Here is a 57671-nt window from a genome sequence, read left to right on the forward strand (position 1 = left end):
CACCTTGTCTAGATATTACATCAAAATCTCCAATAAAAGTTTCATAAACACCTCCGTTACTACTATCCCAACCACTTGAATTTATTAAAACTTCATTACTATCGGTATACGTTATGCCATCCGCATTATTTACAAACTGAACGATACTTAAAAAAATAAGATTCAATGATGACAAAGTACCAACCGATGCCGAATTTGCTATAACACAATCCCTTACAATAAGCGTTTCAGAAAAGCTTCCAGTTATATCAAATACTGCGCCACCGGTAACCGATATGGTTAGCCCTCTAATAGATCCTCCCGAAACACCTTGAAATAGTGTTCCTCCCGATTTTAACAAAATATCTTCATTAGTATCCTCACCTATTACATACGCCCCATTTAGGTTAATAGGAGCATTTAAGGCTATGGTTCCGTTTATTTCATAAAGAAAATTTTCATCCAATAAATATTCTAAGCCACCTCCAGCTGCAAGTTCATCAGCTAAGTCTGCCTCAGATTTTACTAATTTATAATTATCTCTAGTTACGGAGCCCTCTAGTTTTACCCATGCTGAATTATCATAATAATAAAAAGCATCTTCTTCAGTATCAAACACCAATAGTCCTTCAGCTGGATTGCTTATTGCAATTCGATCTGAAGTTATCATTCTTGGAGCTAGAAAACCTTGAGAATCTGAAGTTATATCTAATGCCGAAGATTCATGTGGGGCTGTGGTTCCAATACCAACTTGCGCAGAAGCTATGGTTTGGATCGTAATAAAAATAAAGATAAGGGGATAAAATCTCATAACGATTCATGTTGGTTAATGCGTGAGAGACTTTCAATGCAAAAATATATAAAAAGAACTACATAAAAAGCTTTTTATCCAATAAAATTGAATTTTAACATATTTTGTATGAAAAAATACACAGATATTATAGCGCAAACGTCTTTAAAACATCAACCACATAGTCCACTTCTTTTTTAGTATTAAAAATACTAAAAGAGAAGCGAATAGATGGCTTCTCTAAGTCTTCATCCGACAAAATTTCAGATAACACATGCGATTTTTGCGAGCTTCCGCTTTGGCAGGCACTTCCTTTAGAGCAAGCAATTCCTTTTAAATCTAACTGAAACAACAACATAGCTGCTTTTTTAGGATCAATAGGTAAGCATACATTTACTAAGGTGTAAGTACTTGTATCAAAATCATTAGAACTTCCATTAAAACTCACATTAGGAATGGCCGCTTTAATAGTATCTATAAAGTAGCCTTTTAGCTCCTTTATATGCTGTACCTCTTTTTCTAAATTAGCTTGGGCTAGTAATAATGCTTTTTCCATACCCACAATATTATGAACACTCTCGGTTCCAGCTCGAAGTCCGCGTTCTTGCTCTCCTCCAACTATTAAGGGCTTTAATAACCCGGAGTTTTTTCTAATAAAAACAAAACCAACACCTTTAGGTCCGTGAAATTTATGCGCTGCAGCTGCAACAAAATCTACCTGAATATCTTGTAAATCTAAGTTATAATGCCCAATAGATTGCACAGCATCCGAATGAAATAAGGCTTTATTTAATTTACATAAATTAGCCACCTTTTTAATATCTAAAACAGACCCTATCTCGTTATTAATGTGCATTAAACTCACTAAGGTTTTAGCATCAGTTTTAAGCAAATCTTCTAAATGATTATAATCTATATGTCCACTAGGTTTTACATCGACATAACTAATAGTAATGCCGCAATCTTTTTGTAATTTTTCAACGGTATGCAAAACAGCATGGTGCTCTATTTTAGTTGTAATAATATGTGTTATACCTAAATCTTTAACCGCACTATTTAAAACCAAATTATCGGCTTCGGTACCACCAGAGGTAAATATAATTTCGCCTGCCGAAACGTTTAAACTTTGTGCAATAGCTTTTCTTGATTTTTCAATTAATGCTTTTGAAGACCTACCAAAACTATGAGAAGAAGATGGGTTACCAAAATGAGTTGTCATAACTTCCGAAATAGCATGAATAACATCTTTGCGCAGAGGTGTAGTTGCTGCATTATCAAAATAAACTGAGTTCATAAGCCTGTTAATTAAAGTTCAAAAATACTTGAAATAAAACGATTTGCAATTAAAGCTTTTAAAGATTACTTTTTAGTATAACAAAAACAAAATATATTTTCTTTGTATACAAGCCAAAACACAAGTACAGTATTGTTTCTCGTGGTTTTGTTAAACAAAACATAAAAGTTAAAACAACAAAATTTATCGATTGCCTCGAACTTTATTTACGATTACTACGTTATGAATAACAATTCTATTATTTTTGCCTAAAACCTAGATACAATGCGTAAGTTATTTTTTGTTTTATTAGCTTCAATTTCATTAACCATTAATGGTTGTGACGACGGTGACATTATTACTGTTGAATTAGATTTTGACGACACTTTTCAAGTATGCGAAGGTGGGGACGATTTGGTTTTTTATAAAACTAAAAGTGATCCTGCCGAATCCCTGTCTTTGAAATTAAGCAATGTAAATATTGAAAGCATCTTAAATGTAGATGCAACTGGGGTTTATGAAATAACTTACAACATAAGCACTGCAAACCCATTTAATTATAGAACGTATAGCAATGCATCATTACCAACAAATTTATTTTGTGAAGTTATTCCTAGCGCTGAGGTAACCATTACTCAAGATATTGAAAGCACAAGTGGTACAGCTAATTTAAGAACCGTTTTAACAGAAGATGACAATGACGGCATTCCTGCCGAACTGGAAGACTTAAATGGTAACGGCAATTATGATGATGATGATACCGATGGTGACGGCATTCCTAACTATATTGATGCCGACGACGATGGCGACAATATCTTAACCAAAGATGAAAATCCTGATCCAAATGGAGATGGCGACTTAAGTGATGCTCAAGACACCGATGGAGATGGAATTCCGGACTATTTAGATCCTGATGATGACGGCGATGGTGTTGATACCAGAGATGAAGAAAATGATAGTCAAGACCAAAACCCTGCAAACGATTTTACAACAAATGAGGTCGCCGATTACCTAAACAAAGAGATTTCGACCTCTGTTCCTGCCACGGCTTATAGAGAGCATACTATTAGCCAAACCTACTTAATTACAGTACAAATATCTAATTTTGATCTAGAATTTATATCTTTAGACAATTTTGACTTTGGAGCTTTAGAGAATGGTGTTACAACTAACACAAGAACTGTAACTCCCGATTTTCCTTAATTAGTTAGCTGCATTTTGGTAAATATAAACCTCGGTTGCTCCTAGCCCATATTTTTGGTAGTTAGCATCGTAATATTTTACATTATTATATCTACCAAATAAATATTCGAGTTCCATTTTTAAAACACCTTCGCCTACACCATGTATAAAAACAATTTTTTGCATGCGGTTTTTAATAGCAAACTCTAGTTTATGTTTTGCTGTATCTAATTGAAGGGTTAGCATGTCATGATTAGTCATGCCACGATAAGATTTTACCAATTGATGGATATGTAAATCCACTTCCATTGTGGGCTGAAACCGTTCTTTTGCTTTAACTTTTGGTTGATTTTTTCGTTTAGGTACTTCTTTTTCTGAAACAACAGTTGCAATATTCGAATTTGAAAAAATCTGATTAGCAATAGTTTCTTTTTTATCCTTTATAACCAATTCATGGGTTTCAAAATCTAATAAAAAACCATCTTCAGTTTCAATAGCCACGGTATTTCCTTTTAAATGAGTTATAACTCCAGATAAATCTTCATCTAAAACCAGTACAAAATCACCTACTTTAAAATTCATTTCTATTCTTCTTCAGAATTATTAATATCATTATTATTTTTACTTGGTATTGTTTTTGACACTCTGTAAATGCCTATCATTAATAAAATAATACCACCAATTAATATATATTGATTTTGATTGGCATCAACTTTAGCATACATTGCTACAAAGGCACCAACTATAATTAAAACATAATTTAAATATTTCATTCAATAATAATTTAACAACGAAATTACATTAAAAATATCATTCCCTTTAAATAACAAAGCACTATTTTATCGACTAAAACCACACAACACCGTTAAAAAGAGCAACATAACTAAACATCCGTTAAAAAAATACTATCTTTACGTCCTAATTAACCCCATTTAATTATGACTTTTAAACTTACTTTACTACTACTGTTTGCTGCTAATTTAATATTTAGCCAAGATCCAGATTTATATGTCGATGATAATAGCTACTTATATGCTAAGGACATTGTGGTATTTGTAAATAACGATATTAGACTTGAAACACCTACATCAAATTTATTTTTTAGAGGTGATGCGCAACTTGTGCAAAATAATGACGTTAAGAACTCTGATGCTGGAGCATTATCGATTTTTCAGAACCAAACTGCTGGAGTTTATGAATACAATTATTTTTGTTCGCCAGTAGGAGCTCCTGTTGATGGTATAACTAAAACAAATGTTCCTTTTAACGGATCTACAATTTATGATCCTGCCGATGAAACCGATGTAGAAAATGTTACATCTACACCATATAATTTTATTCCAGCTTACGAAAGTACAGCAACGGCACTATCTAGCCACTGGATGTACACCATACGCGATGGTGAAGGCTACTGGAATTGGACTCAAATTTTAAACACAGGTGATGCTGAAACCGGTTATGGATTTAGTTTAAAAGGGAGTCCTAACACAAATAACATGTTAGATTTTAGAGGTAGGCCAAACAATGGTACAATTACAGTAAGTTGTTCTTTTGATGGCACTGACGACCAACCATCTGGAACACCAAACAAAGTTGTAACCTTAACAGGAAACCCCTATCCTTCCGCGCTAGATTTAAAATTATTTTTTGTAAACTCTGCTAGCAATCAAACCAATTTAGATGGAGAACTATTCTTTTGGGAACAGCTTGTTACAGGATCTCATTATTTGGCCGAATACGAAGGAGGATATGCAACTTATGCTCCTGGCAATTTATCAGACCCTACAGATAACGGTACTTATATAAGTGCAGCTTTTAAAACTTACAATGATAGTGATGGTAGCGACAATACAACCACTACCACTAGCACAGTCGATTACTCAGCAAATAATCAAAGGCGCTATGCTGCAGTAGGACAAGGATTTGTAATACAGAGCGATGTAAACGGAGGATTTGCTACTTTTGATAATTCTATGCGTGTTTATTATCCCGAAGATGCTACAGATGGATCCATATTTGCTAAAAGTTCAGTTAAGAAAAACAAAGATACAAGTATTGCTCAAGTGATTCCTATGTCCCATAATGGTGTAGATTATAAATCTATTTTTGAAAACCCGACCATAATTCCAGAAATAAAACTGCATTCGCATATTAACAAAACGTTTTATAAGGAAAATGTTATAGCTTTTAGAGAAGGCACACCAAATAACGAGGTTTTTAATAAGTTTTTTGATGCACAAAACATAAATGATTTTAGAGATGATGTTTATCTTTATTCTAGTGATAAAGAGTTAGTCCTTAAATCGATAAAATATAACGAAAACACAAGATTACCTCTAGGCATAAAAACCGCAAAGAGTAATACCGTTATAAACATTACCGTTCATGAGTTAAAAGATGTTCCAAAAGATGTAAACATCTATATTTATGATAATGAAACCGATACCTATACCGATATTGTAAATAACACGTTTAATATTATTTTAGACAAAGGTGTGTTTAACGATCGTTTTGAAGTAACTTTTACTAAAAATAACGCCAGTTTGAGTACTACTGAAAATAGTATTGACGATTTCATGGTATTCCAAAATAACACTATTTCTGAAATAAGTCTTGTTAACCCAAACAGTTTAGACATCAAGTCTTTCACGCTTTATGATGTTGCTGGAAAACAGGTTATGCAGCATGTTATTTCATCTAACTCTGCTAAACTTAGCTATTCTACCAAAGCACTAAGCGATGGTGTTTATGTTGCTAAAATTAATTTAAATGACCATCAGGTTTTTAGCAAAAAAATTATAGTGAGTAATAAAAATTAAAAATAGGCCACACGTTTTCTTAAATCACTTTTAGTATTTTAGCCATATTATATTTATAATTCTATGGAAGAATACATGCTACCCTGCTTAAATAAAACACTCTTTGGAGTAGATTGTATGGGTTGTGGTATGCAACGTGCCATAGCACTGTTATTTAAAGGTGAATTTGTTGCTGCCTTTAAAATGTACCCTGCCATTTACAGCTTAATTACTTTATTTTTATTCATTGGAATAAATATTTTCTTTAAATTTAAGCATTCGAATAAAATAATTGGAACTCTAGCTATTTTAACTGTAGTAACAATTATAATAAGTTACATTATTAAAATAACTAATTAAAATTTACACATGGAACAACAAAAACTCAATCCAACACTTGTTTACGTATTAGCAATTTTAGGACTTTTATGCTGCTGTATGGGCGGTTTAGGATTTATTTTAGCAGGTATCGCCTTCTTTATTGCAACCAGCAAACTAAAAACTGTAAAGCTTAACCCTGAAAATTTTGACATGGCAAGTGTAAAAGCTATGAATACCGCAAAAACAGTAGCTTTGGTTATATTAATAATAAATGTTTTATACTTTGTGTATTATGTATATTTAATATCTACGGTTGGATGGGATGAAATTATGAGACAATCTCAAGTCATGATGGAGCAATACCAAAACCAATAATTAAACATAAAATTACAAATTAAAAAAGCGACCAATTGGTCGCTTTTTTTATACCTTATTTCTAGCATTAATTAAAACATTGTTGCTCCGGTTGCTATTCCTATAATCACTAAAATATAAAGCGAAAAAATAACAATAGTAAAAATACCCATATACTTATAATGCGATTTTAAATTTAAAAATGCCATTTTAAAAGCTTCATTATTTTTCAACTTTAAAGCTTGCCTCATTTTGTTCGAAAATTTAAACAAATACAAAACCGGAAATAAATAAACGAGTGCAAAAATAATATAAACTATCCCTACACCAGCAGAGTACCCTAATCCATAAGCACCGGTACCTCCTAATTGATTCATACCCGTGTAAAGACTCACACCAATACCACCTAGAACCATAAATCCAATTCCAATAAAACCAAGAATTGACAAAAAATATGTCCATTTAGCGGTTTCGTTTAAATATCCTCTAATATCTTCATTTACTTCCAATTCAAAGCTTTCAAAAGCAGATTTTTGTTCCATGTATATTTAATTAATTTTCAAATTGTTTTAAGGTTTTCTTTATAATCCTAACGCAATCCAATAGTTGGGCTTCCGTCATCACTAAAGGTGGCGCAAAACGAATAATATTACCATGTGTTGGTTTTGCAAGTAATCCATTATCACGAAGCGCTAAACAAATATTCCAAGCGGTATCACTTTCCTCATCATCATTAATAAGAATAGCATTAAGCAATCCCTTACCACGAACTAAATTTACAATATTGCTAGTTTTAACATAATCATTTAATTCACTTCTAAACAGGTCTCCAAGTGTGTTTGCATTTTCGGCTAGATTCTCATCTTTAACCACATTTAATGCCGCCATAGCTACAGCAGCTGCTACCGGATTTCCACCAAAAGTACTTCCATGGTTTCCTGGTTTAATAACATCCATTACTTTATTATTAGCTAACACAGCCGATACAGGATACACGCCACCACTAATAGCTTTTCCTAAAATTAAAACATCGGGTTTAACCTCTGGTGTTTTATCACAATTTTTTGTTTCGCAACTACAATTACCACAGGTAGCTAATAAACGCCCTGTTCTAGCAATACCAGTTTGCACTTCATCGGCAATAAACAATACATTATATTGTTCGCAAAGTGCTTTTGCCTTAATTAAGTAGTCATCGCTTGGTACATATACGCCAGCTTCACCTTGTATAGGTTCCACTAAAAAGCCAGCTACATTACTATTGGCTTTTAAGGCCGCTTCCAAAGCCTCAATATTATTATATTCAATTTTAATAAAACCATTGGTGTAAGGGCCAAAATTTTTACGCGCCACTGGATCGTTAGAAAACGAAATTATAGTGGTTGTGCGCCCATGAAAATTATTTTCGCAAACAATAATTTCGGCTTTATTTTCGTCAATGCCTTTTACCTCGTACGCCCATTTTCTACAAAGCTTTAATGCTGTTTCAACAGCTTCGGCACCTGTATTCATGGGTAAAAGCTTGTCGAATCCAAAAAACTCGCAAGCAAATTTTTCATATTTACCAAGCATATCGTTATAAAATGCTCTAGATGTTAAAGCTAAGGTTTGCGCTTGCTTCACCATAGCATTTACTATTTTGGGGTGAGAATGTCCTTGGTTTACTGCAGAGTATGCCGATAAAAAATCGTAATACTTCTTGCCTTCAACATCCCAAACATACACACCTTCTCCCCTGCTTAAAACCACAGGTAACGGATGGTAATTGTGTGCACCATACTTGTTTTCTAAATCTATCGCTTGTTGCGAAGTTAATTGGTCTAAAATTGCCATTTTAAAAAAATTTAAATATTAAAAATATGCAATTCCTTCTGCACCTTTATCCTTTCGAAAAGTCTCGAAAATTCAGCGTGGGAGAGAAATCATCCCTAGGAATAGCGAAATTAATTAAAAAAAAACAAATTATGTGACGTTTCAAATCTTTATGTGTCTTATAAGTAACTAGGAGTAGTTAAAACAACAAAAAAGAAAACAATTTATTACGTTTAAAAATATATAAATACTTAACCTCTATTTAATGGCAAGCTGCTTAGTCCCCCAACTTTAGCAGCTTTTCTTTTTCCCTTATCTCGCCTTGGTTTGGGCGTTACCACAAGGGTCGGGCTTTCCACTATAAGTCCTCGCACTTCCTACGTCAGGCTGTGGGCTATCCGTTTCAATCTCTAACGCAAATACCTAATGTATAGTTACACCAATTTACAAATAACTAAGCTTTATAACCCGTACAGCAAAACATATAACGTTGTAGAAAAAAAATAAAATTATACAAAGCAATGCAACATTTAAAATACTCCAAAGCCATTACAAAACTAAAAAGGTTCATTTTTATTTAAAAAGAATTATTATTTCCCTTAAAGTTAATCTAAATAAATCCGTTTTTATTACTGGCTATTATTATTTTTGCAGCATGTCAAGAAGAAGTAAACAAAGAAAACAAGTTTTTGAAAGCGTAGAAGTTATTGATGCTGGCGCTAAAGGAAAAACAATAGCCAAGGCACCAGACGGAAAGGTGATTTTTCTACCTAATGCCGTACCTGGCGATGTGGTAGATGTGCAAACGTTTAAAAAACGTAAAGCCTATTACGAAGGTAAAGCCACGGTATTTCATAAACTTTCAGATAAAAGAACCGAACCAGCATGTTCGCATTTTGGAACTTGTGGAGGGTGTAAGTGGCAACATATGGCCTACGAACATCAACTATATTACAAACAAAAAGAAGTTACCAATAACTTAACACGTATTGGACATATTGAGTTACCAGAGATTACGCCTATTTTAGGTTCAGCAGAACAGTATTTTTACCGAAATAAAATGGAGTTTTCGTTTAGCGATAGCCGTTGGTTAACACTAGAGGAAATTCAGTCCGATAAAGATTTAGGCGATAAAAACGCCCTAGGGTTTCATATTCCGGGAATGTGGGATAAAATTTTGGATATCGATAAGTGCCATTTACAAGCCGATCCTTCAAACGCTATAAGAAACGCTGTTAAAACATTTGCTATTGAAAACGATTTGGAATTCTTTAACACGAGAAACCAAACCGGATTATTAAGAACCATGATGATTAGAACCTCTACTACAGGCGATATTATGGTTATGATTCAGTTTTTTAAAGAAGACAAAGCTAAACGCGAATTAATCTTGGATTTTTTAGCAGAAACCTTTCCGCAGATTACCTCTTTGCAATATGTAATTAACGGAAAAGCTAACGACACTATTTACGATCAAGACGTGATTTGCTACAAAGGTAACGATCATATTTTTGAAGAAATGGAGGGCTTAAAGTTTAAAATTAACGCCAAATCCTTTTACCAAACCAACTCTAACCAAGCTTTCGAACTTTATAAAATTACAAGAGATTTTGCTGGCCTAACAGGAAACGAATTGGTTTACGATTTATATACAGGTACCGGAACCATAGCACAATTTGTTGCTAAACAAGCTAGTAAGGTTATAGGTGTAGAGTCTGTACCCGATGCAATAACTGCTGCCAAAGAAAATGCACAATTAAATAACATAAATAACGTTCAATTCTTTGTTGGCGATATGAAACAGGTTTTTAATACCCAGTTTATTGAAACCCACGGCCAACCAGATGTTATAATTACAGATCCGCCAAGAGATGGTATGCATAAAGATGTTGTACAGCAAATATTAAACATTGCACCAAAACGGGTAGTTTATGTAAGTTGTAATAGCGCCACACAAGCTAGAGATTTAGCTTTAATGGATGCACAATATAAAGTGATTAAAACCCAAGCCGTAGATATGTTTCCGCAAACTTTTCATGTGGAAAATGTTGTACTTTTGGAAAGAAGATAAATTTTGATGAAAAAAATAAGCCTGCTTTTTATAATTCTAATTACTGTTGGAAATTACAGTTGTGAACGGGATGATATTTGCCCAGGAGCTACACCAACTACTCCACGATTAATTATTGATTTTTTAGACGCTGCCGATTCTGATATTCAAAAAAACGTTTTTAATTTAGTGGTTATTGGTATCGATAATGGTGAGATTTTATCCGAATATCAGTTTACAAATTCGAACAATGTTATATTGCCTTTAAAAACAACCGACAATACTACCGAATATATTCTAATAAAAAATGCTTCTGTAAATGACAATGGCACACCAAACGATGAGACTGATGATTTTATAGATGGTAATTACGACGCAATCACTATAAACTACAGCCGCGAAGAAGTTTACGTATCGCGTGCCTGTGGCTTCAAAACTATTTTTAAAAATGTTACCCTTACTATAGTTGAGGATGACGACAATTGGATGCTTTCTAGACAACCTTTAACCGATAATCAATCTGTAGAAGATGAAACAACAACACATTTTAATATTTCGCATTAGTACCCTAATATGCCTTTTGTTATTTTGTGTGTCTGGACATTCACAAAACGATAGCATAGTAAGTACGGCAAACGATTCCACTAAAATAAAGCTAAAATACGGATTGCGCTTAGGTGGCGATATTGGTAAATTAGCACGTTCTTTTTTTGATGACGATTATAGTGGCTTCGAAATCATGGCCGATTATCGTTTAAAAGAAAAAATGTATCTCGCTGCCGAGTTAGGTTTTGAAGAAAAAAACACTATAAACGACTATCTAGATATTACTACCACAGGAAGTTACATAAAAGGTGGTGTAGATTTTAATATGTACGATAATTGGTTGGACATGGACAATATGATTTATACTGGTTTTCGTGTAGGAGCAAGTACATTTAGTCATGATTTAAATAGTTTTACCGTTTACAGCATCGATCAATATTGGGCTCCACAATACAGCTCTGAGGTAAAGGAAGAATTTAAGGGTTTAACCGCTATTTGGGCCGAAATTATTTTAGGAATGAAAGCCGAATTGTTTAACAACTTTTACATTGGTTTAAATTTACAATTAAAAGCTTTAGTTACCGAAACGGTTCCCGTTAATTTTGAAAACGTGTACATCCCTGGATTTGGTAAGACCTATGATAGCGGTAGAATTGGCACGAGTTACAGTTACTTTTTAGCGTATAGAATTCCGCTATTTAAAAAAGTAAAACAATCGAAACCTACCGAATTTACAAAGCCATAAAAGGACTCTAGACCACTGCCGCCAAAAAGATAGAGCTAAAAAAATATATCTACTTAATTAGTATTTGGGTTTGGTGCGTTATTGGAAAATTACAAGAGTTAGCAATAAAGCACAAGCTATTAGCTTTGTTATGTAACGTTTTAGCAAGTTCCGCTTGCAAAGCATCCTTAATGGTTACCACGGGTTTTAAAGTTACTTTACTAAAATGCCCACTACCCGATGGCTCTACATTTAAAATAGCTTCGGCAGTATCGGTATAACTTAAAACCTCAATGTTGTTTTGCTCGCACACGTACAAATAAGACATCATGTGGCAAGACGCTAAGGCCGATAGCAATAAATCTTCAGAGCAATATATAAAACGTACTAAAAGTCTCATTTGATTTAATATTTAGTTTATGTTTACTTGTCAATGATTTACACATCGGTCTGTTAGACTCTTCGTACCGAGCTTAACAAGTCATTAATTTAAACCTAATACTCTGTAAGTAAGATCATTAGTTTTTATTCCTCAATATTTTATTAAACCCCTTGTTTTTTCTTACAATATTAAGTTACATTAGCGACTAAATTTACTATTAATTGTTTTTATTCCAGCTTAATATTAAACATCTAAAAGTAAATGTTTTAACAAATTATTTAATTTTAAAAATCAAACCAAAATGATTAAAAAAACAATGAGATTATTTACAATTGCGTTTACAGCATCAATTCTTTTAACTTCATGTTATTCGTATACTAGCGTTGTTGGCGCAGGAGCAAAAGGTAATACGGAAGTTACCAAATGGAACCATTACTTAATTGGTGGATTAGCTCCAGTTGGAGTTTCAGACACTAAAGAAATGGCAAATGGCTCTGAAGATTATACTATTTTCACAAGGCATTCATTTGTAAACGGTTTAGTAAATGCAATTACTTTTGGTCTTTATACACCAACAACTACAACGGTAAAATATTAATTAATATTTAAACGAAAATGAGCGGTATTAATACCGCTCATTTTTTATTTTTATGAAAAAAGTAATTCATTATATAGCCATTTTATTATCGATAATATTCTTGTATAATATTATTCAAATTTTATCTTTAGGTTTTTCCAAACTAAGTGAATTTGGTTATGGCGCTTTGGTCGGAAAAACAATTTTATTAATAATAACTCTGATAGTTGTATTTACTACTAGAACAAAAAAACAATAAAACATTTACACCAAATTACCTTAATGCCTGGTTACTAGAATCTCCGCGTAGTGTTCTACAGGAAAATTACAAGAGTTAGCAATAAAGCACAAGCTATTAGCTTTGTTATGTAACGTTTTAGCAAGTTCCGCTTGCAAAGCATCCTTTATGGTTACCACGGGTTTTAAAGTTACTTTACTAAAATGCCCCCTACCCGATGGCTCTACATTTAAAATAGCCTCGGCAGTATCGGTATAACTTAAAACCTCAATGTTGTTTTGAGCGCACACGTACAAATAAGACATCATGTGGCAAGACGCTAAGGCCGATAGCAATAAATCTTCGGGATTATACCGCGAATCGTCTCCACGAAAAGGTTTAGCAGCCGAAACTTCTAAAGGTGTGTTTTTATTAGCAATAGTTACCACATGGTTTTTGCTAAACCCTTTTGGGTTAGCCGTTGTTTCGTTATCGCCAATGTGCCAATTTACCGCGGCTTTAAATGTGTGCTTAAAAGACATAGTTACTTTTATACCAATTACAACTGTTTAATTAATGTTTACAATCTTCGAGTCCCCAAGCATCTAAACTACGTAAAATAGGCTCTAAAGATGCGCCTCTATATGTTAAACTATACTCCACTTTGGGCGGTACAACAGGAAACACTTTGCGGCTTATTAGACCATCATGTTCCAATTGCCTTATGGTTTGGGTAAACATTTTATTAGAAATACCTGGTATCTTTTTTTGTAATACGCCAGAACGTAAACCACCTTCTAAAAGATGAAATAAAACTAAGGGCTTCCATTTTGTACCTATTAAATTCATGGTGTAATTTAAGGGACAACTAATTTCTTTTTTCAAAATAAAAACTTTTAACTACCTATAAAAAAGCAATTAACTCTTATAGTAACCTATAGTACTTTATGGTAAGTTATTGCCTAATAAGCAAATATAGGGTATTTTTGTAATCTAAATTATGTATTATGACAACAAATAAAGATTATCCTAAGTCCTTTTCGCATATTGGACTTACTGTACCTAATATAAACGACGCTGTAAAATTCTATTCGGAAGTTATGGGTTGGTATGTTATTATGGCGCCTTCAAAAATTAAAAAAGAAAAAGAAACCGCCATTGGCCAAATGTGTATTGATGTTTTTGGTGACGATTGGAGCGAATTTGAAATTGCTCATTTAGCAACTTCCGATGGTATTGGTGTTGAGTTATTTTCGTTTCCGCATGGTGTAAAAGAGGCTCCGGAATTTAATCCATTTAACACCGGGCTTTTCCATTTTTGCATACAAGACCCAAATATTGAGGAGCTCATTGAAAAAATTAAAGCTTACGGCGGTAAACAACGTATGCCAATTAGGGAATACTACCCGGAAGACAAACCTTTTAAAATGTGCTATGTTGAAGATCCTTTTGGGATTGTTTTTGAAATCTATACGCACAGTTATGAGCTAACGTATTCGTCGGGTGCTTATGCTAAATAGGCGTTTCTATTTTTAGAAAATTAAATTTGTTATGAATAAAAAAATCCTGCTAATGCAGGATTTTTTTTAGCTCAAGTAGTTCGCTAAGCTATGTTTATTTTATGATAATAGTAAACTGTGTATAATAAAACATTAACCGATTCCTGCTTTTGCAGGAATTTAGTCTTTGTTCATGTATTTACCTTTTTTACTGCCCTCGTACATAACGTACTTTACTAAACGCGATTCTAGTTTGGCATTATAAAGCTGTATTTTTCTAGATGGACGCAAACCTACAAACTTTAAAGCATCGAGGTTCGAGGTTATAAACCAAGCATCGGTGCCTGGGTAGTTTTGTTTTAATGTATCGCCAATGTTAGCATAAAACGTTTCCATATCGATATTTAAACGCTCGCCGTACGGTGGGTTAAACACCATGTGTAGTTTGTTTTCGCCCGCTTTTTGCGTTTTAAAGAAATCTTCGTGGCGTACCTCTATAAAATCTTCTAACTGGGCATTTTTTACGTTATCCATAGCTTTTGATACGGCACTTGGCGCTTTATCATAACCTATTATTTTATGATGGAAATCGCGAGTTTTACCTAGTAATGATTCTTCAATTTTTTCGAAAAGCTCGACATCCCAATCTGGCCAACGCTCAAAAGCAAACTCTTTTCGCATAAGATTTGGTGGAATGTTACAGGCTATCATAGCGGCTTCAATAAGCATGGTTCCAGAACCACACATAGGGTCCATAAAATCGCATTGCCCATCCCAACCGGACAGCATTATTAGTCCTGCTGCTAAAACCTCGTTTATTGGTGCAATATTGGTTGCTGTTTTGTAACCACGTTTGTGCAGGGAATCGCCGGAAGAATCTAAGGAGATTGTACAACGACGCCTATCGATATGCACATTAATTTTTACATCTGGAAATTTTAGGTCTACGTTTGGGCGCTGGCCATCGGTTTCTCTAAATTTATCTACAATGGCATCTTTTGTTTTTTGAGCTATGTATAGCGAGTGGGTAAATAAATCGGAATGAATGGTAGCATCGATAGCCAAAGACCCTGTAGGTTTTAGATACTGGCTCCAATCCATGGCGTAAATTTTATTATATAAATCTTGCTCGTTATTTACATTAAAGGAATGGATGGGTTTTAATATTTTAACTGCGGTACGCAATGCTAAGTTACACTTGTACATAAAGCCTTTATCGCCAGAAAAAGATACGTTACGCACACCTTTTTTTACGTGTAATGCACCCAGTTGTGTTAGCTCGTTGGCTAACAAATCTTCAAAGCCAAATAAGGTTTTGGCAACCATGTTGAAATTTTCTCCCATTTTTTTCGTCTAATACCTTGCAAAAATAACGTAATTTTGCGGCAAACATAACGTTTATTGATAAATCCGGGTTAAGGATTGAAGTGGAAAGCCCACAGCTCCTTTTTTGGTGCGCGGACTTGTAACGAAAAGCCTGACCACGCTTTTGGGCGTGGTAACCCCCAAACAACACTATGACTAACAACACAACGACTTGGTTTTCTTCTTGGTTTGACACGCCATATTACCACATTTTATACAAAGACAGAGACGATACAGAAGCGCAAGCTTTTATGGAAACTTTAACGCATTACTTAAATATTCCGGAAGGAGGAACTATACTAGATTTGGCTTGTGGCAAGGGCAGGCATGCCTTATACCTTAATAAAATTGGCTACGATGTTACGGGTGTAGATTTAAGCGAAAACAGCATAAAGTTTGCTAAGCAATTTGAAAACCATCGTCTTAAATTTGATGTGCACAATATGTGTAAACCCTACCATAAACAGTTTGATGCGGTTTTTAATTTGTTTACTAGTTTTGGCTATTTTGAGGACGATGAAGATAATTTAAAAACCATTAAAGCCATTAAAGAAGATTTAAATGAATTTGGTTTTGGGGTTATAGATTTTATGAATAGTGAGTTTGTTATTGATAATTTAGTACCGGAGGAAATTAAAACGGTTGATGGCATTGATTTTTATTTAAAACGCTTTGTTGAAGATGAATATATTATAAAAGATATTACTTTTACGGCCGATGATAAATTATATAATTTCCAGGAGCGGGTTAGGGCATTTACTTTAGCCGATTTCGAACTGCTTTTTGAGCAGGCTGGTGTGCATTTATTAGATGTTTTTGGCGATTATAAATTAAGAAAGTTTAGCGCTAAAACATCGGAACGCTTGGTGATGATTTTTAAGTAAGTGGTTGGTAAATTAACGTTAAATCATTTTTAGCCTTAAAGATTATTATAGATTGAATTTTAAATTTGAATAGTATTTTTTTTAAATGAACATGTTTCTTTTACCCTTATTGGCGGTAGTATTAGGTTTTATATTAGCTTTTATAACTAAAACGCAAAAGTCGTGGAATACCAAATTATTACTTTCTTTTAGTGGGGCTTTTTTATTGGCGTTAACCCTTTTTGAACTGCTTCCTGAGGTTTACCACCACTTAGACACAAAAGTTACTGGCCTTTTTATAATGTGTGGTATTATGCTGCAAATTGTTTTGGAGTTATTCTCGAAAGGTGCCGAACATGGGCACGTGCACATCCATAAAAACGGAACTACTTTCCCTTGGTTATTGTTTATTAGTTTGTGTATACACAGTTTTTTAGAGGGGTTTTCTATACACGACCACAACGATATGGTGTATGGCGTTTTAGTGCATAAAATACCTATAGCAACTTTAATTACCACGTTTTTGTTACAGTCTGATTATACAAAACTAAAAATGGGAGCCTTTTTAGTAACTTTTGCTTTTATGACACCATTAGGTACTTGGATTTCCCTTAACTTAACATTTTTAGCCCATTATGTGCACATGATAAACGCCGTGGTTATTGGTATATTTTTCCATATTTCGACTACTATTTTGTTTGAAAGTGGCGACGGACATAAGTTTAATTTCTCTAAATTTATATCGATTATTGTAGGTGTTGCGGTGGCTTATATGATTTAAAGGCCTTTCCCTAGCCCTTTCCAAAGAAAAGGGAATTACAATGAATATATTGCGTGAAAATAATTTTATAATCAATTAACACAGGAGTGTTTCCTTCCTTATGGGAAGGATTAAGGATGGGCTTTTTATGTTTAGCAAAGAAGAATCAAGACGTTTAAGAGAAGAATTTTGGACCAGCTTTGGAAAATCCTTTCCAAGGAAATGGGTATTGTACGATACTAAATTAAAGGGCTTTAGTTTTAAATTTCATTTTGATAATAAAACGGCTTTAGTAGCGCTAGATCTTGAGGACGATTTGGAATACCGCATTAAATACTGGGAAAAACTAGTGGCTTTAAAATCGATTTTACTAGACGATTATCTTCCTGAAGCTATTTACGACGAAGAATATTTTTTAGAAAACAAAAAAGAGATTTCTAGAATTTACGTGCCTTTAGAGCAAAAAGTATCCATACACAACAAAAACTCCTGGCAAGATGTTATGGTGTTTTTTAATACACACATGAGCTTGTTTGAAGCTTTTTTCGAGGAATATAAAGAGGTTATTGAGGGATAATATTTCTGCCTACGCAAAAATCTGGTACATGGAAAACGCTTTTACAATACTTACTTAAAAACTTAATTTTAGGTGTATTGATGAGATTCCTGCCTAGGCAGGAATGTGTTTTACCATTTCATAATCGTCCATAATAAAGCCATTTCCAATATCTGCCACTATTGGCCCTATATTCTTAAAGCCTAACTTCTCGTAAGCCTTAATAGAATTTGTATTATGAATGTTTACGGTGAGTCTTATTTTATCTAGCTTATATTGTTTGACTTTATCCTCCACAAAAGCCATAGCAGTTTTCCCTATTTTTTTTCCTCTATAACTACTTAACACATAAATTTTACTTAAAAACAAAGCATCAATTTCCTTTTTTATAGAGATATAGCCAACGGAAACGCCTTCGAAATTTATAATATAATATGCACAACCATTTTTAACTTGCTCTGTAATAGGCTTTACCGATTGAAATTTTTCTAGCATGTAGTCTATTTGTGGCTTGCCCACAATTGGGATGTAATGCTCACGCCAAATAACATCGGCTAATTTTTCAATTTGAAGGTAATCTTTGGTGGTGTTAGCTATTTCAATTTTTATATTATCAAATAACATAATTAAAAATCATTAAAAAGTGAAAAACGGCTCCTGCCAAAACAAACAAGTGCCAAATAACATGATTGTAGGGTATTTTATCAATGGCATAAAACACAATACCAACGGTATAAGCCATACCTCCTGCAAATAGCCAAAAAATGCCTTGTTCGCCTATTTGGTTGGAGAGGTTTGAAAAATCGAAAACAATTAGCCAACCCATTACCAAATACAATAAGGTAGAAAAAAGCTCGAACCTTCCTGTAAAGAACAGTTTTAAAATAACGCCAAAAGCTGCTATACCCCAAACTATAAAAAAAAGAACCCAACCTAAGGACTCATCTAACGAAATTAAGCATACCGGTGTGTATGTTCCAGCTATTAAGAAGTAAATACTAATATGATCTGCAATCCTAAAATAATGCTTATACCGCTCTTGTTTTACAGCATGATACAATGTAGAGGCTAAAAACAAAATAACAATAGAAAGCCCATAAAGTATAACACTAAACAAACTCGAATCTGTTTTATTGGTATTGTGTGTTAAAAGTAATACCAAGGCAACAACACCAAATAAGGCACCCAAAGCATGGGTTATACTGTTTAGTTTCTCTTCGAATGGCGATTGAATACGCATTTATTCCGGAGTTTTTTGATGCACCCATTTATTGGTTAAATCGTAAAAATCAAATTCGATTGCCGATTTTTGTCGTTCTAAGCGTCCGCTTTGGAAATTTCGTTGTAAAATATCTTCAATTAAATAATCTTCTTTTTCGTTTTCGGGGTCGTACTCACGTTTTAAAGAAATATCGAACATACTGGCTGTTGTATTATACCAAAAGGCACGCCAACCGTTACGCAGTTCTTTAACAAGCTCGAAAGCCGTTACACCGGTTTGCCTGTGAATGAGCTTTACCAAAATCTGCCCCTCGGTTCGGGTCATTTTTTTTAATTCTTCAGAAAACTCACCTTCAATATACTTTTGCACACGCTTGGTGTAGCGTTTTTTATCTCGATTTTTAGTAAGTGTCATCATGCGGGCATTCATAGAATCTAATCGTTCGGCAGCCATTTTAGCATACGGATATACTTTAATGGTTTTACGGCGTAGTATTAAATATCTAATTCTGTCCTTTTTGCTATTAAACTTTAGTTTGTGTAACAGCATGACTTCATCTAAATCTATAGATGTTCTGGGTACAGAGTCGCCACTTATTATTAAATATTTTTCGGGTATAGAATCTTGCTTAATGTCTTCAATTTGGGCGAAGAGTAAGATAGGGAAAAATATAAGTATGTATTTTACGTATTTCATGTAATAAACAATGGGACATTTATTATGCCAAAAATACTGAATTTCTAAAAATTGCGCGTGTTTGTATTCCAATTATTATGATAGTAAGTTTTAAAGCTAAAATCTGGAAATTTTAATTCTGAATAATTTACTGAATTAATTGATATTTAGTTAGCCTTAAATGAACATGCTAAAAATAAAATAACTTTAAGTTTAAGTCCGGAAGCTAGCAGATACTTGTGTTAGGGATTGCAATGGAAAGCCCACAGCCTGACGAAGGAAGTGCGAGGACTTGTATTGGAAAGCCCGACCCTTTATGGGTAACGCCCAAAAACTTTAAATTAAGAAACAATTATAGATAATATATTATTATTTTAGTACAAAATTTATATAAATGGCAAAGAAGAGCATATTGAACAAAAAGTCTATGGACTTTTTAGAAAAATATTTAAATAACGCGGCACCAACAGGATATGAGTGGGACGGACAAAAGCTGTGGATGGATTATTTAAAACCTTATGTAGATGAATTTATTACAGATACTTATGGTACTGCAGTTGGGGTTATAAACCCTAAGGCAAAATATAAAGTGGTTATCGAGGGGCATGCCGATGAGATTTCGTGGTACGTTAATTATATATCGGATAACGGATTAATTTACGTGATTAGAAATGGTGGTAGCGACCACCAAATTGCGCCGAGTAAAGTGGTTAACATCCACACTAAAAATGGTATTGTAAAAGGGGTTTTTGGATGGCCTGCCATACATACTCGTAACAAGGCTAAAGAGGAACCACCAAAACTAGATAATATTTTTATTGACTGTGGTTGCGCTACTAAAGCTGATGTTGAAAAACTTGGTGTACACGTGGGATGCGTTATTACTTACCCAGATGAGTTTCATGTTTTAAATGAAGATAAGTTTGTTTGCAGAGCTATTGACAACCGTATGGGCGGTTTTATGATTGCCGAAGTAGCCAGATTATTAAAAGAAAATAAAAAGGAATTGCCTTTTGGATTGTACGTTACTAACGCCGTACAAGAAGAAATAGGTTTACGTGGTGCCGAAATGATTACGCAAACCATAAAGCCTAATGTAGCTATTGTAACCGATGTAACCCACGATACTACAACGCCAATGATTGAGCCTAAAACGGCTGGATTGTTAGAAATTGGTAAAGGCCCTGTGGTAGCTTATGCTCCTGCGGTACAACAAAAGTTAAGAGATTTAATTACAGATACGGCTGAGGCTAAAAAGATTCCGTTTCAGCGTTCGGCTTTATCGCGTGCTACAGGAACCGATACCGATGCTTTTGCTTATAGCAATGGTGGTGTTGCTTCGGCATTAATTTCGTTACCATTACGCTACATGCATACTACCGTAGAAATGGTACATAGAGATGATGTTGAAAACGTTATTAAATTAATTTATGAAACTTTACTTAAAATAGAAGACGGCGAAACGTTTAGCTATTTCAAATAACATTTAAGCCTCTTAACCGAGGCTTTTTTTAGGTTTTATGTTTATGGACGAATATATAGATATTGTTGATGCCCAAGGACACCCTACGGGTAAGGCAGAGTTAAAATCGGTGATACATACTAAAGGTTATTATCACCATACGGCACATATTTGGTTTTACACAAGCGATGGTTATATATTATTATCGCAACGGTCGGCAAAAAAAGCTATTTGCCCATTGCTATGGGATGTTTCTGTAGCTGGACATATTGATGCTGGCGAAACCATAGAATCTGGAGCCATTAGAGAGATTGAAGAAGAAATTGGACTACCCATTTCGGAAAAAGCGTTACACAAAATTGGTGTTTTTGAATGTTTACAGTCTTATGATAATGGTATTGTAGATAATGAATTTCATAATACGTTTATTACGGAATTACCTGTGCCGGTAGAAAAGCTAGTTAAGCAAGATGAAGAAGTTGAGGCTTTAAAACTAGTATCCTTTGAAGGGTTTAAAACACTTATTGCAACCATAGGACATAACAATAACCATTTTGTACCGTCCAATAAAGCGTATTACGAGTTTGTGTTACAAGCTATAATTAAACATACAAAATGAGTTTATTACTTGTAGCCATTGCTCCTGTTTTTATAATTATACTTTACATTTATTTAAAAGATAAGTACGAGAAAGAACCACGACAACTGCTTCTTTATAATTTCCTGCTTGGTGCTGTGGTTAGCATTATAATAACTTCGATTTTGTATTATGTTTTTGATATCGTTTTACCGCTAACCAACAAAACAAGTATATTGGAGCAATTTATAAAAGCCTTTTTTGTTGTTGGTTTAATTGAAGAGTTTAGCAAATACATTATTATTAGATATTTTGCACAACCAAATAAAGCATTTAACGAACCTTTTGATGGTATTGTTTATGCCGTAATGGTATCGATGGGTTTTGCAGCCACCGAAAACATTTTTTATGTTGCAAATGGAGGCTTCACTACTGCCCTAGCCCGAGCTTTTACTGCTGTTCCGGCTCATGCTACTTTTGGCATTATTATGGGGTATTTTATGGGTAAAGCTAAATTTTCGAACAACAAAGTAGCCTTAAACCTAATGGGGTTATATTCGGCCATACTATTTCATGGTGCTTACGATTTTTTCTTGTTTATAGACTTTGTTCCAGGTATTTGGGTTGGTGCTTTTTTATCTTTATTTATTGGTATAATATTATCTAGAAAAGCCATTAAAACGCATCAAAACCGATCGCAATTTAGAGTTTAAACCGTGTTATTTTTTAATAAACTTAATGGTTTTTATAGTATTTCCGGTAGTAAACGTGGCGAAATATAAGCCATCTGCTATAAAACTAATATCCACTTGCTTGTTGTTTAAAAAACGGTTTTTATAAATAACTTTACCAAAAACATCTTTAATACTAAAGTCTAATTCTTCATTTAAAGCTGATGCTAAATACAATGTATTACCGGCAGGATTTGGGTATAAAGTTATATTTTCATTTTTTGCAGAAATGCTTGTGTTAGATAAGGTATAACTTCCTAATTCTGCAACATAGGTATCTACCGAGTCACCATCAACAGCGCCACTCCAATCGCTTGCAAATAATAATCGTGTTCCTGTTGGGCTAATAGTTACATGAGGTTCTCCTGCATAACTAAAAGGAGACTCATCACTTCTATGATGGGCTACTCTGTAAACATCGGCATCCGTTTCGTTAACCTTAGCTACAAATAGTTCTTGATCTAAAAGTTTAACGCCATCACGCTCAAATCCTAAACAAGATACGGCAACCCAACCATCTTCTAAATTTTTATGTGCCAGTGCCGAAATGTGAGTTCCCGACTTAGGGTAATCATAATCGGTATAGCTAGTTACAGCAAAACAATTACCAGTTGTAGCATTGTGCGCCACTAAAGTACCTTGGCAACCACCATACCGTCCTTCTTCAAAATTAATATTGTAATAAGCATCGTCGCCATTTCCTAATTTACCTAAGCATGAATGCTGAATACCATTAACATTTAAATCTCTAACAAATTGGCCACTAGCGTCGTAAACCGCACCTCTATGAAAAAACATGTTGCCACTTGGAAATGGCATTGGCGCCGTATATTCAATATTTGCAATATTAAATTGCGTTAAACTTTGAGTCGAAATCCTATAATAATAAGCAGCATCATTGCCACATCTAAACGCAAAAACATCATTATCCCACGACATCATTTGTATATCGTTACCGCCTGTTACTCCATTTGCAGGCGGACACCCGCTTAAAGTTCTAATATTTACAAGTATTGTTTTTACTTGTGTTTGTACGTTATAGCTTATTAAATCGTCATTATTGCCATCCATATAAAAAAACACATTAGGATCTGTGAACGACCAGAAAATAGTTTCAATATCATCGGGAAACACATCGGATAAATTTCTAATAAATGTATAATCGGTACCGTTTAAAAGTTGGTGTACACCACCTCCGTAAACAATTAATAAACTCTCATCGGCATTCCAAGCTTGAATGGTGCTGTACATCGGTTTTACGTAATTGCCTGCAGTGGCTTGAGTAATGCGTCGTATTTGAGTACTGGTAAACGACGGATCTGTAACCGCTTCCAAATAGTTTGGTTTGTCCAAATCTTGCATAGGGTGTTGCGCCAAATCGTTGGCAATATACCCTTGCCCTAAATTTTGAGAAACACCTTGAAATACTGCAAAACAAATTAGCAAAAACGTAATTTTTTTCATGGATACATTTAGTTTGGTTATATAATAGTTACGGTTTAAGTTTTAATTTAGACTGTTTTACACATAAAGTAATTAAGAAAATTAAAACACAATTACTAAAATTAGAGCTTTTTCCTACTTAAATAATTTCTATTTTATACTTATATTTACTAGAATTAATATCAGTTCTTATTATAAAAACATGGATAAAAGTTTTAAAGTAAAAGTTAATAACACGTTCGATTTTGATATTTCTGAAGCTGAACTTTCTAACCTAGATACGCTTCAAACTTCAAAAAACGGCTATCATATCTTACAAAATAACAAATCCGTTAAGGCAGAAATAACAGAAGCCGATTTTAATAACAAAACTTACCAAATAAGCATAAGAAACCATATCTATAAGGTTAGCATTTCTAATAAATTAGATCTGTTAATAAAAGATATGGGACTTTCTGTTAAAACAGCCAAACAAATAGATTTTATTAAAGCGCCTATGCCCGGTTTAATATTAGAACTACATGTTAAGGTTGGACAAGAAGTTAAAGAAAACGAAAGTTTATTGATACTTGAGGCTATGAAAATGGAAAATAGTATTAGCGCTCCACGGTCCGGAACTATAAAATCTATTGCGGTTAAAAATGGCGATGCTGTTGAAAAAAACCAACTACTAATTGAGTTCGAAAACTAAAATAAGCTAGGATAAAAAAGGATTTTATAAATGCATCTATGACGTTCTTTTATTATTCGTAATAAAAAACAAGATTTCCTTCTTGGAGGACATGACAAAAACTAATTATTAATGAAAAAAATACTGGTTGCAAACCGTGGTGAAATAGCCATAAGAGTAATGAAAACGGCTCAGAAAATGGGTATAAAAACGGTTGCTGTATTTTCTACAGCCGACCGTAATGCGCCCCACGTAAAATTTGCCGATGAGGCTGTTTGTATTGGCCAACCGCCTTCTAATCAATCGTATTTAAAAGGGGACAAAATTATTGAAGTGGCCAAACAATTAGGTGTGGACGCTATACATCCTGGATATGGTTTTTTGAGTGAAAATGCCGCTTTCGCTGAATTATGCGAAACTAATAACATCATTTTTATTGGTCCGAAATCAAAAGCCATAAAAATAATGGGAAGTAAACTTGCTGCAAAAGATGCCGTAAAGGCATATAATATTCCTATGGTTCCGGGTATTGACAAAGCAATTACCGATGTAAATAAAGCCAAAGACATTGCAAAAACTATTGGCTTTCCTATTTTAATAAAAGCATCTGCTGGTGGTGGCGGAAAAGGTATGCGTGTCGTTGAAAAGGAAAGCGAATTAGAATCGCAAATGACACGTGCCATTAGTGAAGCCACTTCGGCATTTGGTGATGGCTCTGTATTTATTGAAAAATATGTGAGTTCGCCAAGGCATATCGAAATACAGGTTATGGCAGATAGTCACGGTAATGTGTTACATTTTTTTGAGCGTGAGTGCAGTATCCAGCGTCGCCATCAAAAAGTAGTAGAAGAAGCGCCTTCTTGTGTTTTAACGTCTCAATTAAGAGACAAAATGGGAGAAGCCGCCGTAAAAGTGGCTAAAGCTTGCGATTATTTAGGTGCAGGAACGGTAGAATTCTTATTAGACTCCCACCATAATTTCTACTTTTTAGAAATGAATACGCGCTTGCAAGTAGAACACCCTGTTACCGAGTTAATTACTGGTGTCGATTTAGTTGAACTACAAATTAAAGTAGCTCGTGGTGAAGCTTTACAACTTAAGCAAAAGGATTTAATAATTAATGGACATGCTTTAGAGTTACGTGTTTATGCCGAAGATCCTCTTAATGATTTTTTACCTAGCGTTGGGCATTTAGAGGTTTATAAATTACCTAAAGGCGAAGGTATTCGTGTGGATAATGGTTTTGAAGAAGGTATGGATATTCCTATTTACTACGATCCTATGCTTGCAAAATTAATCACCTTTGCTAAAACGCGGGAAGAGGCTATTCAGCTTATGATAAACGCCATTGAGAACTATCATATTAAAGGTATTGAAACTACCCTACCCTTTGGCAAATTTGTATGCGAACATGATGCTTTTAGGTCTGGTAATTTCGACACCCATTTTGTAAAAAAGTATTATTCACCTGAAGCCTTAAAAGCTGAAACAGAAAATGAAGCTAAAATTGCTGCATTAATAGCTGTTAAACAATATATTAAAGATCAAAAGGTATTACGATTACCTTTAAAGTAAACAGTTAGCAAAAATATAAACACCGTTAAACTTTGTGCCTTTGGGCCTTTGCAAAAAATAAGATGGAATCTAGACAAGACAAAATAGACAAGCTTAATAAACATAAAGCTCTTTCAGAATTAGGAGGAGGTCAAAAACGTATTGATAAACAACACGCCAATAAAAAACTTACGGCTAGAGAACGTATTAATTATTTATTAGACGAGGGGTCTTTTGAAGAAATTGGTGCTTTAGTAACACACAGAACCACCGATTTTGGCATGCAAGACCAAATTTATTATGGCGATGGTGTAATTACGGGATACGGCACTATAAATGGTAGATTGGTTTATACTTATGCTCAAGATTTTACGGTATTTGGCGGTTCACTTTCTGAAACTCATGCCGAAAAAATATGTAAAATCATGGATATGGCTGTAAAAGTAGGCGCTCCAATAATAGGGCTTAACGATTCTGGTGGCGCGCGTATTCAAGAAGGTGTGCGCTCTTTAGGTGGTTATGCCGATATATTTTATAGAAACGTGCAGGCTTCGGGTGTAATTCCACAAATATCGGCAGTTATGGGGCCTTGTGCAGGAGGTGCTGTTTACTCGCCTGCCATAACCGATTTTACCATTATGGTAGAAAATACAAGCTATATGTTTGTAACCGGACCTAATGTAGTTAAAACCGTTACAAATGAAGAAGTTAGCAGTGAAGAACTTGGTGGTGCCGAAACCCACGCTACAAAATCTGGAGTAGCGCATAAAACCTCAGAAAACGATATTGCTTGTCTTGAAGATGTAAAACAATTATTAAGCTATTTACCGCAAAACAACACAGAAACCACTAAAAAACTAGAGGTTACATTAAAGGATGAAATTCGAGATGTTTTATCGGACATCGTTCCAGAGAGCTCAACCAAGCCTTATGATATGAGAGCGGTAATTACAGGTATAATAGATGAAGATTCATTTTACGAAATTCATGAAAATTATGCCGAAAGTATCATTGTTGGATTTGCACGATTAGGTGGCAGAAGTATTGGAATTATCGCTAATCAACCTATGGCCTACGCAGGCGTTTTAGGCGTTAACAGCTCTAGAAAAGCAGCACGTTTTACACGTACATGCGATTGTTTTAATATACCGCTATTGGTTTTGGTTGATGTTCCAGGATTTTTACCAGGAACAGACCAAGAGTGGAATGGTATTATCATGCACGGTGCAAAGCTATTATATGCGCTTAGCGAAGCCACAGTGCCTAGAGTAACCGTTATTACAAGAAAAGCATACGGTGGTGCTTATGACGTTATGAACTCTAAACACATTGGAGCAGATTATAACTACGCATGGCCTGGAGCAGAAATTGCCGTAATGGGTGCTAAAGGCGCAAGTGAGATTATTTTTAGAAAAGAAATTGCAGCCGCAGATAATCCTGAAGATAAACTAGCCGAAAAAGAAGCCGAATATGCCAATACATTTGCAAATCCTTATAAAGCAGCCCAACGTGGTTTTATAGACGAAATAATTCTGCCCAAAAACACAAGACGTAAATTATTAAAAACTTTTGCTATGTTAGAAAATAAAATAGTTGAAAGACCTAAACGTAAGCACGGTAATATTCCGTTATAAAAAAAGAGCCTAACATAATCAGGCTCCTTAGTTTCACTTCAATATTAAGATCTTAAAAAGATAAGTCTTAATAATCCTCAATTTTAATTCCTGTTTGATAATTAAAACTATTTGAAACACAACCAACCCAGCATTTCAAACTAAATTTTAACTAACAATTAAAACAAGAAATTGAATAATTAATAGCGCATCAAATATCTTAATTTATTATAAAATTAAGCAATAAAACACTACTCAACTTATACTCACATTAAAAAAATTGCAATAAAACAACTTATTTTGTAGAAATTCCACTTAATGTACTAGCAAATGTATTTTCAAGAAACTCAAGCAAAGTTTCCTTGTCGTTATTGAATTCAATTTTTTTAGAAATTCTATATCGTCTACTTTCAACAGACCTAATGGTGGTGTTTAAAAAAACAGCAATTTCTTTGTTTGAAAACCCCATAAGTAAATAATAACAAATTACTGTTTCTGTTTTTTTAAGTTGCGGATAATTAGTTTTAATTTTATTAAAAAACTCAATATTAAACTCATTAACTAACTCCAAGTGGTTACTTGTTTTGTCAAGTAAAGTAGAAGTGTTAATGTGCAAATTTCTATAAAGTTCTTTAATTTTATCTTTTTGAAACTCTACACCTTCGGTTACAGAAATTTGTTTTATATCATTTTTTAAATTTTTAATGTAACTTTCTAAACCAAAAACTTTAGTGGCAAGCTGGTCGTTATTAGACTTTAAATAGGACAAATTATTACTATTTTCTAAATTACTAAGCAGTAGCTTCTTTTTTTGTTTTCTATATAACACGAAACAAAATACAATTAGAGTAAGTAAAACAACCACTGAAGCACCTCCTAATATAGTACTAAACTTATACTTTGAGTCTTGCTTACCCATTTCCTCCGAACCTTCTATTAAAAGAGCATTACTAATTTCTATACTATTTTCAATAGTTTTTTCATATAATTCATTTTGAAATAGAAATAAAGAATCGCTATATACTTTAGAAGCATCAAATACACCTATATCTTTATAATAGTCTGAATAAAGTTTATAATACTCTTTTACTACATCTATACTTAGAAATTTTTTTAACTTCGATGTTTCTTTTAAATAAAAAAGTGTTGAATCCATATCTTTTTTATTTAAATAAACATCTGCTAAACTACTATTTATAGCCCCTTCAAAAGCATAATAATTTACTTTAGCAATATTAGGATTTGCTTTAAGCTCCTTAAAATAATTAAAATATTTATGAGCTTCCTCTAAACTATCTAACCAAATATAATTTGAACAAACTATATACAAGCCAAACATATGGTAATATGGGTCTTCTCGTACCTCTTTATATTTATCTATTTTATTTAATAATAAACTATTACTTTCTTCATGTTTCCCATCTAGATATTTTGCATACGCCTCAACCTGCTCTACTTCAAATATACTATAATATTTCTCGCAATTATTATAATAACTTTTCGCTTTATCTAAGTATGTATAGGCTAGTTTTTGCTTATCCATGAAGTATAAGTTAGAAAACATACTAATACAAACCTCTCCTCCTATGCAGTACTCTTTCTCTATTTCTGCAAATTTAATAGCCAAATTAGCACTTTGGTAATGCTTAATAAACTCATTATAGTCGTCGTATATTATTGCTTTTAAAGAATAATATTCTGTAACCCTACCTGGAATATAATCCTCTATTGGTGAGGGGATGCTGTCTAGAAATCTTAAGGCTTTATCGCTACTATTATCTAGATAAACGTCGGCCGAATCTACAAAACGATAAAACCCTTGTTCTACTTGACCATAAACCAACAAATTACAAATAGTAACATATAAAATAATGCTTACAATAGAGGGAGAAAAATTACTTTTTAGCATGTATATTACTTAAAATATAAATAAAACAATGTGTAAAAATACACAAATAGCGATAAACATGTAAAATATTACAAGGATAACTTAAAAGTTATACAAAATTGACACTTCGGAATTGGTTGTATTATGCCCTCCATTTGGCTGTTTCATTTCTAGATTTGAAGTATGTCTTACCGAATATCTAAAATCAAACCTTAATCTGTTAATATCGTAAGACAATCCTAAACCAAAAATATCTGAAAACGCAAAACCTTTAGCTAGACGTTCGGTTTCTTTATCGGCTACCATTGGCCCTAAACTACCAATAGCATAAGTACTTACTCCACTATATATTTTATACCTAGCTATAATACCACAATTTAAAACATATTCATTTATAGTTCTTTTTTGGGTGTATAACTCCGTTAATTCTTCGTGGTTATCAAAATCCGAAGGTTTAATATAAAATCTATTTAAAAGTTGATGTTGTACTACATTAAAACTGGGTTCTAAATTAACTTCGAAGGCCCATTTTTTCTTGTCTTTAAATCTATAATTAATCTGAATTTTGTAAAAATCGACCTCATGAGTATAATCCTTGGCGTTAAAAGGATATTTGTTTTGAGATCCTGTGCCATATGTAAATCCTAACATTACTTGCTCTTTTTTAATTTGAGTAAATCCTAAAAAAGAACATAGCATAAACACAACCATAAGACCAAATATCTTATTTTTTTGCTTCATGGAAATTTTATTTACAAGTAATAATTTGTGCGTTATACATAAATGAATCTTGCCAACGCTCGAATCGGGTATCAAATTTAGTTGAAAACACTAAATATTGACATTTACCAATACTTTCTGGTGTTCGCGCTATTTCACCTAAATTGTTGTTTTGAAACAAAAATTCGGCATCTTCAACAATAAACATTTGTATTTTATTCAAGTTTATTCCATTTAAATAATACAGTTTATTTAAACGTTTTGGAGTTGCAATAACAATATCGACACCATCATAAATTTCGTTACGCTGGTCGTCAATATTTTTTTGATCGTAGGCACAATACACTCTTAAATCTGTTCCTTTTAAATAACTTTTAAATTCTAATTCTAAACTTAGGGCAGCTTGTTTATCTTTTGCAAAAATTAAAGCTCTTGGGGCATCTTCAAATGCTTCTCCTTTTAATTTCTGAATAACACTAAGCACAATACTTGTTGTTTTCCCTGAGCCCAATGGCGCAATACAAAACAAGCTTGCTCCTCCTTTAATTTTGGGTAAAATAGATTTCTGAAAAGATAAAGGGCTATTAAAACCTTTAGTTTGTAAGGCTTCTTTTAAAGGTTCAATAAGTTTTTTAAAGGACATATAAGGTATACATAAATAGAATTGCAAATATAGTGCTAAATAACTCCGCCCAAAACCCTTTAAAAAAATAACATCTTTCAAATTCTGTTAAAGTCAATTTAACATCTCTTTTTTTTTAACAATGTTAATATTGTATTAATAGACTCGTATAGGATAATTAAAGGTTAAAAATCTTCTATTTTTACGGCATGAATACACCCCAAAAATTTAAGTTTGAATTTGTTGCGTTAATGGCATCACTAATGTCTATAGTAGCACTAGCCATTGATGCTTTACTGCCCGCTATACCACAAATTGGAGCCGCGTTAGGTGTAACCAACCCCGAAAACAATCAACTATTAATTACCATGATATTTTTGGGCATAGGTTTTGGTCAATTAATTTTAGGCCCCTTATCAGATAGTTTTGGAAGAAAACCTCTAGTTTATGTTGGTTTCGTAATATTTTTCATTGCAAGTTTTATTTGCGTTTCCACTAAAGATTTTGAATGGATGATAATTGGGAGAACGCTTCAAGGCTTCGGACTTTCCACCGCGCGAACCATAAGTATTTCTATGGTTAGAGACGAATTTCAAGGCGATTACATGGCGAAAATAATCTCGATAATTGTTATGTTTTTCCTTTTAGTTCCTGTAATAGCACCAACTTTAGGTCAACTTTTAATACACTTTTTTAACTGGGAATCTATCTTTTATTTTAATTTAATTTTCGGCGTACTTATAGTACTTTGGTTTTGGATTAGACAGCCAGAAACACTGGCTAAAGAAAAACGTATAAAGTTTTCGGCCAACTTATATGTAAATGGTACCAAAGAGTTTTTTAAAAATAAAGAAGCCATTGCTTTTACATTAATTTCTGGGTTTATTACGGGGTCGTTTATGGTGTATTTAAGCACGTCTCAGCAAATATTTCAAGAGCAATACAACCTAGCTGAAATGTTTCCTTATATTTTTGCAAGTTTGGCCATTTCTATTGGTGTTTCTACCTTTTTAAATAGTCAACTAGTTGTAAAATATGGCATGACTAGACTTGCCTATTATGCGTGTATAGCGTACACTCTAATTTCGGTGTTGTACGTTATTTTATTTTGGTCTGGAATTAACCCTAGTATTTATATTTTATTAAGCTTTTTTGCTATGCAGTTTTTTGCTGTAGGTTTCCTTTTTGGAAATTTAAGAGCTTTAGCTATGCAACCTTTAGGACATATTGCTGGTATTGGAGCTGCTATTAATGGTTTTTTGTCTACCGTATTAGCGGTTCCAATAGCCAATTATATAGGGAGTTTTGTGCAAACCTCCGTACTTCCGTTATTTGTAGGGTTTTCGGTTTTTGGATTATTATCGCTAAGTGTTTTTCTGCTTATAAAAAGTAAATTAAACGTTATAAACGCCTAATCGCTTTTAAAGATAACGCTCTTTTATAATGTTAATGTGATGTATTTCATGACCTAGCGTTATGAAGGCCGCAGCTCTAGCAGACATGGTACTTCCACTCGCCGTACCTAGTACTTCTAAATCTTGTGAGCTTAAACTTTTAAGAAGTACTATAAAGTTTAGGCGCACCATTTGATATTCTTCAATTAAACTTGCCATCGATTTTTTATTGGCTCCAGATGGCAAAATGTAATCGTTTTGCTCGTAGCCTGCCAACGGAGTTTTATCATGTCTTGCTATTCTGAAACAACGATACATAAAAACACGTTCGTTATCTATTATATGCTGAAAAACCTCTTTAATACTCCATTTATCTTTGGCGTAACGATACTCTAATTTATCCTCAGGAATAGATTTGAAGAAATTTTCAACCTGTGTTTTTGCCTCAATAAAGCCTTCTAGTAAGTTGATATCGCGAGACACTTTGGCTATATAAGTTTCATAAAACGGATTATACTCGTTAGCTTTTAAATCTGTTACTTTCATTTGTTTTAAATTTTTGCTTGATAGGTATATAAATCGAAATATCTGCCATTAAGTTTTATCAATTCGTCATGCGTGCCTCTTTCAACAATACGACCGGCTTCGATAACTAAAATTTGGTCGGCTTTTCTAATAGTACTTAAGCGGTGTGCAATAACAATTGTAGTTCTATCTTTAACCAATTCATTTAAACTTTTCTGAATTAAAGCTTCACTTTCAGTATCTAAATTTGAAGTCGCTTCATCTAAAATAACAATCTTCGGGTTTGCTAAAATTGCTCTTGCAATAGCTAAACGTTGACGCTGTCCTCCAGAAAGCTTAACGCCTCGTTCTCCTATTAAGGTTTCTAAACCATCATCAAAACGATCTGTAAACTCATTTACATAGGCTGCTTTTACTGCATTTTGTAATTCTTCTTCGGTAGCATTAGGTCTTGGAAACATTATATTCTCTCTAATGGTTCCTTCAAATAAAAATTCATCCTGCAATACCACACCTAAATATTTTCGGTAGCTATTTAGTTTTACTTTCGATAAATCCTGATTATCAATAGTGACTTGCCCCGAATTAGGATTTAAAAATGTAGCCGATAATCCTGCTATAGTAGATTTCCCTGAACCAGAACTACCAACCAATGCCGTAACGGAACCTGCAGGTGCTTTAAAACTAATATTATGAAGCACTTCTTTATCTGCTTCATAAGCAAAAGACACATCGTTAAACTCAACATCGCCTTTTAAAGCTTCTAGCTGGATGGTTCTATTTACATTATCTTCTTCAGCAGTCATATTCATTAGCTCTTCAGTTCTATCTAAACCTGCTAAAGCCTCTGTTAACTGGCTTCCTATATTACTCATTTGAACAATAGGCGCTATCATAAAACCAAGTATTAATGTAAAGAATAAAAATTCACCTGTGGTCATTTCTCCTAAAATCATATAATAACCACCAATACCCATAATTCCTGTGGTAGCCACACCAATTAAAAAGGTTGAAGAACTCGTCATAAAAGCCGTAGCCGTTAAGCTCTTTTTTACATTTTGATATAGTTTATCTACACCTTTTTCAAACACAATATTTTCTTGCTCTTCGGCATTAAATGCTTTTATAACTCGCACTCCTGCCAAAGTTTCGGTAAGTCTACCTTTTACTTCGGCATTTATTTTACCACGTTTTCTAAAAATAGGACGAATATATTTAAACGCTTTTAGGGCAATAAAACCAAAAATAGATAGCGGAACAAACACAAAAAGTGTCATCCAAGGGTTTAATTTAATTAAAATAATTAATGAAACTACAGCCGTAAACGAACCACCAACTAATTGCACCAAACCAGTTCCTATTAAATTACGAACACCTTCAACATCGCTCATAATACGCGATACCAAAGCACCAGACTTTGTATTATCGAAAAAGCTTATGGGTAACGACAATACTTTTTTCTGTACTTGAGCACGAAGTTCGCTTATTAAATATTGGGCCTGTACACTTAAAATTCTAGTTAAAGCAAACGAGGTGGTTGCTTGAACCGTTATAGCTGCCAAAACAATAGCAATTAAAGTATATACCTGAGACACATCCTTACTTGGTACTACTTCATCTAATAACACCTTACTTTGCCAAGGTAAAATTAAACCTGCTAAACTTCGTATTACAATTAAAACTAAACCTATAAAAACTAACTTTCGCCTTGGCCAAATAATCGTTTTAAAGGCTTGCGCCATAGTTACTTTTGGTTTGGTTTTATCTTGGTTTTTTGAAGATTCTTTAAGGTGTTGCATAACTATTTTAAAATAATATAGATTACAAAATTACGCATTAAAGATTGATAATATTAGAGAACTTAAAATTAAAAAACACCCAAAACAAAGGGCTATTTTATACTTTATATAAATTATAATAGACTAATTATTACATTTACAATAAAATTATAAAACAACTAAACTATGAAAATAATTGGCATTGGTAAAAACTACGTAAACGACAAAAGTGAAATTGCTGCTGTAAAAACAGGCGATCAAGTTATTTTTTTAAAGGCTGAAAGCACTTTAGTTACGGATAATAAAAACATCGGTTTTCCTAAGATTACTAACCAACTAAATTATGAAGTCGAGTTAGTTGCTAAAATTGGTAAATCTGGTAAAGATATTGAAGAAAGTAATGCAGCATCTTACATAAGCGAAATAGGAATTGGCATTGATTATACGGCGAAAGATGTTTTAAATGCAACTCGAACTAATAAAGGCCCATGGGCATTGGCCAAAGGTTTTGATGGCGCATCGCCAGTAAATGGATTTAAACCGGTTTCCAACTTTTCTGATATTAATGACATTAACTTTAGCTTAATGATTAACGGAAAGGAAGTACAGGCAGGAAACACGAGTTATATGATTTATAATTTTGCTGAAATTATAGCGTTTGTTTCAAAATACATGACTTTAGAACCTGGCGATTTAATTTTTACAGGAACACCAGCAAGTGGTGCTGGTCAAAATTTTGTAGGCGACCATTTGCAAGCTTCTATAGAAGGTGACTTGCTCTTAGATTTTAAACTAATTTAAATTAGTTTTATGAAAAACTCAATTGCAGAACGGGTTGCTGAATTTTTAAAACGCTATCCACCATTTAATTTAATAAATGCAGCTAGCCTATTGCTAATAGCAGAGCAGGTTAGCATTATCTATTTGGAAAAAGGAGATACCATTTTTAAAAACGGAGATATTAACCACGATTGCTTTTATGTAGTTAGAGACGGGGCCATAAGTCTGTACTATAAAAACGGTGATGTAAATGAAATTACAAACATACATGATACAGGCGATTTATTTGGTTTACGTGCTTTAATTGCAAAAACGCCCTACCACCTTAACGCCACTGCAAATGAAGAGTCTATAATTTATGCCATTCCAATATCTATTTTTCAGTCGGTAACAGATAAAAGTGTTAACATTCAAAAGTACCTTATTACCGCTTTTGCCTCCAATGATTACACGCCATATACCTCTGAACAAGCAGGTAAAATTTTTGTAGATTATATTCCAAGCAACTCACAAGATGTTGTAAGTTTTCAAACCGCAAACTATACTAAAGCACCTATTACTTGTAGCACATCTTCCACCTTAAAAAGTGCTGCAAAAAAAATGTGCGCGCATAAAATTGGATGTATAATTGTAATTGATACTTATAAAAAACCTGTTGGTATTATTACTAATAGCGATATAAAAAACAAAATTGCTACAGGGCTTTTTCCTATTGAAACTAAAGTAACTCAAATAATGAGTTCTCCTGTTATTACCGCAAAAAAAGACTTAACAGTAGCCGATGGTCAATTACAAATGATAAAAAATAGCATAGGACATTTATGTATCACCAAAGATGGCACTGTAAATTCTAAATTAATTGGTGTATTAACACACCATGATGTTTTAACTAGCTTAGGAAACAACCCAACGGCCATTTTAAAAGATATTAAAAGAGCTAAACGAACAAAAAAACTTCGTGCAGCCAGACATAAAGCCAATGGTTTATTAAAAAGCTATTTAGAGCAAAACATTCCCCTATCGCATATTATAAAAATAATTTCTCAAATTAATGATGCGGTAACGGTTAGAGCCATAGACCTGGCTATTTTAAAAATGCCTACGCCACCGCCTGTTTCATTTACGTGGTTGGCATTAGGTAGCCAAGGCAGACGCGAACAATTACTATTTACCGACCAAGACAATGCTTTAATTTTCGAAAATGTATCTAAAAAAGACTATGCAGCAACTAAAGACTATTTTTTAGAACTTTCGAAACTCGTTAATAAAACACTTAATAAAGTTGGTTTTGAGTATTGCGAAGCCGATATGATGGCTAGTAACCCAGAGTGGTGCAAATCGCTTTTAGAATGGCAAGACCAATTTAAAACTTGGATTTTAAATCCGGATGAAAAAGCCATATTACTATCGTCTGTTTTTTTTGATTACAACGCTGTTTATGGTAATACCACCTTCACAGATAAAATAACAGACACTATTTTTAACACCTTAAATGAAGCCTATTTATTTTATAAATTTCTGGGTAGAGATGCGGTAAAAAGCCCATCGCCTCTTGGTTTTTTTAAACAATTTTTAATTGAACAGAATGGAGAGCAAAAAGAACTTTTTAATATAAAAAGCAGAGCCATAATGCCATTGGTAGATGCTGCTAGACTCCTTATTTTAAATAAGCAAATTAAAGGAGTTAATAATACTTACGAGCGCTTTGAAAAGTTAGCTGCATTAGAACCTGAAAACTCAGAGTTATACGAATCTTGCTCGTATGCTTTTAAAGCCCTTTCTAAATTTAAAACCAAGCAAGGATTGTTAAATAGTAATTCTGGAAAATTTATAAACCTTAAAACACTAACTAAAGAAGAGAAATTAAAACTAAGACGCTGCTTTAAGCCCATACATGAAATTCAAGACGTTTTAATAAATAGATTCGATTTAAAAAACTTTATATGATTAGTTGGTTTAAAAAGCGTAAAAAAGACTATCCAGAATTTTGGTTGGACTACCTTGAACATTTTAAGGACATAAAAAAAACACCCATTAACGAGACACGCTTTGTTGCCTTTGATACTGAAACTACTGGTTTTGACAGGAAAAAGGATAGAATATTATCCATTGGCGCTGTTGCCTTTGTAAATAAAAGAATACCTGTAAACCAAAGCCTTGAATTATACTTAGAACAAGATATTTTTAACCCAGAAACCGTTAAAATACATGAGATTATGAAGTCTAGTGATTTTGTGAAAATATCGGAACTAGAGGCCATAAAAGTGTTTTTAGATTATATAAAAAATGCCATTTTAGTAGCACACCATGCGAATTTTGATAAAACCATGATGAATGAAATGCTTTCTAGAAATGGCTTAGGAAAACTAAAAAATAAATTTATTGACACTGGGGTGTTATATAATAAATCCAAACACAAAATATATCAAGAAAACTTGAAGGAACACTATTATTTGGACGATTTGTGCGAAGAACTAAATGTACCAAAAGTAGATAGACACACCGCCAATGGTGATGCCCTAATTACGGCTATTGTGTTTTTAAAAATCTTAGCACGTTTAGATAAACGTAAAAATTTAAAATGGAGTTATTTATTGGGTAAATAGACCTGAATACAGGCAATTAATAAAACCTAAACTTGATTTTTAAATTAAAATAAAATCAAGTTTAGGTTTAGTTTTAATTATAATAATTAAAGCACATTATCCATAATTTCTTGCACCACTTCTGGGTTTAATAAAGTGCTAGTATCGCCTAGATTAGCAGTATCTTTTTGGGCTATTTTACGTAAAATACGCCTCATAATTTTGCCCGACCTGGTTTTTGGTAATCCGCTAGTAAATTGAATTTTGTCTAGTTTAGCTATTGGACCAATACTCTCTGTTATAATTTGATTTATTTCTTTTCTTAAATTATTTTGATCTCGACTTTCCCCTGTATCTTTTAGAGTAACATAACCGTATAATGCACTTCCTTTAACATCGTGTGGAAATCCTACAATGGCAGATTCTGCTACTGCTGGATGCTCGTTTACGGCGTCTTCAATTGGTGCAGTTCCTAAATTATGACCCGAAACGATAATAACATCGTCTACCCTACCTGTAATTCTGTAATAACCAACTTCATCGCGAAGGGCGCCATCGCCAGTAAAATACTTGTTTTCATAGGCTGAAAAATAAGTCTCTTTATAACGTTGGTGATTTCCCCAAATAGTTCGAGCTATGGATGGCCAAGGATACTTAATACACAATCTACCTTCTACTTGATTGTCTTTAAGTTCATCGCCATTTTCGTCCATTAAAGCAGGCTGAATACCAATAAAAGGTAAGGTAGCATAAGTTGGTTTGGTTGGTGTTGAATACGGAATTGGAGAAATCATAATACCTCCTGTTTCGGTTTGCCACCATGTATCTACAATTGGACTATTTCTTTTACCTACATTATCGTTATACCAATGCCACGCCTCTTCATTTATTGGTTCGCCTACCGAACCTAAAACTTTAAGAGAACTTAAATCGTATTTTTCTACTAACTCTGCGCCTTGTTTTGCTAAGGCACGAATAGCTGTTGGAGCGGTGTAAAACTGATTGACTTTATGCTTTTGAACGATATCCCAAAAACGTCCAAAATCTGGATAACTTGGCACGCCCTCGAACATTACTGATGTGGCGCCATTTACTAACGGGCCATATACAATATAACTGTGTCCGGTTATCCAACCAATATCGGCAGTACACCAATACACATCGTTTTCGCGATATTGAAATACGTTTTTAAAGGTATATGCGGTGTAAACCATATATCCGGCGGTGGTATGCACCATACCCTTTGGTTTTCCGGTTGAACCTGAGGTGTATAAAATAAACAACGGATCTTCGGCATTCATTAGTTCGGCATCGCAATGCTCGGACGCATTGTCTAAAAGGGGTTGCAACCACGCATCGCGACCAGAAACCATATTAATTTCTGTATTAATTCGTTTTGCTACTAAAACGCTTTTTACGCCAGGGCAGCTCTCTAAAGCTTCGTCTACTATACCTTTTAAATCGATTGTTTTTGCGCCACGGTAGGACCCATCGCTGGTTAATACCATTTTACAATCGCTATCGTTTATACGAGTGGATAATGCTGTAGAAGAAAATCCTGCAAAAACTACAGAGTGTATAGCACCAATTCTGGCACATGCTAAAACGGATACGGCTAGTTCGGGAATCATGGGTAAATAGATGCACACACGATCGCCTTTATTGATGCCTTGCACTTTTAAAACATTAGCAAATTTATTAACACGTTTATATAGTTCGTTATAGGTAATATGTTGTGCGGCTTCATCTGGATTGTTGGGCTCAAATAAAATGGCTGTTTTTTCGCCTCGTGTTGCTAAGTGCCTATCGATACAGTTTTCTGTTATGTTTAATTGTGCGCCTTCAAACCATTTTACTTCGGGTTTAGAAAAATCCCAACTTAAGACCTTATCCCATTTTTTTCGCCATAGAAAATGTTCTTCTGCTATTTCTTCCCAAAAACCTTCTGGGTTGCGTACAGATTTTCTATAAACTTGATAATACTCTTCTAAATGTTTTATATGGTAATTACTCATGGTTTAGTTCTGTTTGTATGTTATGATTATAACGTGGTGACACAATATTTTAAGCTTCTAATTTAATAAATTAATGTAGATTAGAACTGATTAATACCGGCAGATTGTTATAAAATACTGTTAATAAAATGGTTTTAGCAAACTTGCCCGCGTTAGGGATTGAACGGCGTGTTTGAGCTCCCGACAACGGAGGAGCGAGTAGTGAAAGCCCGCCCCTGCCCCAAGGCTGGGGAACGCCCAAATACTTTTAATGTGTGGCTTTGCCCGCGCCACTTGGTATTCTAATATGTTCTACAATGTCTTGAACGTTTTGTGGTGGTTCTGGTGTGAATTTCATGATAACTAAGGACACGATGAAATTGATAATCATAGCGACTGTACCGAAACCTTCGGGCGAGATGCCGAACCACCAATTGGCTTTTGTACCGCCGCCAAACCAGCCAAACTTAAATTTGGTCATGTAGAAAAGCATGGATAAAATACCGACTACCATACCGGCAATGGCGCCTTCTTTATTCATTTTTTTGTAAAATATACCCAAAATAATGGCTGGAAAAAAAGATGCTGCCGCCAACCCGAAGGCTAATGCTACGGTGGCTGCTACGAATCCTGGTGGATTAATTCCGAAATATCCGGCAACGCAAACCGCCACTACTGCTGCTAAACGTGCTGCAATTAACTCGCCTTTTTCTGAGATGTTTGGATTGATCATTTTCTTGATTAAATCGTGAGAAACTGATGCTGAAATGACTAATAATAATCCTGCGGCGGTTGATAATGCTGCTGCTAATGCTCCTGCTGCAACCAATGCGATAACCCAGTCTGGTAATTGTGCTATTTCTGGGTTGGCTAGTACCATAATATCTTTATCGACTACTAATTCGTTATTTGTTTCGTTGGCTACATAGTTAATTATACCATCGTTATTTTTATCGTTAAAGACTATTAAACCTGTTGTTTCCCATTTTTTAAACCATTCTGGCATATTAGCATAGGGTTGATTGGATACGGTTTCTATCATATTGGTTCTCGCAAATACGGCTACTGCTGGCGCAGCGGTGTATAAAATTACAATTAGCAATAAGGCTAAACCTGCCGATTTACGAGCATCTTTTACTTTTTTAACGGTAAAGAAACGCACTATAACGTGCGGTAAACCTGCTGTGCCAACCATTAATGCTAATGTTATTGCAAAAACATCTATGGTAGATTTTGAACCTTCGGTGTATTGGTTAAAGCCTAAATCTGTACTTAAACCATCTAATTTATCTAGTAAATAGGTACCGGAACCATCGGCTAATTGACTCCCAAAACCTAATTGTGGTATGGGGTTACCCGTCATTTGAATAGAAATAAAAATAGCGGGCACCATAAAGGCGAAAATAAGCACGCAATATTGTGCTACTTGTGTGTATGTGATGCCTTTCATACCACCTAAAACAGCATAAAATAAAACAATTACCATACCTATAACGACACCTGTATTAATATCGACCTCTAAAAAACGTGAGAATACAAGACCTACACCTCGCATTTGACCTGCAACGTAAGTAAACGATACGATTAGTGCACAAATAACGCCTACTAATCGCGCGGTGTTGGAATAATAGCGATCGCCAATAAAATCGGGCACTGTGAATTTGCCAAATTTCCTTAAATATGGTGCAAGTAATAGTGCAAGTAATACATAGCCACCGGTCCACCCCATAAGGTAAACAGCCCCATCGTACCCATCGAACGAAATAATTCCTGCCATGGAAATAAATGAGGCCGCACTCATCCAATCGGCTGCCGTTGCCATACCGTTTGCTAATGGGGAAACGCCGCCTCCAGCCACATAAAACTCGTTTGTTGAACCTGCCCTAGCCCAAATGGCTATGCCTATATATAATGTAAATGTTATGCCTACTAAAACATAGGTCCAGTTTTGTACCCCAAATCCTTCAACCAATAAACTATGCATCATAACCGTATTTTTTATCTAGTTTATTCATTAAACGAACGTATACAAATATTAAAACAACAAAAACGTACATAGAACCTTGCTGTGCAAACCAAAACCCTAGTTTAAAGCCTCCAATTTTAATTGAATTTAATTCTTCCTTAAATAGAATTCCTGCCGCGAAGGATACTAAAAACCATATGGCTAATAGTATTAAAACGTACCGGATGTTTTCTTTCCAATAGGCTTTTGCGTTGTCTTTTTCTGTCATTATTATCTTGGTTTAGTTAGTAATCAAATTTATAAATCGGTATAGAAAAGCTCTAGTAATTATTGGGCAAACCGTATAAACTATAACCCAAATAGGCTTATAATAATACTGTTTACAAAGTTTTAAAATATGTTTTAGCCTGAATAATAACCTTAGGAGCCAAAGCTATAGTTGCCAACATTGTAGGAATTGCCATTAGGGCAAAAACGCCATCAATTAAGTTTAGCATAGCACTAAAAGGGGTTGTTGCCGCAAGAACTATACTTAATATATATATGTAATTGTAGTAGTGCTTTTTGTCTGCTCCAATTAAAAACCCTAAACATTTACTACCGTAATAGGCATAAGAAAACAATGAGGATATGCTAAATATTAATACACAAACCATAAGCAAATACTTGCCATAAACAGGCATAACATGATTAAATGCCGACGCTGTTAAACTTACGCCATTATTGGACGTTGTTTCCCAAACACCAGTAACTAAAATAGCCAATGCCGTTAAGGTACATACTATTAGAGTATCTATTGCTGGTCCTAACATAGCCACTAAACCCTCGCGAATAGGCTCATCGGTTTTTGCTGCACCATGAGCCATGGGCGCTGTACCTATACCTGCTTCGTTTGAAAAGGCACCTCGACGAATGCCTAACAATATTAAAGCACCCAAAGCACCGCCCATAAAAGCATCGCCTTTATAAAAATTGGCAGAAAAAGCGTCTGTAAACATTAAAACAAAATATTTAGGAACAACGCTATAATTAGAAACTAATATATAAAGAACCAGAGCAAAATAAAGCAATACCATTGTGGGTACCATTTTAGAGGCTGCATTACTAATACGTTTTAAACCACCAAGTATAATTACAGAGGTTAAACCAACAAGTATAGCTGCTACAATAAGATTTGTTTTTAACCCTACTTCCACCCCATTAGGTATTAAAACAATATCGTTTATAGCTTGTGTTAATTGGTTTACGTTAACCACAGGTAAGGCACCAACCATACCAACAAGACTAAACATAACTGCTAAAGGTTTCCAAGATTTACCTAAACCTTCTTGAATAAAATACATAGGTCCGCCTTGTAAATTGCCCGCACTATCTTTACCGCGATACATAATGGCCAAAGAGGATGTAAAAAATTTAGTTGACATGCCTACAATTGCACTTATCCACATCCAAAACATAGCTCCCGGACCACCCATTGAAATAGCGACTGCAACTCCTGCTATATTTCCCATACCAATGGTAGAAGACAAGGCTGTTGTTAAGGCTTTAAAATGCGAAATTTGTCCCGGATCGTTAGGATCGTCGTACTTACCTCTTAGCACTTGTATAGCGTGCCCAATATACCTAAAAGGCAAAAATCGTGATAGTACCAAAAGATACAAACCACCGCCAATAAGCAAAATAACTAAAGGCAACCCCCAAGCGTAATCGGAAAATGTTTTAATGAGTTGTTCCATAATTATTTCTATGATTTTATAAATATATAACTTTACAAACTTTCATTTCAAATATTTAAAAGTATATTTATAACAGTAAATCCATTTATGGCGCAAACCAACCGCTTATATTTTATAGATGCCGTTAGAGCATTTGCTATTTTAATGATGCTTCAAGGTCATTTTATAGATACTTTATTGGCTCCTGCTTATAGGGACGAAAGCAATGCTATTTATAATATCTGGTCGTATTTTAGAGGCATAACAGCACCTACTTTTTTTACTATATCCGGCCTGGTATTCGCTTACTTATTACTGCGTGCTTATGCCAAAGGCAATGATAAACCTAGGATTAAAAAAGGATTGTTTAGAGGCTTACTGCTAGTTGCCTTAGGATATAGTTTAAGAATTAACATTTTTAACTGGTTTAATGGGTATTTTAGTTCCTACTTTCTTGTTATTGATGTACTTCAGTGTATTGGGTTGTCATTAATTCTATTGGTAGGACTTCATTGTCTTTTTAGGAAATATAGTTATCTATTTTCGGTAGTACTTTTTGCAATTGGCTGTATTTGTTTTATAACCGAGCCTCTTTACAGAGAGATTACTTTAAACAATGTGCCTATAGTATTTGCTAACTATATAACAAAAACCAACGGCTCTATATTTACTATTTTACCGTGGTTTGGATACTCTGCTTTTGGTGCGTGTATTTCAACTGTATTCTTCAGGCATGCACACCGCGAAAAATTTAAAATAAGTACGGTTATCTCTCTTTTTGTAATAGGCGTTTTTCTTATTTATTTTTCGTCTTTATTTCTTACAAAACTAAGCCATATAACTTCTGTCCCGCTCTTTAAAATGAGTGCCGAGTACAACTATTTGTTTACAAGACTTGGTAACGTCCTTATATTATTTGGTGTTTTTTACGCCTTAGAAAACTATTTAAAGCAGTCTATTATTGCTCGTATAGGAGAAAAAACGCTTTCTATTTACGTTATTCACTTCATAATACTATACGGTAGCTATACAGGATACGGTTTTAAACGATTTTTAAGTAAAACATTAGAACCTGAAACTGCAGGTTTTGGTGCTATATTATTCATGATTACAGTCTGTGTAATATCATTTCATTATGGAAAAACAAATACGTTTGTTTATAATTTAATACGTAAAACCGTAGATAAATTAAAAAACTACCATCAAGGCATATCTTAATACCTTAACTATTAAACAAAACCAACTTGTTCTGCCAATGCAGCTAACATAAAATACTTTAAAAAAATATTTGTTCCATTACGCCACAACACGTACTTTAAATCTATATTTGTAGTACAATCATCCTTTGAATACAAATAAGAAATTAGTATCCATTATTATATCTGATGAAAAAGAATTAAAATTTAAAAATAGGCTGCAAATTATCAAAACAAAAAATTGTTAAACGCGCTAATAATTTTCATTATTAAAAAATAAAACATGAACTATAAGGCAGTTATATTCGATTTAGACGGCACACTAGTAAATTCCATTGAAGACATTGCAGATGCCATGAATGCTGTTCTAAAAAGCGCTAACTATCCAACCCACAGTTATCAAGAGTATTACAGTTTTGTGGGCAGTGGTATAAAGAGTCTCGTTACTAAAGCATTGCCTAATAACAGTTGTAACGCGCAACAAACAGAAATAGGTTTTAATGCGATGATGGCTATTTACAGTAACAATTGCATCAACAAAACAAAACCTTATGATGGTATTATAGCATTACTTGAGGCCCTAAAGGCACGTCAACTAAAACTTTCTATTTTATCTAATAAAGAGGATACACTCACCAAAAAAGTAGCTTTAGCATTATTACCAAGCTATTTTGAATCTGTTGATGGATTAACTACCGAGGCTCATAAAAAACCAAACCCAATAAAGGCTCTCGAAATAAGTAAAAACTTAGGCATAAAACCAGAGGAAATTATTTTTGTTGGCGATTCTGATGTTGATATACAAACCGCAAACAATGCCAACATGTATGCCGTTGGGGTATCTTGGGGCTTTAGAAAAAAAGAAGAACTAATTGCTAATGGTGCTAAATTAATACTAAACCATCCCTTAGAATTACTTGACATTTTATAAACCCAAGAATACACAAACACACCTTTGCCCCAACTCATCCCTTTAAAAATACACTTGGGCATTTTAAACTTCCAGAACTAAAACCATTACCTTTAATTTGAAATACTAACCGTAATCACATAGTAATGGAAAAAACAATTACACTATTAATTTACATTCATGCCTTCTTTGGAGGAATAGGATTAATAACAGGACTAGGAAGTATTGTTGTAAAAAAGGGAGGGAAACTCCATAAAACTATGGGGAAACTTTTCTCTATTGGTATGCTAACAAGTTCGCTTATTTCCATTCCTATATCTTGGATGCCTAACCATGAGAATATATTGTTATTTTTAATTGGCGTATTTACTATTTATCTTGTTTTATCGGGGCAACGCGCTTTAACATTCAAAACTAAAACCAATGCTAATTGGGTAGATCGCACTATTTCTGGTATTATGTTCCTGTTCTCAATTGTCATGATTGTTTTTGGCGTTTACGTGCTTATAAACAACAATTCTAATGGCATCCTACTACTTGTTTTTGGTGGTTTTGGACTATTGTTTTCTGTTAAAGATTTTATATTTTATAAAAAATTAGAAAAGCCTAAAATGTCATGGCTAATTTTACACCTTGGAAAAATGAATGGAGCATTAATAGCCTCAATTACTGCCTTTTTTGTTGCTGGAATGGGTTTTAAAAATTTAGTAGCTTGGATACTACCTTCGGTTTTAGGCACCATTTATATTATGTATTGGAAGCAAAAGGTAAAACCAAATAAGGTTAATAAAACAAGCTAGCCGCTTTTTCTGTTAAATTTGTCAAATAAATTTTGATAACAAAATACTTAATCGTAATATTGCAATGAATAAATAATTAAACACATGGGATTAGCTAAAACAGAAATGTTTACCGACGAGCAAAACGAAGTTGCTCTATTTGCAAAAGTCTTCGGACATCCTGCTAGAGTGTCTATATTACAACATTTATTTAAAATAAATGCTTGTGTTTGTGGCGATTTGGTAAACGAAATAGGTTTAGCACAACCTACAATATCACAGCATTTAAAAGAACTTAAACATTTAGGCTTAATAAAAGGAAGTGTTGAAGGCACTAGCGTTTGCTACTGTATTGATACCGATAATTGGGCTAAAATGAAACGTGTAATGCTTCAGTTTTTAGATCAAGATGTATCTAAAACAGAATGTTGCTAAAAAAATTTTTAAACATTAATCGTATAATTGCAATAAACAAATACAGTTATGAAACTATCAGAAGTAAAATCAGTATTAGGAAGATTGGAAACTATAGGTTTTCAATTACCAAACGGCGAATTAGTACCAAATCACTTTCATGTAACCGAAGTTGGTAAAATAACCAAACACTTTATAGATTGTGGTGGTACCGAAAGAAAGGAAAACGTTGTAAACTTTCAACTTTGGAATGCAAATGATTATGACCATAGATTACATCCAGAAAAACTTTTAAGCATAATTGAGCTTTCTGAAAAGGTTTTAGGTATTGAAGATTTAGATATTGAAGTGGAATATCAAGCCGAAACCATCGGAAAATTTGGATTAGAATTTAATGGAACAAACTTCCTATTAAGCTCTAAACAAACAGATTGTTTAGCCAAGGATAAATGTGGAATTCCTGCTGAAAAACCAAAATTAAGATTTTCAGAATTAAACGATGAACCTTGTTGCACCCCAGATGGAAACTGCTGCTAAACTTTAAATTACACTTTAACGTTATACCAAATGATAACCACACAATCCACCTTATTTACAGGAATAGATAATTTAATAAAAGGTTTAAAACCAGAAACTATTTCGGCAGAGCGTAAAACAGTTTTGCAACCACTAATTGATTTTATCCAGTTAAAAGTAAGCAATAAAGAAGCAATTAGAATCAATTTTATTTGCACACACAACTCGCGTCGAAGTCATTTATCGCAAGTTTGGGCACAAACCATGGCGCACTATTTTAATATTAAAAATGTGTTTTGTTATTCGGGAGGAACAGAAGCTACAGCACTTTTCCCAATGGCGGCTAAAACCTTAGAAAACTCGGGGTTTACAATTAAAACGCTTTCTGAAGGTAAAAATCCCGTGTACAGCATTAAATATGCAGATAATGCACATCCCATAATTGGATTTTCTAAAACATTAGACGATGATTTTAACCCTAAATCTGAATTTGCAGCTATTATGACCTGTTCTCAAGCAGATAGCGGATGCCCTTTTATAGCTGGTGCAGAAAAACGAATACCAATTACTTTTGAAGATCCTAAAGCCTTTGATAACACACCCCAACAAGCAGAAAAATACAACGAGCGCAGTTTGCAAATTGCAACTGAATTGTTTTATGTTTTTTCGCGAGTAAATTTATAAAAATATGGCTCAAAAAAAATTAAGTTTTCTTGATAGAAACCTAACGTTGTGGATTTTTGTGGCTATGGCCATAGGTGTTGGTATTGGCTATTTTGTACCTACATTTCCAGACCTTATAAATTCCTTTAGTAGTGGTACTACAAATATTCCCATTGCTATTGGGCTAATTTTAATGATGTATCCGCCACTAGCAAAAGTGGATTATTCGCTTTTACCCAAAGTATTTAAAAACACCAAAATACTATCTATTTCCCTTTTATTAAATTGGGTTATTGGTCCGGTACTTATGTTTTTTCTTGCCATTACATTTTTACGCGACTATCCGGAGTACATGGTGGGTCTTATTTTAATAGGATTAGCCCGTTGTATTGCTATGGTTTTAGTGTGGAATGATCTTGCCGAAGGTAGCAGTGAATACGGCGCTGGTTTAGTGGCCTTAAACAGTATTTTTCAGGTATTTGCATATAGCTTTTATGCATGGCTTTTTATTACTGTACTTCCACCCTATTTTGGATTTGAAGGTGCCATAGTGGATATTTCGATAGCCACTATTGCTGAAAGTGTTGCTATTTATTTAGGAATTCCCTTCGTGATGGGTATTTTAAGTCGATTAATTTTGGTAAAACTTAAAGGCGAACATTGGTATACAAACACCTTTATTCCTACTATTTCGCCATTAACTTTAATAGCCTTGTTATTTACCATTGTGGTGATGTTTTCGCTAAAAGGCGAATTAATTGTTGAAATTCCAATGGATGTTTTAATAATTGCTGTGCCTTTACTTATCTATTTTAGTTTAATGTTTATTATAGGCTTTTTCTTTACAAAAGCTATGGGAGCAGATTATACTAAAACGGCTGCCGTTGCATTTACAGCAGCTGGAAATAACTTTGAACTTGCTATTGCAGTTGCGATTGCAGTTTTTGGTTTAAATTCTGGACAAGCTTTTGCAGGTGTTATTGGCCCATTAGTAGAAGTCCCTGCACTTATTTTATTAGTTAGGGTATCCTTTTGGTTTCGTAAAAAGTACTTTAATAATGCATACGCATAAGTCTGCACGTAAAAGGGAAAAAGAGAGACTTTACTTTACAAAATGTGTATTTAAAAAACGACCTTGTTAATTGTAACAAGGTCGTTATATTTTTAAGTAATAATACTATTTTAAATAGGCTAAAACATTAGCTTCTATTCTATCTTGGATATTAGAAACATCTGCTTTTACAAAGGTTTCGCCTGTAATATTTTCGTAAAGTTCGATATAGCGATCTGAAACGCTTTGAATGTACTCATCGCTCATAAAAGGTACGGTTTGCCCTTCTAAACCTTGAAAGTTATTTGCAATTAACCATTGGCGTACAAACTCTTTTGATAGTTGCTTTTGAGGTTCTCCTTTATCCTGGCGCTCTTGATACCCATCGGCATAAAAATAACGTGAAGAGTCTGGTGTATGAATCTCGTCGATTAAAACAATTTGTCCGTCTTTAGTTTTTCCAAATTCGTACTTGGTATCTACTAAAATTAATCCTCTTGAAGCTGCAATTTCTGATCCACGCTTAAATAATTTACGTGTATAATCTTCAAGTACAAGATAATCTGCTTCTGAGACTATACCTTTTGCTATAATATCTTCTCTTGAAATATCTTCGTCATGATCGCCCATTTCTGCTTTTGTAGCAGGCGTTATAATAGGCTCTGGAAAGGCATCGTTTTCCTTCATTCCTTCTGGCATAGCAACACCACAAAGCATACGTTTACCCGCTTTATACTCGCGTGCTGCATGCCCAGACATGTAACCACGTATTACCATTTCTACTTTAAAAGGCTCGCATAAATGCCCAACAGCAACGTTGGGATCGGGAGTTGCTGTTAACCAGTTTGGAACTAAATCCTGAGTAGCTGCCATCATTTTAGTTGCTATTTGGTTAAGTATTTGCCCTTTGTAAGGTATTCCTTTTGGCATAACAACATCGAAAGCCGAAAGTCTATCTGTGGCTACCATGACTAAGGCTTCGTCATTTATGTTATATACGGCTCTTACTTTTCCTTTGTAAAGGCTTTTTTGACCTGGAAATTTGAAATTGGTATCTATTATGGTATTCATAAAAAAAATAGTGTGCTAGTTGTTTTGCAAATGTAATTTGTTTAACAATGCTAAACAACTGAAAATAAAAAAGGGAGAAATAAAAATTTCTCCCTTTTAATGCTTTATAATGTATTAGATTCTAATTTATTTAAACCTAATGTTATAGGTAAGGCCTATACCTACGTTTTGCACATCAATATCGTTTTCTGCAAACGTGTTTTGGTAAAAAGCGTAAATATTCCAATCTCGGTTATGGTAACCAATGTGTGGGTTTACGTATAATCCGCCATCATTATCAGCGCTATTAGTTAAAAAACCATATCCTACATCCGAGCCTAAAAACAGCCCATTAGGTGTAAAATAATAGCGAACAAATCCTGCTGCTGGAATAACTCCAAAATCTTCAATTTCATCTTTACCAAAATAATGGTTATATCCAGAAGCTAAACCAATTCCTAAATTAGGGTTAACTAAATACTGTCCTCTTAAATCTAGACCAAGGTTAAACGAGGATGTATCACCTGCATCTCCAACAGGAACTCCTGCCGTTATTCCAGCTTTTAACCAAGAGTTATCTGATGTAATATCGATATCTTCATCTTGTGCATAGGTTGAACCAAAAACTAATAATCCTGCAATTAAAAATAACTTTTTCATATTATATTTTTTTAAGTTTATGGCACAAATAAAGAAAAAGGGAAGACGTAAGACTTATAATGTTTTCATAAAAGATTCCTAAAGTTTTACAAATTTTTTGTAAGTTTTTATACCTAAAAACAAGATAAAAACCTAAGCACAAATATTTTAAGCCGCTGTTAAAACTGTTAAATTTTACTAAATAGACAAGTAAGAAAAAACATCTAAAACCATGCTAAAATACACTAATGAGTAATAGATAATGTTAATAACTAAAATGCCCTAGCCCCGATTGCAACGGCATCCTTTTTGCCATTAAAAGCAAAAAGATATAGTGGAAAGCGGGAAATAGCTTCTAAAAAAAATTAATCTCGGTTTTCAATTTCTTTATAGGCAGCAATTACTTTTTTAACGAGTTTATGACGAATAACGTCTTTGTCGTCTAGGAAAATCATGCCTACACCTTCTACATTTTTTAAAATTAATAAGGCTTCTTTTAGACCAGAAATGGTACGACGCGGTAAATCGATTTGACCCGGATCGCCGGTTAACAGGAATTTAGCGTGCTTACCCATACGTGTTAAAAACATTTTCATTTGGGCATGCGTGGTGTTTTGTCCTTCGTCTAGAATAACAAAAGCATTATCTAGAGTTCGACCACGCATAAAGGCTAATGGCGCTATTTGTATGGTACCATTCTCGATATAATGTGCTAATTTTTCGGGCGCAATCATGTCGCGTAAAGCATCGTAAAGCGGCTGCATATAGGGATCTAGTTTTTCTTTTAAATCGCCTGGTAAAAACCCAAGGTTTTCGCCTGCCTCGACCGCCGGACGCGTTAATATAATACGCTTAACTTCTTTATTTTTAAGTGCTTGCACCGCCAACGCCACACCTGTATACGTTTTACCTGTTCCTGCTGGACCAATGGCAAAAACCATATCGTTTTTGCGCATAAGCTCGACCATTTTACGTTGGTTGGCCGTTTGCGCTTTTATAATTTTACCACCTACACCATGTACAATGGTTTCTCCACTTTGGTTAGAGGTTGTGTAATCGTCGCTACTTTGGCTTGTTAAAACACGCTCGATAGTGTTTTCGTCTAACTTATTATATTTACCAAAATGCTTTAGTAGCATAGAGATACGCCTATCGAACTCATCTAATAACTCTTCGTCTCCAAAGGCCTTAAGCTTATTTCCGCGGGCAACAATTTTTAATTTTGGAAAGTACTTTTTAAGAAGTACTATATTGGTGTTTTGTGCTCCAAAAAACTCTTTTGGAGATATTTCTTCGAGTTCAATAATAATTTCGTTCAAAAGCGTTTATTTATTATAAGTTGAGTAAAACATTAATTTAAATGGCGTTTACTGAGATGACATGATTTATTAGATTTATTCCAAATTTCTTGTTATACTTATGTAATACGCCATGAACCTACAATTTTTAATTTAAAAAACAAAAACTAAAACGAAAATTTATGTAGGTTTGTAATGCATACAAGTATAACTCAAAAATACATAATTTTGAGTAAGGTTACATTAAAAACATATCAACAATTTTGCCCATGGCAATTATAACATTAACAACTGATTTTGGTGAAAAAGATTACTTTAGTGGCGCTACAAAAGGCGCTATCTATAGTGAGCTACCCGATGTTAGGATTGTTGATATCTCGCATTCTGTGTCGCCATTTAATATACCTGAGGCGGCTTACATTATCCAGAACGCTTACAATAGTTTCCCGAAAGGCACCATACATATTATTGGTATAGATTCTGAAATTAACCCAGACAATAAACATATAGCCTTAAAATTAGACGACCACTATTTTATTTGTGCCAATAATGGTATTATGAGCATGATTTGCTCTGAAATTGCCCCCGAAAAAATAGTTGAAATTAATATACACGATAAAATACAAAGTAGTTTTCCTGTTTTGGATGTATTTGTAAAAGTAGCTTGCCATATTGCTCGTGGTGGCACCTTGGAGGTTATTGGTAAACCTATTACAGAAATTAAGCCTATTAAAAATATAACGCCGTATATAAATGAAGACAAGACCCAAATTATTGGTAGTGTTATTTATATAGACAACTATGGCAACGTGGTAACAAACATTAAGCGTAGTTTTTTTGAAACTGTACAAAAAGGGCGCGAATTTGAAATTTCGGCACGCCATTATACCTTTAAAAAAATATATAATAAATATAGCGATATTGTAAACTTTGACATTCCGGAAAATAAACGAAATGACGAAGGGCGCAAATTGGTTGTATTTAACTCTGGTAATTTTTTAGAAATTGCCGTTTATAAAAGTAATAGTGCTACCGTTGGTAGTGCCTCTACCCTTTTAGGTTTGGGTATTATGGATGCCGTAAGCATTAGGTTTGAACCTAAACCCGTTATTCCTAAGGGCACAGAAATTCCGGATAATATTAAAGCGGCCAATTTTTAGTTAAAAAAATTTATTATGCTAGTTAGAATAGTTAAAATGGGATTTTACAAACAAAACATCGATGTTTTTTTAGAAAATTTCGATGTTACTAAAGCCAAAATAAGAAGCTTCGATGGCTGTAGTTATTTGGAATTATATCGAGATAAAAAAGATCCAAGTATATTTTTTACCTATAGCTATTGGGAATCTGAAGCCGCTTTAGAAAACTACAGAAAATCCGAGCTTTTCCACGCTATATGGGGTAAAATAAAACCTTTATTTAGTATAAGACCCGAAGCTTGGAGTGTGGATAAAATTGAAATAGTTAATAGTTAATAGTTGATAGTTAATAGTTAATAGTTAATAGTTAAAAATTAAAAAAACCAATAACAAATAACCAACAACAAGTAACCAACAACCAGTAACCAGTAACCAGTAACCAGTAACCAGTAACCAACAACCAGTAACCAGTAACCAGTAACCAGTAACCAGTAACCAACAACCAGTAACCAGTAACCAAAACAACAAATGCTAGCTATACTTAAAAAAGAAATAAACTCGTTTTTTGCATCGCCAATAGGGTATTTAGTTATAGCCATTTTTCTGGTTTTAAATGGATTATTTCTTTGGCTATTTAAAGGAGAGTTTAATGTTTTAGATTATGGTTTTGCCGATTTATCTTCCTTCTTCTTATTGGCACCATGGATATTAATTTTCTTAATACCGGCAGTAACCATGCGTAGTTTTTCCGATGAAAAAAAACAAGGTACTTTAGAGCTTTTACTCACTAAACCTATTTCGCATTTTAATATTGTTTTAGGTAAATATTTTGGAGCGCTTATTTTAATTTTAATAGCGCTTTTACCAACATTACTCTATGTTTATACGGTGCATCAATTAGGAAACCCTGTTGGTAATTTAGATTTAGGAAGCACCTTAGGCTCCTACTTTGGCTTACTATTTTTAGTGGCAGCTTATACAGCTATTGGGGTTTTTGCATCGACCTTATCAGACAATCAAATTGTGGCTTTTATAACTGCTGTATTTATCTGTTTTATATTTTATATTGGTTTTGAAGGCTTTGCCGATTTTACTTCTAGTAATTTTATAGAACAATTAGGCATGAGCTCGCATTATAAAAGTATGAGCCGTGGTGTTTTAGATACCCGAGATATTGTTTACTTTTTAAGTATTACATTTTTATTTTTAGCCATTACAAAACTTAATATTAACAAAGCAAGATAAATGATAGTAACACCTCTTTTTGTAATTTTTATGGTGCTTGTGTTTATTGCCGTCTGGCTATTTATAAACACTATAGACAAGCGTAAATGGCTCACATTTTTAGTTAGTTTAGTGTTAGCTCCCGTAGTTTACTTTTACTTGTTTTACCCAATATTGAACATTTTTAGTAGCTACCACCATGAGAAACATTTTAATGCCGAAGCTTGGGAAGACCAACCAGAATTACGTTATGAAATGGCAACTCAAATAACAAACGATAGTCTTTTAATAGGAAAACAAAAAAGTGAAATTACTACACTTTTAGGAGAACCAGAATGGTTAGGTTGGGATACCACATTAAAGGCAAACTCAGAAAACAAATGGAACTATAATTTAGGGTTTAAACCCGGGGCTTTTAACAACCTACAAGAATGTTTAGAGCTTAATTTTGTAAATAATACTTTAGAATCTATACGTCCGTATCAATTAGAAAAAAAGTTTGAATAAGAATTTAAAACACATATTAATACTTTGTATTGCTTTAATTGCCGTAAACGTTATTAGCAATATGTTTTATAAGCGTTTCGATTTAACCACCGATAAACGCTATACGCTTAGTGCATCGGCCATAGATATTATTAAAGACGTTAACTCACCAATAGTAATTGATGTATTTTTAGAAGGGGAAGATTTTCCTTCGGAATTTAGACGTCTTCAAAACGAAACCAAACAACTATTAGAAGAGTTTGCTGCTACCAATAAAAACATCGTGTTTAACTTTATAAATCCTTTAGAAGATGAAAGCACACGAGAGCGCAACATGCAACAACTTACGCAACGTGGCTTAACCCCTATGCAACTTAATGTTCAGGAAAGCGGAAAATCGTCGCAGGCTGTTATTTTCCCATGGGCATTAGCAAGTTATAATGAGCAAACGGTAACCATTCCGTTGGTTAAAAATAAAATTGGAGCCACTCAGCAAGAATTAGTTACTAACTCGGTACAGCATTTAGAATACGCCTTTGCCGATGGCTTTAGCAAACTTACCAAACCTAAACGCCGAAAAATTGCCATTTTAAAAGGCAACCAGCAATTAGAAGATAAATACATTGCCGATTTTGTAAAAAAACTTGGCGCGTATTATTACATAGCACCTTTTACTTTAGATAGTGTTGCAGCGAACCCGCAAAACACGTTAAAAGCTATTAACGCGTTCGATTTAATAATATCTGCAAAACCTACCGAAGCCTTTACCGAAGCGGAAAAACTTGTGTTAGACCAATACACCATGAATGGCGGAAAAAGTTTATGGCTAGTTGATGCTGTAGCCATGGAAAAAGATAGTCTTTACAATGCAAAAGGTACTAATTATGCCATTTCTAGAGACTTAAATTTAACCGATTTCTTTTTTAAATATGGCGTTCGTATTAACCCGTATATGGTTAGCACGTTATACTCTGCACCTATAACATTGGCTATGGGCCAAGGCAGCCAATCGCAATTTCAGCATCTTAAATGGCCATATTCGCCATTGGCAGGATCTAGCAGTAAGCACCCCATTGTAAATAATTTAAATTTAGTCCGTTTTGATTTTGCCAACCAAATAGACACCTTAAAAAACAGCATTAAAAAGACCATACTTTTAGAAACCGCACCATTAACCAAGCTAGAAGGCACACCAAGAGAAGTAAGTTTAGCCTTAGTAACTAAAGAGCAAGACCCCAAGGCATTCAACAAAGGCAACCAAACCCTTGCTGTGTTGTTAGAAGGCGAATTTAACTCGGTTTACAGCAACCGCATAAAGCCTTTTAAGCTTACCCAAGACAAAACAATTAGCCAACCTACAAAAATGATAGTTGTTGCCGATGGCGATGTTATTAAAAATGATATGGCTCAAAATAAACCGCTAGAATTAGGTTTCGATAGGTGGACCGGACAAACCTATGGCAACAAAGAATTTTTACTAAATGCCGTAAATTATTTATTGGACGATAACGGACTTATAAACATTCGCACCAAAGAAATCGCCATTGCCTTTTTAAATCAACAAAAAATAGCGGCCCAAAAAACCAAGTGGCAGCTTATAAACATCTTGCTACCATTACTTTTACTAGCGGTGTTTGGTTTTGGCTTTAACTACCTAAGAAAGAAAAGATACGCTTCTTAAATGTTAATAAGTTTGTTTCCAAATATAGACTGTATAGAATATATTTGTAAGTAGTATAATTACAATAAAAACTAAGCTTTTAAATGAAGTATTTATAAGGGTTTTAGCGTTTTAGTTTCAACCTTTTAAATAAATGCAACATGCGATCTTTTAAAAAAATATATTCCAACACATGAAATTTATAGTATCAAGTACTTATTTATTAAAACAATTACAAGTTTTAGGTGGCGTTATTAATAGCTCGAATACCTTACCTATTTTAGATAATTTTTTATTTGAATTAGATAATAACCAATTAACTGTTTCGGCAAGCGATTTAGAAACCACTATGGCTTCTACTTTAGAGGTTGAAAGCGACAGTAAAGGCAGTGTGGCTATTCCTGCGCGTTTATTATTAGATACTTTAAAAACCTTTCCAGAGCAACCCTTAACTTTTGTTGTAGAAGATAATAACACAGTTGAAATTAGCTCTAACCACGGTAAATATGCTTTAGCTTATGCCGATGGAAACGAATTTCCAAAAGCCGTAGCGTTAGAAGATCCAAGTAAAACCGTTATAACTGGCGATGTTTTAGCAACCGCCATTAGCAAAACTATTTTTGCTGCTGGAAACGACGATTTACGCCCCGTAATGAGTGGTGTATTTTTTCAGTTTTCAACCGA

At 33.9% G+C, this 57671-nt stretch carries 60 protein-coding genes and 1 pseudogene (2 of these 61 cut by a window edge); 35 read left to right on the forward strand and 26 right to left on the reverse strand.

All coding sequences use genetic code 11. The features are described from left to right. Positions 1–790: the 5' portion of a phage tail-like protein gene (locus tag BMY96_RS11430; RefSeq protein ID WP_092852262.1), read on the reverse strand. Its footprint begins 644 nt before the window's first position; the window shows 790 of its 1434 coding nt (coding positions 1–790); it begins with the start codon at positions 788–790; its stop codon lies off the left edge, out of view. 127 nt (positions 791–917) lie between these two features. Then, positions 918–2063: a cysteine desulfurase family protein gene (locus BMY96_RS11435; protein WP_092852264.1), complete on the reverse strand. Its 1146-nt coding sequence runs from the start codon at positions 2061–2063 to the stop codon at positions 918–920. Positions 2064–2327: 264 nt separating this feature from the next. Here BMY96_RS11435 and BMY96_RS11440 point away from each other — a divergent pair, with 264 nt between their 5' ends. After that, positions 2328–3245: a hypothetical protein gene (locus BMY96_RS11440; RefSeq protein ID WP_092852266.1), complete on the forward strand. Its 918-nt coding sequence runs from the start codon at positions 2328–2330 to the stop codon at positions 3243–3245. On the opposite strand, the gene BMY96_RS11445 is transcribed toward BMY96_RS11440, so the two are convergent. Continuing rightward, positions 3246–3806, reverse strand: a complete 561-nt coding sequence (locus BMY96_RS11445; RefSeq protein WP_092852268.1) for a DUF8465 domain-containing protein — start codon at positions 3804–3806, stop codon at positions 3246–3248. A gap of 2 nt (positions 3807–3808) precedes the next feature. Continuing rightward, complete coding sequence (locus BMY96_RS11450) at positions 3809–3997, reverse strand: hypothetical protein (RefSeq protein ID WP_092852270.1); 189 nt, start codon at positions 3995–3997, stop codon at positions 3809–3811. A 165-nt stretch (positions 3998–4162) separates the two neighbouring features. Between BMY96_RS11450 and BMY96_RS11455 the strand changes: the two genes are divergently transcribed. The 3 genes from BMY96_RS11455 (at position 4163) to BMY96_RS11465 (ending at position 6718) form a co-directional block, all read left to right on the forward strand. Next, positions 4163–6043 carry a T9SS type A sorting domain-containing protein gene (locus tag BMY96_RS11455; protein WP_092852272.1) on the forward strand — a complete coding sequence of 627 codons (1881 nt, stop codon included), beginning with the start codon at positions 4163–4165 and terminating at the stop codon, positions 6041–6043. Positions 6044–6106: 63 nt separating this feature from the next. Then, complete coding sequence (locus BMY96_RS11460; RefSeq protein WP_092852274.1) at positions 6107–6382, forward strand: DUF2752 domain-containing protein; 276 nt, start codon at positions 6107–6109, stop codon at positions 6380–6382. A gap of 9 nt (positions 6383–6391) precedes the next feature. Continuing rightward, the gene (locus tag BMY96_RS11465) at positions 6392–6718 is read left to right on the forward strand and encodes a CCC motif membrane protein (RefSeq protein ID WP_092852276.1); all 327 of its coding nucleotides are present in this window, start codon (positions 6392–6394) and stop codon (positions 6716–6718) included. Positions 6719–6789: 71 nt separating this feature from the next. Here the strand turns inward: BMY96_RS11465 and BMY96_RS11470 are convergent, their stop codons facing one another. Both BMY96_RS11470 and rocD read right to left on the reverse strand, forming a co-directional pair. Beyond that, entirely contained in the window at positions 6790–7239 is a 450-nt protein-coding gene (locus BMY96_RS11470) for a DUF5362 family protein (protein WP_092852278.1), read from the reverse strand. 10 nt (positions 7240–7249) lie between these two features. Continuing rightward, entirely contained in the window at positions 7250–8530 is a 1281-nt protein-coding gene (gene rocD / locus BMY96_RS11475) for an ornithine--oxo-acid transaminase (protein WP_092852280.1), read from the reverse strand. A gap of 634 nt (positions 8531–9164) precedes the next feature. On the opposite strand from rocD, the gene rlmD reads away from it, so the two are divergent. Genes rlmD through BMY96_RS11490 form a run of 3 tightly spaced genes read left to right on the forward strand, consistent with a single transcriptional unit; the run spans position 9165 to position 11850 of the window. Beyond that, positions 9165–10580: a 23S rRNA (uracil(1939)-C(5))-methyltransferase RlmD gene (rlmD, locus tag BMY96_RS11480; RefSeq protein ID WP_092852282.1), complete on the forward strand. Its 1416-nt coding sequence runs from the start codon at positions 9165–9167 to the stop codon at positions 10578–10580. A 6-nt stretch (positions 10581–10586) separates the two neighbouring features. Beyond that, complete coding sequence (locus tag BMY96_RS11485; RefSeq protein WP_092852284.1) at positions 10587–11123, forward strand: DUF6452 family protein; 537 nt, start codon at positions 10587–10589, stop codon at positions 11121–11123. 28 nt (positions 11124–11151) lie between these two features. Further along, positions 11152–11850, forward strand: a complete 699-nt coding sequence (locus BMY96_RS11490) for a DUF6048 family protein (protein WP_245750620.1) — start codon at positions 11152–11154, stop codon at positions 11848–11850. Between the two features lie 49 nt (positions 11851–11899). On the opposite strand, the pseudogene BMY96_RS11495 reads toward BMY96_RS11490, so the two are convergent. Beyond that, positions 11900–12196: pseudogene (locus BMY96_RS11495) on the reverse strand (OsmC family protein); the annotation flags it as partial. A gap of 316 nt (positions 12197–12512) precedes the next feature. Between BMY96_RS11495 and BMY96_RS11500 the strand changes: the two are divergent. Then, entirely contained in the window at positions 12513–12809 is a 297-nt protein-coding gene (locus BMY96_RS11500; RefSeq protein ID WP_245750622.1) for a Bor family protein, read from the forward strand. A 258-nt stretch (positions 12810–13067) separates the two neighbouring features. Here the strand turns inward: BMY96_RS11500 and BMY96_RS11505 are convergent, their stop codons facing one another. Then, entirely contained in the window at positions 13068–13547 is a 480-nt protein-coding gene (locus BMY96_RS11505; RefSeq protein WP_092852288.1) for an OsmC family protein, read from the reverse strand. Between the two features lie 31 nt (positions 13548–13578). Next, the gene (locus BMY96_RS11510; RefSeq protein ID WP_092852290.1) at positions 13579–13854 is read right to left on the reverse strand and encodes a winged helix-turn-helix transcriptional regulator; all 276 of its coding nucleotides are present in this window, start codon (positions 13852–13854) and stop codon (positions 13579–13581) included. A gap of 158 nt (positions 13855–14012) precedes the next feature. Here BMY96_RS11510 and BMY96_RS11515 point away from each other — a divergent pair, with 158 nt between their 5' ends. After that, positions 14013–14525: a VOC family protein gene (locus BMY96_RS11515; RefSeq protein ID WP_092852292.1), complete on the forward strand. Its 513-nt coding sequence runs from the start codon at positions 14013–14015 to the stop codon at positions 14523–14525. Between the two features lie 159 nt (positions 14526–14684). Here BMY96_RS11515 and BMY96_RS11520 read toward each other — a convergent pair whose 3' ends face one another. Next, complete coding sequence (locus BMY96_RS11520) at positions 14685–15848, reverse strand: THUMP domain-containing class I SAM-dependent RNA methyltransferase (RefSeq protein WP_092852294.1); 1164 nt, start codon at positions 15846–15848, stop codon at positions 14685–14687. 173 nt (positions 15849–16021) lie between these two features. Between BMY96_RS11520 and BMY96_RS11525 the strand changes: the two genes are divergently transcribed. The 3 genes from BMY96_RS11525 to BMY96_RS11535 all read left to right on the forward strand — a co-directional run bounded on the left by BMY96_RS11525 (position 16022) and on the right by BMY96_RS11535 (position 18069). Then, on the forward strand, positions 16022–16753 hold the full coding sequence (locus tag BMY96_RS11525; protein WP_092852296.1) for a class I SAM-dependent methyltransferase: 732 nt from the start codon (positions 16022–16024) through the stop codon (positions 16751–16753). A gap of 85 nt (positions 16754–16838) precedes the next feature. Next, positions 16839–17513 (forward strand): ZIP family metal transporter, encoded by a 675-nt coding sequence (locus BMY96_RS11530; protein ID WP_092852298.1) that lies wholly within the window; start codon positions 16839–16841, stop codon positions 17511–17513. 127 nt (positions 17514–17640) lie between these two features. Next, complete coding sequence (locus tag BMY96_RS11535; protein ID WP_092852476.1) at positions 17641–18069, forward strand: DUF4268 domain-containing protein; 429 nt, start codon at positions 17641–17643, stop codon at positions 18067–18069. 93 nt (positions 18070–18162) lie between these two features. Here BMY96_RS11535 and BMY96_RS11540 read toward each other — a convergent pair whose 3' ends face one another. Genes BMY96_RS11540 through BMY96_RS11550 form a run of 3 tightly spaced genes read right to left on the reverse strand, consistent with a single transcriptional unit; the run spans position 18163 to position 19966 of the window. Continuing rightward, positions 18163–18672, reverse strand: a complete 510-nt coding sequence (locus BMY96_RS11540; RefSeq protein ID WP_092852300.1) for a GNAT family N-acetyltransferase — start codon at positions 18670–18672, stop codon at positions 18163–18165. Then, positions 18662–19288, reverse strand: coding sequence for a PAQR family membrane homeostasis protein TrhA (gene trhA, locus BMY96_RS11545; RefSeq protein WP_092852302.1), 627 nt, complete (start codon positions 19286–19288; stop codon positions 18662–18664). The genes BMY96_RS11540 and trhA overlap by 11 nt, the downstream gene beginning before the upstream one ends. Then, complete coding sequence (locus BMY96_RS11550) at positions 19289–19966, reverse strand: DUF4294 domain-containing protein (protein ID WP_092852304.1); 678 nt, start codon at positions 19964–19966, stop codon at positions 19289–19291. 373 nt (positions 19967–20339) lie between these two features. Between BMY96_RS11550 and BMY96_RS11555 the strand changes: the two genes are divergently transcribed. The 3 genes from BMY96_RS11555 to BMY96_RS11565 are packed head-to-tail and all read left to right on the forward strand — an operon-like array spanning position 20340 to position 22697. Then, positions 20340–21428 carry a M42 family metallopeptidase gene (locus tag BMY96_RS11555; RefSeq protein WP_092852306.1) on the forward strand — a complete coding sequence of 363 codons (1089 nt, stop codon included), beginning with the start codon at positions 20340–20342 and terminating at the stop codon, positions 21426–21428. A gap of 43 nt (positions 21429–21471) precedes the next feature. Next, positions 21472–22026 (forward strand): NUDIX hydrolase, encoded by a 555-nt coding sequence (locus BMY96_RS11560; RefSeq protein WP_092852308.1) that lies wholly within the window; start codon positions 21472–21474, stop codon positions 22024–22026. Further along, on the forward strand, positions 22023–22697 hold the full coding sequence (locus BMY96_RS11565; RefSeq protein ID WP_092852310.1) for a PrsW family intramembrane metalloprotease: 675 nt from the start codon (positions 22023–22025) through the stop codon (positions 22695–22697). The genes BMY96_RS11560 and BMY96_RS11565 overlap by 4 nt, the downstream gene beginning before the upstream one ends. Positions 22698–22703: 6 nt before the next feature. Here the strand turns inward: BMY96_RS11565 and BMY96_RS11570 are convergent, their stop codons facing one another. Beyond that, complete coding sequence (locus BMY96_RS11570) at positions 22704–24179, reverse strand: T9SS type A sorting domain-containing protein (RefSeq protein WP_092852312.1); 1476 nt, start codon at positions 24177–24179, stop codon at positions 22704–22706. Between the two features lie 181 nt (positions 24180–24360). Here BMY96_RS11570 and BMY96_RS11575 point away from each other — a divergent pair, with 181 nt between their 5' ends. The 3 genes from BMY96_RS11575 (at position 24361) to BMY96_RS11585 (ending at position 28016) form a co-directional block, all read left to right on the forward strand. Continuing rightward, positions 24361–24849: an acyl-CoA carboxylase biotin carboxyl carrier protein subunit gene (locus tag BMY96_RS11575; RefSeq protein ID WP_092852314.1), complete on the forward strand. Its 489-nt coding sequence runs from the start codon at positions 24361–24363 to the stop codon at positions 24847–24849. A 111-nt stretch (positions 24850–24960) separates the two neighbouring features. Next, on the forward strand, positions 24961–26403 hold the full coding sequence (gene accC, locus BMY96_RS11580) for an acetyl-CoA carboxylase biotin carboxylase subunit (RefSeq protein ID WP_092852316.1): 1443 nt from the start codon (positions 24961–24963) through the stop codon (positions 26401–26403). 62 nt (positions 26404–26465) lie between these two features. Further along, complete coding sequence (locus tag BMY96_RS11585; protein WP_092852318.1) at positions 26466–28016, forward strand: acyl-CoA carboxylase subunit beta; 1551 nt, start codon at positions 26466–26468, stop codon at positions 28014–28016. A 274-nt stretch (positions 28017–28290) separates the two neighbouring features. Here the strand turns inward: BMY96_RS11585 and BMY96_RS11590 are convergent, their stop codons facing one another. The 3 genes from BMY96_RS11590 to BMY96_RS11600 all read right to left on the reverse strand — a co-directional run bounded on the left by BMY96_RS11590 (position 28291) and on the right by BMY96_RS11600 (position 31246). Next, positions 28291–29904, reverse strand: a complete 1614-nt coding sequence (locus BMY96_RS11590) for a helix-turn-helix transcriptional regulator (protein WP_092852320.1) — start codon at positions 29902–29904, stop codon at positions 28291–28293. An 81-nt stretch (positions 29905–29985) separates the two neighbouring features. Beyond that, complete coding sequence (locus BMY96_RS11595) at positions 29986–30624, reverse strand: acyloxyacyl hydrolase (protein ID WP_092852322.1); 639 nt, start codon at positions 30622–30624, stop codon at positions 29986–29988. Between the two features lie 7 nt (positions 30625–30631). Beyond that, positions 30632–31246, reverse strand: coding sequence for a DEAD/DEAH box helicase (locus tag BMY96_RS11600; protein ID WP_092852324.1), 615 nt, complete (start codon positions 31244–31246; stop codon positions 30632–30634). Between the two features lie 188 nt (positions 31247–31434). Here BMY96_RS11600 and BMY96_RS11605 point away from each other — a divergent pair, with 188 nt between their 5' ends. After that, positions 31435–32640, forward strand: coding sequence for a multidrug effflux MFS transporter (locus BMY96_RS11605; protein WP_092852326.1), 1206 nt, complete (start codon positions 31435–31437; stop codon positions 32638–32640). 6 nt (positions 32641–32646) lie between these two features. Here BMY96_RS11605 and BMY96_RS11610 read toward each other — a convergent pair whose 3' ends face one another. Both BMY96_RS11610 and BMY96_RS11615 read right to left on the reverse strand, forming a co-directional pair. Next, a complete protein-coding gene (locus BMY96_RS11610; RefSeq protein ID WP_092852328.1) occupies positions 32647–33165 on the reverse strand; it encodes a DinB family protein in 519 nt (172 codons plus the stop codon). Positions 33166–33170: 5 nt separating this feature from the next. Continuing rightward, positions 33171–34943 (reverse strand): ABC transporter ATP-binding protein, encoded by a 1773-nt coding sequence (locus BMY96_RS11615; RefSeq protein WP_092852330.1) that lies wholly within the window; start codon positions 34941–34943, stop codon positions 33171–33173. A gap of 165 nt (positions 34944–35108) precedes the next feature. Here BMY96_RS11615 and BMY96_RS11620 point away from each other — a divergent pair, with 165 nt between their 5' ends. The 3 genes from BMY96_RS11620 to BMY96_RS11630 are packed head-to-tail and all read left to right on the forward strand — an operon-like array spanning position 35109 to position 38308. Next, positions 35109–35723: a fumarylacetoacetate hydrolase family protein gene (locus tag BMY96_RS11620; RefSeq protein ID WP_092852332.1), complete on the forward strand. Its 615-nt coding sequence runs from the start codon at positions 35109–35111 to the stop codon at positions 35721–35723. A 9-nt stretch (positions 35724–35732) separates the two neighbouring features. Next, complete coding sequence (locus BMY96_RS11625; protein WP_092852334.1) at positions 35733–37649, forward strand: DUF294 nucleotidyltransferase-like domain-containing protein; 1917 nt, start codon at positions 35733–35735, stop codon at positions 37647–37649. Next, the gene (locus tag BMY96_RS11630; protein ID WP_092852336.1) at positions 37646–38308 is read left to right on the forward strand and encodes a 3'-5' exonuclease; all 663 of its coding nucleotides are present in this window, start codon (positions 37646–37648) and stop codon (positions 38306–38308) included. Before BMY96_RS11625 ends, BMY96_RS11630 begins: the two co-directional genes overlap by 4 nt. Before the next feature lie 86 nt (positions 38309–38394). Here the strand turns inward: BMY96_RS11630 and acs are convergent, their stop codons facing one another. The 4 genes from acs to BMY96_RS11650 form a co-directional block, all read right to left on the reverse strand. Beyond that, complete coding sequence (acs, locus tag BMY96_RS11635; protein ID WP_092852338.1) at positions 38395–40302, reverse strand: acetate--CoA ligase; 1908 nt, start codon at positions 40300–40302, stop codon at positions 38395–38397. A gap of 247 nt (positions 40303–40549) precedes the next feature. After that, positions 40550–42268: a sodium:solute symporter family protein gene (locus BMY96_RS11640; RefSeq protein WP_092852340.1), complete on the reverse strand. Its 1719-nt coding sequence runs from the start codon at positions 42266–42268 to the stop codon at positions 40550–40552. Further along, positions 42258–42515 (reverse strand): DUF4212 domain-containing protein, encoded by a 258-nt coding sequence (locus BMY96_RS11645; protein ID WP_092852342.1) that lies wholly within the window; start codon positions 42513–42515, stop codon positions 42258–42260. The genes BMY96_RS11640 and BMY96_RS11645 overlap by 11 nt, the downstream gene beginning before the upstream one ends. A gap of 112 nt (positions 42516–42627) precedes the next feature. Next, positions 42628–43983: an alanine/glycine:cation symporter family protein gene (locus tag BMY96_RS11650; RefSeq protein ID WP_092852344.1), complete on the reverse strand. Its 1356-nt coding sequence runs from the start codon at positions 43981–43983 to the stop codon at positions 42628–42630. A gap of 87 nt (positions 43984–44070) precedes the next feature. Here BMY96_RS11650 and BMY96_RS11655 point away from each other — a divergent pair, with 87 nt between their 5' ends. From BMY96_RS11655 to arsB, 7 genes are all read left to right on the forward strand, one after another. Beyond that, positions 44071–45180: a heparan-alpha-glucosaminide N-acetyltransferase domain-containing protein gene (locus BMY96_RS11655; RefSeq protein ID WP_092852346.1), complete on the forward strand. Its 1110-nt coding sequence runs from the start codon at positions 44071–44073 to the stop codon at positions 45178–45180. A 261-nt stretch (positions 45181–45441) separates the two neighbouring features. After that, positions 45442–46089 carry an HAD family hydrolase gene (locus tag BMY96_RS11660; protein WP_092852348.1) on the forward strand — a complete coding sequence of 216 codons (648 nt, stop codon included), beginning with the start codon at positions 45442–45444 and terminating at the stop codon, positions 46087–46089. A gap of 125 nt (positions 46090–46214) precedes the next feature. Continuing rightward, positions 46215–46868: a hypothetical protein gene (locus BMY96_RS11665; protein WP_092852350.1), complete on the forward strand. Its 654-nt coding sequence runs from the start codon at positions 46215–46217 to the stop codon at positions 46866–46868. Positions 46869–46952: 84 nt separating this feature from the next. Next, the gene (locus tag BMY96_RS11670; protein WP_092852352.1) at positions 46953–47282 is read left to right on the forward strand and encodes an ArsR/SmtB family transcription factor; all 330 of its coding nucleotides are present in this window, start codon (positions 46953–46955) and stop codon (positions 47280–47282) included. A 48-nt stretch (positions 47283–47330) separates the two neighbouring features. Further along, positions 47331–47798, forward strand: coding sequence for a DUF6428 family protein (locus BMY96_RS11675; protein ID WP_092852354.1), 468 nt, complete (start codon positions 47331–47333; stop codon positions 47796–47798). Positions 47799–47828: 30 nt separating this feature from the next. Next, positions 47829–48461: an arsenate-mycothiol transferase ArsC gene (locus tag BMY96_RS11680; RefSeq protein WP_092852356.1), complete on the forward strand. Its 633-nt coding sequence runs from the start codon at positions 47829–47831 to the stop codon at positions 48459–48461. A gap of 4 nt (positions 48462–48465) precedes the next feature. Next, positions 48466–49512, forward strand: a complete 1047-nt coding sequence (gene arsB, locus BMY96_RS11685; protein WP_092852358.1) for an ACR3 family arsenite efflux transporter — start codon at positions 48466–48468, stop codon at positions 49510–49512. A 105-nt stretch (positions 49513–49617) separates the two neighbouring features. On the opposite strand, the gene BMY96_RS11690 is transcribed toward arsB, so the two are convergent. The 3 genes from BMY96_RS11690 to BMY96_RS11700 all read right to left on the reverse strand — a co-directional run bounded on the left by BMY96_RS11690 (position 49618) and on the right by BMY96_RS11700 (position 52499). Then, positions 49618–50562, reverse strand: a complete 945-nt coding sequence (locus tag BMY96_RS11690; protein ID WP_092852360.1) for a phosphoribosylaminoimidazolesuccinocarboxamide synthase — start codon at positions 50560–50562, stop codon at positions 49618–49620. Positions 50563–50688: 126 nt separating this feature from the next. Then, complete coding sequence (locus BMY96_RS11695) at positions 50689–51201, reverse strand: hypothetical protein (protein ID WP_092852362.1); 513 nt, start codon at positions 51199–51201, stop codon at positions 50689–50691. A 344-nt stretch (positions 51202–51545) separates the two neighbouring features. Next, a complete protein-coding gene (locus tag BMY96_RS11700) occupies positions 51546–52499 on the reverse strand; it encodes a PhoH family protein (RefSeq protein ID WP_092852364.1) in 954 nt (317 codons plus the stop codon). Between the two features lie 248 nt (positions 52500–52747). On the opposite strand from BMY96_RS11700, the gene BMY96_RS11705 reads away from it, so the two are divergent. The 6 genes from BMY96_RS11705 to dnaN form a co-directional block, all read left to right on the forward strand. Next, complete coding sequence (locus tag BMY96_RS11705; RefSeq protein ID WP_092852366.1) at positions 52748–53638, forward strand: SAM hydrolase/SAM-dependent halogenase family protein; 891 nt, start codon at positions 52748–52750, stop codon at positions 53636–53638. Positions 53639–53653: 15 nt separating this feature from the next. Beyond that, positions 53654–53953 carry a putative quinol monooxygenase gene (locus BMY96_RS11710; protein ID WP_092852368.1) on the forward strand — a complete coding sequence of 100 codons (300 nt, stop codon included), beginning with the start codon at positions 53654–53656 and terminating at the stop codon, positions 53951–53953. 192 nt (positions 53954–54145) lie between these two features. Continuing rightward, positions 54146–54862: a gliding motility-associated ABC transporter permease subunit GldF gene (gene gldF, locus BMY96_RS11715; RefSeq protein ID WP_092852370.1), complete on the forward strand. Its 717-nt coding sequence runs from the start codon at positions 54146–54148 to the stop codon at positions 54860–54862. Next, positions 54863–55348: a hypothetical protein gene (locus BMY96_RS11720; RefSeq protein ID WP_092852372.1), complete on the forward strand. Its 486-nt coding sequence runs from the start codon at positions 54863–54865 to the stop codon at positions 55346–55348. Further along, complete coding sequence (gldG, locus tag BMY96_RS11725; protein WP_175473562.1) at positions 55341–57008, forward strand: gliding motility-associated ABC transporter substrate-binding protein GldG; 1668 nt, start codon at positions 55341–55343, stop codon at positions 57006–57008. The genes BMY96_RS11720 and gldG overlap by 8 nt, the downstream gene beginning before the upstream one ends. A 172-nt stretch (positions 57009–57180) precedes the next feature. Beyond that, on the forward strand, positions 57181–57671 hold the 5' portion of the coding sequence (dnaN, locus tag BMY96_RS11730; RefSeq protein ID WP_092852374.1) for a DNA polymerase III subunit beta. It continues 628 nt past the right edge of the window; only the first 491 of its 1119 coding nucleotides appear in the window; its start codon is at positions 57181–57183; its stop codon lies off the right edge, out of view.

Source organism: Algibacter pectinivorans, assembly GCF_900112595.1.
GTDB classification, from domain to species: domain Bacteria; phylum Bacteroidota; class Bacteroidia; order Flavobacteriales; family Flavobacteriaceae; genus Algibacter_B; species Algibacter_B pectinivorans.

Excerpts from the sequence above, each read along its gene's own strand:
- BMY96_RS11435 (WP_092852264.1), bottom strand. The coding sequence starts at position 2,063 with ATGAACTCAGTTTATTTTGATAATGCAGCAACTACACCTCTGCGCAAA.
- BMY96_RS11440 (WP_092852266.1), top strand. The coding sequence starts at position 2,328 with ATGCGTAAGTTATTTTTTGTTTTATTAGCTTCAATTTCATTAACCATT.
- BMY96_RS11445 (WP_092852268.1), bottom strand. The coding sequence starts at position 3,806 with ATGAATTTTAAAGTAGGTGATTTTGTACTGGTTTTAGATGAAGATTTA.
- BMY96_RS11450 (WP_092852270.1), bottom strand. The coding sequence starts at position 3,997 with ATGAAATATTTAAATTATGTTTTAATTATAGTTGGTGCCTTTGTAGCA.
- BMY96_RS11455 (WP_092852272.1), top strand. The coding sequence starts at position 4,163 with ATGACTTTTAAACTTACTTTACTACTACTGTTTGCTGCTAATTTAATA.
- BMY96_RS11460 (WP_092852274.1), top strand. The coding sequence starts at position 6,107 with ATGGAAGAATACATGCTACCCTGCTTAAATAAAACACTCTTTGGAGTA.
- BMY96_RS11465 (WP_092852276.1), top strand. The coding sequence starts at position 6,392 with ATGGAACAACAAAAACTCAATCCAACACTTGTTTACGTATTAGCAATT.
- BMY96_RS11470 (WP_092852278.1), bottom strand. The coding sequence starts at position 7,239 with ATGGAACAAAAATCTGCTTTTGAAAGCTTTGAATTGGAAGTAAATGAA.
- rocD (WP_092852280.1), bottom strand. The coding sequence starts at position 8,530 with ATGGCAATTTTAGACCAATTAACTTCGCAACAAGCGATAGATTTAGAA.
- rlmD (WP_092852282.1), top strand. The coding sequence starts at position 9,165 with ATGTCAAGAAGAAGTAAACAAAGAAAACAAGTTTTTGAAAGCGTAGAA.
- BMY96_RS11485 (WP_092852284.1), top strand. The coding sequence starts at position 10,587 with ATGAAAAAAATAAGCCTGCTTTTTATAATTCTAATTACTGTTGGAAAT.
- BMY96_RS11500 (WP_245750622.1), top strand. The coding sequence starts at position 12,513 with ATGATTAAAAAAACAATGAGATTATTTACAATTGCGTTTACAGCATCA.
- BMY96_RS11505 (WP_092852288.1), bottom strand. The coding sequence starts at position 13,547 with ATGTCTTTTAAGCACACATTTAAAGCCGCGGTAAATTGGCACATTGGC.
- BMY96_RS11510 (WP_092852290.1), bottom strand. The coding sequence starts at position 13,854 with ATGAATTTAATAGGTACAAAATGGAAGCCCTTAGTTTTATTTCATCTT.
- BMY96_RS11515 (WP_092852292.1), top strand. The coding sequence starts at position 14,013 with ATGACAACAAATAAAGATTATCCTAAGTCCTTTTCGCATATTGGACTT.
- BMY96_RS11520 (WP_092852294.1), bottom strand. The coding sequence starts at position 15,848 with ATGGGAGAAAATTTCAACATGGTTGCCAAAACCTTATTTGGCTTTGAA.
- BMY96_RS11525 (WP_092852296.1), top strand. The coding sequence starts at position 16,022 with ATGACTAACAACACAACGACTTGGTTTTCTTCTTGGTTTGACACGCCA.
- BMY96_RS11530 (WP_092852298.1), top strand. The coding sequence starts at position 16,839 with ATGAACATGTTTCTTTTACCCTTATTGGCGGTAGTATTAGGTTTTATA.
- BMY96_RS11535 (WP_092852476.1), top strand. The coding sequence starts at position 17,641 with ATGTTTAGCAAAGAAGAATCAAGACGTTTAAGAGAAGAATTTTGGACC.
- BMY96_RS11540 (WP_092852300.1), bottom strand. The coding sequence starts at position 18,672 with ATGTTATTTGATAATATAAAAATTGAAATAGCTAACACCACCAAAGAT.
- trhA (WP_092852302.1), bottom strand. The coding sequence starts at position 19,288 with ATGCGTATTCAATCGCCATTCGAAGAGAAACTAAACAGTATAACCCAT.
- BMY96_RS11550 (WP_092852304.1), bottom strand. The coding sequence starts at position 19,966 with ATGAAATACGTAAAATACATACTTATATTTTTCCCTATCTTACTCTTC.
- BMY96_RS11555 (WP_092852306.1), top strand. The coding sequence starts at position 20,340 with ATGGCAAAGAAGAGCATATTGAACAAAAAGTCTATGGACTTTTTAGAA.
- BMY96_RS11560 (WP_092852308.1), top strand. The coding sequence starts at position 21,472 with ATGGACGAATATATAGATATTGTTGATGCCCAAGGACACCCTACGGGT.
- BMY96_RS11565 (WP_092852310.1), top strand. The coding sequence starts at position 22,023 with ATGAGTTTATTACTTGTAGCCATTGCTCCTGTTTTTATAATTATACTT.
- BMY96_RS11570 (WP_092852312.1), bottom strand. The coding sequence starts at position 24,179 with ATGAAAAAAATTACGTTTTTGCTAATTTGTTTTGCAGTATTTCAAGGT.
- BMY96_RS11575 (WP_092852314.1), top strand. The coding sequence starts at position 24,361 with ATGGATAAAAGTTTTAAAGTAAAAGTTAATAACACGTTCGATTTTGAT.
- accC (WP_092852316.1), top strand. The coding sequence starts at position 24,961 with ATGAAAAAAATACTGGTTGCAAACCGTGGTGAAATAGCCATAAGAGTA.
- BMY96_RS11585 (WP_092852318.1), top strand. The coding sequence starts at position 26,466 with ATGGAATCTAGACAAGACAAAATAGACAAGCTTAATAAACATAAAGCT.
- BMY96_RS11590 (WP_092852320.1), bottom strand. The coding sequence starts at position 29,904 with ATGCTAAAAAGTAATTTTTCTCCCTCTATTGTAAGCATTATTTTATAT.
- BMY96_RS11595 (WP_092852322.1), bottom strand. The coding sequence starts at position 30,624 with ATGAAGCAAAAAAATAAGATATTTGGTCTTATGGTTGTGTTTATGCTA.
- BMY96_RS11600 (WP_092852324.1), bottom strand. The coding sequence starts at position 31,246 with ATGTCCTTTAAAAAACTTATTGAACCTTTAAAAGAAGCCTTACAAACT.
- BMY96_RS11605 (WP_092852326.1), top strand. The coding sequence starts at position 31,435 with ATGAATACACCCCAAAAATTTAAGTTTGAATTTGTTGCGTTAATGGCA.
- BMY96_RS11610 (WP_092852328.1), bottom strand. The coding sequence starts at position 33,165 with ATGAAAGTAACAGATTTAAAAGCTAACGAGTATAATCCGTTTTATGAA.
- BMY96_RS11615 (WP_092852330.1), bottom strand. The coding sequence starts at position 34,943 with ATGCAACACCTTAAAGAATCTTCAAAAAACCAAGATAAAACCAAACCA.
- BMY96_RS11620 (WP_092852332.1), top strand. The coding sequence starts at position 35,109 with ATGAAAATAATTGGCATTGGTAAAAACTACGTAAACGACAAAAGTGAA.
- BMY96_RS11625 (WP_092852334.1), top strand. The coding sequence starts at position 35,733 with ATGAAAAACTCAATTGCAGAACGGGTTGCTGAATTTTTAAAACGCTAT.
- BMY96_RS11630 (WP_092852336.1), top strand. The coding sequence starts at position 37,646 with ATGATTAGTTGGTTTAAAAAGCGTAAAAAAGACTATCCAGAATTTTGG.
- acs (WP_092852338.1), bottom strand. The coding sequence starts at position 40,302 with ATGAGTAATTACCATATAAAACATTTAGAAGAGTATTATCAAGTTTAT.
- BMY96_RS11640 (WP_092852340.1), bottom strand. The coding sequence starts at position 42,268 with ATGATGCATAGTTTATTGGTTGAAGGATTTGGGGTACAAAACTGGACC.
- BMY96_RS11645 (WP_092852342.1), bottom strand. The coding sequence starts at position 42,515 with ATGACAGAAAAAGACAACGCAAAAGCCTATTGGAAAGAAAACATCCGG.
- BMY96_RS11650 (WP_092852344.1), bottom strand. The coding sequence starts at position 43,983 with ATGGAACAACTCATTAAAACATTTTCCGATTACGCTTGGGGGTTGCCT.
- BMY96_RS11655 (WP_092852346.1), top strand. The coding sequence starts at position 44,071 with ATGGCGCAAACCAACCGCTTATATTTTATAGATGCCGTTAGAGCATTT.
- BMY96_RS11660 (WP_092852348.1), top strand. The coding sequence starts at position 45,442 with ATGAACTATAAGGCAGTTATATTCGATTTAGACGGCACACTAGTAAAT.
- BMY96_RS11665 (WP_092852350.1), top strand. The coding sequence starts at position 46,215 with ATGGAAAAAACAATTACACTATTAATTTACATTCATGCCTTCTTTGGA.
- BMY96_RS11670 (WP_092852352.1), top strand. The coding sequence starts at position 46,953 with ATGGGATTAGCTAAAACAGAAATGTTTACCGACGAGCAAAACGAAGTT.
- BMY96_RS11675 (WP_092852354.1), top strand. The coding sequence starts at position 47,331 with ATGAAACTATCAGAAGTAAAATCAGTATTAGGAAGATTGGAAACTATA.
- BMY96_RS11680 (WP_092852356.1), top strand. The coding sequence starts at position 47,829 with ATGATAACCACACAATCCACCTTATTTACAGGAATAGATAATTTAATA.
- arsB (WP_092852358.1), top strand. The coding sequence starts at position 48,466 with ATGGCTCAAAAAAAATTAAGTTTTCTTGATAGAAACCTAACGTTGTGG.
- BMY96_RS11690 (WP_092852360.1), bottom strand. The coding sequence starts at position 50,562 with ATGAATACCATAATAGATACCAATTTCAAATTTCCAGGTCAAAAAAGC.
- BMY96_RS11695 (WP_092852362.1), bottom strand. The coding sequence starts at position 51,201 with ATGAAAAAGTTATTTTTAATTGCAGGATTATTAGTTTTTGGTTCAACC.
- BMY96_RS11705 (WP_092852366.1), top strand. The coding sequence starts at position 52,748 with ATGGCAATTATAACATTAACAACTGATTTTGGTGAAAAAGATTACTTT.
- BMY96_RS11710 (WP_092852368.1), top strand. The coding sequence starts at position 53,654 with ATGCTAGTTAGAATAGTTAAAATGGGATTTTACAAACAAAACATCGAT.
- gldF (WP_092852370.1), top strand. The coding sequence starts at position 54,146 with ATGCTAGCTATACTTAAAAAAGAAATAAACTCGTTTTTTGCATCGCCA.
- BMY96_RS11720 (WP_092852372.1), top strand. The coding sequence starts at position 54,863 with ATGATAGTAACACCTCTTTTTGTAATTTTTATGGTGCTTGTGTTTATT.